Origin of the sequence: Morganella sp. HSTU-ASny43, assembly GCF_022819185.1 — a bacterium.
Taxonomy (GTDB): Bacteria; Pseudomonadota; Gammaproteobacteria; order Enterobacterales; family Enterobacteriaceae; genus Morganella; species Morganella morganii.
In genome coordinates this window covers 1-57,671 of the sequence record NZ_WSPG01000003.1, presented here as the reverse complement: position 1 = coordinate 57,671, position 57,671 = coordinate 1, and the positions used below count along the sequence as shown (strand labels likewise).

The following is a 57,671-nucleotide window of genomic DNA, read 5'->3' as shown; positions in this document are numbered from 1 at the left end:
ACGGTGCTGAGCGGTCACCCGCTGACGGCTGTCTGTGATAATCCGCACCGGCTGACGGATATCCGTCTCCGGATAGCTCTGCTGCAACGATGCCGGGAAATCCGCATGGCGGACAGTCAGGCCCGGATCATCTGCCAGAACCGTGGCACTGGTGGATAAAATCGCCCCGGCCTGTGCCCGGAACTGCTGCACATCCTGCCGCGCGGCTTTTGAGGTGATCCACTGACTTTCACCATTGGCTAATGCGGTTTTTCCGTCGATCGAGGCCGCCATTTTCAACTGAATATACGGGAAACCGGTGCGCATCCGTTTAAAGAAGCCTTTATTCAGCGCTTCGGCTTCCTGCATCAGTACGCCGTGGCTGACCTCAATACCGGCTTCGCGCAGTTTAAACAGTCCGCGTCCGGCCACCTGCGGATTCGGATCCTGCATGGCGGCCACCACCCGGCTGACGCCGGCATTTATCAGCGCTTCGGCACACGGCGGTGTACGGCCGTGGTGACTGCACGGCTCCAGTGTGACATACGCGGTGGCGCCACGGGCTTTATCACCGGCCATGCGCAGCGCATGCACTTCCGCATGCGGTTCACCGGCACGCTGATGGTAACCTTCACCAACGATTTCGCCGTCACGGACAATCACACAGCCGACATTCGGGTTCGGCGCTGTGGTAAAACGACCCAGCGCCGCCAGTTCAAGGGCGCGGGCCATATAAAATTCATCAGAATGCATCATGTTCAGTCCTGCAGGCGGGCAATTTCCTCGCCGAATTCACGGATATCCTCAAAACTGCGGTAAACCGACGCAAAGCGGATATACGCGACTTTATCCAGCTTTTTCAGCTCGCTCATCACCAGTTCGCCGACAAACTTAGCAGAGACTTCCCGTTCGCCGGTAGCCCGTAACTGCGATTTGATGTGACTGAGGGAGGTTTCGATATCGTCAGAGCTGACGGGGCGTTTTTCCAGCGCCTTCTGCATACCGCGGCGCAGTTTTTCTTCGTCAAACGGTTCTCGGCTGTCATCACTTTTGACCACACGCGGCATCACCAGCTCGGCGACCTCAAACGTGGTAAAACGTTCGTGGCATTCCAGGCACTGACGGCGGCGGCGGACCTGAGAACCATCACCCACCAGGCGTGAGTCGATGACTTTGGTATCAACGGCGGAGCAAAACGGGCAATGCATAAATTATCCTGCGGGTCAATGAACTGTTGCGGTAGTTTACCCTGTTTATACATAAAAAACACCCTGCATGCATGCACATGCAGGGTGTTTTATGTTTTTTCGCGGCAGAAATTACGGCAGGATAGATTCCTGGTCCGCGCCTTCTTTTTCCACTTTCTGCACAATCAGGTGCTCACGCTTCATACCCAGTTTCAGGGCCAGCGCAGACGCCACGTAGATTGAGGAAATCGTACCGATAGACACACCAATCAGCATGACCAGCGAGAAGCCTTTCAGCATTGCACCACCGAAGATATAGAGCATCAGAACCACTAACAGGGTGGTTGCCGATGTCATAATGGTACGGCTTAACGTCTGAGTCAGGGAAACGTTCATGATCTCATACGAGGTACCACGGCGGATTTTGCGGAAGTTCTCACGGATACGGTCAGATACCACGATGCTGTCGTTCAGTGAGTAACCGATAACCGACATCAGGGATGCCACAATGGTCAGGTCAATCTCAATATGGAACAGCGACAGTACGCCGAGGGTGATGATAACGTCGTGCGCCAGCGCGATAACCGCACCTAACGCCAGACGCCATTCAAACCGCATCGCCACATAGATCAGGATACAGATTAATGCCGCGATCAGCGCCATTGCGCCGGTCTGAGCCAGTTCCGCACCCACACTCGGGCCGACGAACTCGATACGTTTGACCACCGCACTCTCATCAATGTTTTTATTGATCACATTGATAACGGTTTTACCCAGTTCCTGACCCGCAGTACCTTCTGCCGGCGGCAGACGTACCATGATGTCACGGCTGCTGCCGAAGTTCTGGATCAGCGGATCTTTAAACCCGGCCTGCGCAACGGTATCACGGATTTTATCCAGATCTGCCGGCTGGCTGAAGTTAACTTCAATGACGGTACCGCCGGTGAAGTCCAGACCCCAGTTAAACCCTTTCACGCCGATGATTGCCACAGAGGCAATCAGCAGCAGTGCCGAGATGGTAAATGCCACGTTGTCCCAGCGCATAAAGTCATAGACTCTGCGGCCGTGGTTTAATTGTTCAACAGTATAATCCTGTGCCACAACGTGCTCCTTAAATAGACAGCTTATTAATACGTTTACCGCCATACAGCAGGTTCACGATGGCACGTGTACCGATAATCGCTGTAAACATGGAGGTTGCCACACCAATGGCTGTCGTAATCGCAAACCCTTTAATCGAACCGGTACCGACCGCGTAAAGAATGACAGCAGTAATCAGTGTGGTTAAGTTTGCGTCGATAATACTTGAGAAGGCGCCTTTGTACCCTTCATGGATTGCCTGCTGGACAGAACGCCCGTTGCGCAGTTCCTCTTTGATACGTTCGTTTATCAGAACGTTCGCATCAACCGCAACCGCAAGGGTCAGCACGATCCCCGCAATCCCCGGCATGGTCAGCGTAGCGCCCGGTAACAGCGACATCACCCCGACAATCAGGATAAGGTTCGCCAGTAACGCGCTGCTCGCGATCAGACCGAATTTACGGTAGTAGATCACCATGAACAGAATTGAGGCCATCAGCCCCCACAGACATGCTTCCAGGCCCTGCTCGATATTCTGCAGACCCAGAGTCGGCCCGATGGTCCGCTCTTCCACAATCTGGATTGGTGCAATCAGGGCACCGGCACGCAGCAGCAGTGATAACTGACGTGCTTCATTGGCATTATCAATCCCGGTGATACGGAAGTTTGATCCTAAACGGGACTGAATATTGGCAATGTTGATAACTTCTTCGTTTTTCTCAAGGATTGAGCGGCCTGCGGCATCTTTACGCCCGCTGTCTTTATATTCGACAAACAGGGTCGCCATCGGCTTATACAGGTTATCCTTGGTAAAATCGGACATGGTGTTACCACCGGCGCTGTCGAGCGAGATGCTGACCTGCGGCTGACCGTACTCATCACTCTGTGAAGTGGAGTCAGTAATGTGGTCACCGGTCAGAATCACACGCTTGTACAGGGCGACTTTGCGTCCGTCACGGGTGTATTTCACTTCAGTGTCACCCGGGATACGGCCTGCTTCGATAGCGGCAGGGTCAACAGCACCGTTGACCAGACGGAATTCCAGGGTGGCAGTTGCCCCGAGGATTTCTTTCGCCCGTGCGGTGTCCTGAATACCCGGTAATTCCACCACGATGCGGTCCGCACCCTGACGCTGTACCAGCGGCTCGGCAACACCGAGCTGGTTAACACGGTTACGCAGGATAGTGATGTTCTGCATGACAGCATAGCTGCGCGCTTCACTTAAGCGCTGGTCGCTCATTACGGCGGTCAGCGTGTTATCTGTACCGTCTTTGAAGACTAAATCGCGCAGGCGTTTAGATAACAGCGAGCTGGCTTCGGAACGTGATGCATCATCACGGAAGCGGACTTCCACGCCGTAATCCGCTGATTTGCGGACAGACGCAAACGGAATGCTGTTTTCACGCAGCAGCGAGCGGATACCGTCGAGGTTCTGCTCCTGCAGTTTACCCAGCGCGGTTTCCATATCCACTTCCATCAGGAAGTGAACACCACCACGCAGGTCGAGACCCAGTTTCATCGGCTCGCCACCCACGGCGGTCAGCCATTTCGGTGTCGCCGGGGCAAGGTTCAGGGCAACAACATATTGCTCACCTAAGCCTTTCACCAGCTCTTCACGGGCACGTAACTGGATATCAGGATTTGAGAAACGGGCAAGTATCACACCGTTTTCCAGTGCGACCGACTTACTCGCGATCTGATCTTTTTCTAAAATGGTCCGGACCTGATCCAGGGTCTGTTCATTGGCGGCGGTTCCCCGCGCGCCAGTGATTTGAACAGCCGGATCCTCTCCATACAGGTTTGGAAGCGCATAAAGCAAACCGATGAGGATCGCAGCGATCAGCATCAGATACTTCCACAAAGGATAACGGTTTAACACGGCAGTCCCTTCGGGAAAATCATACTACAGGAAGATTACAGCGCCTTCAGTGTACCTTTCGGTAAAACTGCTGCGACGAAATCACGTTTGATGGTTACTTCAGTTGTTTCGTTCAGTTCCAGAACGATGTAGCCGGTGTCAGACACTTTAGCCACACGACCGATCAGACCACCGGTAGTTAACACTTCATCACCTTTGGTGATGGAGTCCATTAATTGCTTGTGTGATTTAGCACGTTTCTGTTGCGGGCGCAGGATCATGAAGTAGAAAATCAGCACGAAAACGACCAGCATAACAATCAGAGACATCGGGCTGCCCTGAGAAGCGGCTGCACCGGTTGATGCTACTGCGTCAGAAATGAAAAAACTCATCAAACTATCCTCTTGTTATTCACATAATTATCAGGCAGATAAACCTGCCGGTGGTGTATCGCCTATGTTATACACCACCGGGTGATCCCGTTTCGGGGAAATCACTCACTTAACGGCGGAACGGGTTTCCCGATCCGCTGATAAAATTCAGCGGCAAATGCTTCCAGACGGCCTTCTTCAATTGCCTGCCGGATACCCGCCATCAGACGCTGATAGTAGCGCAGATTATGAATGGTATTTAAGCGCGCGCCAAGGATTTCATTACAGCGATCCAAATGATGCAGGTAAGCACGCGTATAATTGCGGCAGGTATAGCAGTCACATTCCGCATCCAGCGGCGATGTATCTGATTTATACTTCGCATTACGGATTTTTACCACGCCGTCCGTCACAAACAGATGACCGTTACGGGCATTACGGGTCGGCATCACGCAGTCGAACATATCAATACCGCGGCGCACACCTTCCACCAGATCTTCCGGTTTACCCACGCCCATTAAATAGCGCGGTTTATCTTCCGGGATCTGCGGACAGACATGCTCGAGAATCCGGTGCATATCTTCTTTCGGCTCGCCGACAGCCAGACCGCCCACAGCGTACCCATCAAATCCGATTTCCACCAGTCCTTTCACAGACACATCGCGTAAATCTTCGTAAACACTGCCCTGGATGATACCGAACAGCGCATTCGGGTTACCCAGCTCATCGAAACGGTCACGGCTGCGTTTAGCCCAGCGCAGAGACATTTCCATGGATTTCTTCGCGTAGTCCCAGTCCGCCGGATACGGTGTGCACTCGTCAAAAATCATCACGATATCAGACCCGAGATCGTACTGAATTTCCATCGATTTTTCAGGACTTAAGAAGATTTTTTCACCGTTGATCGGGTTACGGAAATGGACACCTTCTTCTTTGATTTTGCGCATTGCGCCCAGGCTGAACACCTGGAAACCGCCGGAGTCAGTCAGAATCGGGCCTTTCCACTGCATAAAGTCATGCAGATCGCCGTGCAGTTTCATAATTTCCTGACCGGGACGCAGCCACAGATGGAACGTGTTGCCTAATAAGATTTGCGCACCGGTCTCTTTCACTTCTTCCGGTGTCATCCCTTTCACTGTGCCATAAGTCCCCACCGGCATAAATGCAGGGGTTTCAACAACGCCACGATCAAAAATTAAGCGACCACGGCGCGCACGGCCGTCTGTCGTCTGCAGTTCATATTTCACAAAACCTCCGGCATCAGAAAAACAGTCTGATGATGTTTAATTAGCGGCAGTCAGTCAGCAGTCGCTGAAATCTGCCGGATCAATAATTCTGTAGTATATCAGTCGTCGTGACCAACTTTTTCAAATTTCGCCTGCGGGTTGCGGGTAATAAACATCGCATCCCCGTAGCTGAAGAAACGGTAACGTTCACGCACCGCCGCTTCATACGCCTGCATGGTGTGCTGATAACCGGCAAAGGCGGAAACCAGCATAATCAGCGTGGATTCCGGCAGATGGAAATTGGTGATCAGCGCATCCACCACCTGATACTCATATCCCGGATAAATAAAGATTTGGGTATCATCAAAGAATGGCGCTATCAGTGCATCCTGTGCCGCTTTCGCCGCACTTTCCAGGGAGCGCACGGATGTTGTGCCGACCGCAATCACTTTATTACCCCGCGCTTTACACGCCAGCACGGCATCAACCACATTCTGCGGCACTTCCGCATATTCGGAGTGCATGATGTGATCTTCGATGTTATCCACACGCACCGGCTGGAAAGTCCCCGCCCCGACATGCAGGGTGACAAAGGCCATTTCCACGCCTTTTTCGCGCAGTGCCGCCAGCAGCGGCTCATCAAAGTGCAGCCCGGCAGTCGGTGCGGCCACCGCGCCGGGGCGGTCATTATACACGGTCTGGTATAACTCGCGATCCGACTCTTCATCAGGGCGGTCAATATAAGGCGGCAGCGGCATATGACCAATCTGATTCAGAATGGTCAGCACATCGCGCTCATCATCAAAACGGATTTCAAACAGCGCATCGTGACGCGCCACCATGGTGGCTTTCACGCTCTCATCTTCGCCCAGCAGCAGCTCCGCACCCTCTTTCGGTGCTTTCGATGCGCGGACATGCGCCAGTACACGGTGCTCATCCAGCATCCGCTCCACCAGCACTTCAATCTTTCCGCCGGAGGCTTTGCGGCCGAACATTCTGGCGGGGATCACGCGGGTATCATTAAATACCAGCAGATCACCGGGATTGAGTTTATTCAGCACTTCGGTGAAGATACCGTGGTTCAGTTCACCACTGATACCATCAAGCGATAACAGACGACACTTGCTCCGCTCCGCCTGCGGGTAGCGGGCAATCAGTTCGTCCGGCAGTTCAAAAGTAAAATCGGCAACACGCATGAGATTCTCGGCTTCATCTCAAAAAGAAAAACAGGCGCAATAGTCTAGTGCCCCGGTAAGCAGGGCGCAAGAAATAACCCGCCGACGGCGGAATAAAAGGCTGCGGTATTATGAATTTTCTCGCACATCTCCACCTTGCCTCACTGGCAAACAGCAGTTTTCTCGGCAATCTGATGGCCGATTTTGTCCGCGGCACACCGGAAGAACAGTACAGCGCACCGGTCGCGGCGGGGATCCGGCTGCACCGGCGTATTGATACCCTGACCGATTCACACCCGCTGGTGCGGGAAGCCCGTCAGCTGTTCCGCCCGGAATACCGCCGCTACGCGCCGATCACGCTGGATGTGGTCTGGGATCATTTTCTTTCCCTGCACTGGTCTCAGTTTGAACCGAAAACGTCGCTGACCGATTTCACACAACACGTCCGCACAGTGATTGAACCGCAACTGGCGTTCACGCCGGTGAAATTTCAGGAGCTGAATGAGTTTATGTGGCCGCAGCGCTGGTTAATCCGTTATCAGGAGATCCCCTATATCGGACAGGTGTTGGCGGGGATGGCAAAACGACGTCCGAAACTTGCCGCGCTCAGGGAGACAAATCAGGATTTTACCGATAATTATCAGTCTCTTGAAAAGATATTCTTCCGCTTCTATCCGCAGATGATGGACAGTGTGACAAAGCCGTTTACAGGTCAGTAACGGTTTTTACGTTCATTCACACAATTAGCACTTGAACTTTACTCAAATAACTCTATCTTATTCGGGTAGCAGATAGAATAATGAACTATTGATAGGTAAAACCTATTATATTAATCGGTATTATGATCTTTAATACCATCCCCGGATTCTTTATTCTGTCTGTTGTTTATTGCCATACTCTATATAATCTTACAGGAGTAAATTATGGTTCTGGTAACCCGTCAAGCCCCCGATTTTACAGCTGCAGCCGTTATGGGTAACGGTGAAATTGTTGATAACTTCAATCTGAAAAAACACCTGAACGGCCGTCCGGCTGTTATCTTCTTCTGGCCGATGGACTTCACTTTCGTCTGCCCTTCTGAGCTGATCGCATTCGATCACCGCTATGAAGAATTCAAAAAACGCGGTGTGGAAGTGATTGGTGTGTCTATGGACTCTGAGTTTGTTCATAACGCATGGCGTAACACTGCTATCGACGATGGCGGTATCGGTCCGGTTCAGTATCCGATGATTGCGGATATCAAACATGACATCATGCGGGCTTACGGTGTTGAGTTTCCGGAAGCCGGTGTTGCTCTGCGCGGTTCTTTCCTGGTGGACAAAAACGGTGTTGTCCGTCATCAGGTCGTCAACGACCTGCCGCTGGGCCGTAACGTAGACGAAATGCTGCGTATGGTTGACGCACTGCAATTCCACGAAGAGCACGGCGATGTATGCCCTGCACAGTGGGAAAAAGGTCAGGAAGGTATGAATGCATCTCCGAAAGGCGTTGCTGACTTCCTGAAAAAGAACTCCGGCAAACTGTAAGTTCCGGCAGTTAAGAGATACAAAAACCAGCCTGCGGGCTGGTTTTTTTGTGCCTGAATAACGGGCAAAAAAATACCCCGCACATGACAGGGTATTTTTATAATCCGGACTATCAGGCGTGTTTGTGATTCACTTCCGGCTCAGCGCCCATCAGGCGATCAACCACAATGGAAACCACCAGCACCGCCAGTGACGGCGCAAGCCACGCCAGGTCATATTTAAAGAACGGCAGCGACTCAATCCATGACGGCATATAAGGGCCGAACATTTTAGTGGCTTTCAGAGCACCCATCGTCCCGAGGATCAGGCTGACCAGCATTGCCGGCGCAACCACCCGTCCCGGTTTTTTCCAGAAACGCAGTGTGAAACTCAGCAGGATCAGCACAATACACGGCGGATAAATGGATACCAGCACCGGAATGGAGAATGCAATCAACTTGCTCAGCCCCAGGTTGGAGATCACCATGGAGAACGCACCGAGGATCCACACCAGAGTACGGTAAGAAATCGGCAGATAACGGCTGAAGAATTCCGCACAGGCGCAGGTCAGGCCGATCGCCGTTACCATACAGGCCACAAAAATCAGTACCGCCAGGAAGAAGCTGCCGTAGTTACCGAAAGTATACTGGACATACTCATGCAGAATTTCCGCACCATCGGCAGGGTTCGGGATAATCGACCCGCTGTTTTCCCCTAATTTGAACAGTGCCAGATAGACCAGAGTCAGCAGCACACCGGCAATCAGCCCGGCCCACATGGTATAGCGGGTCAGCAGTGAGGAGTTTTCCACTCCGCGCGAACGGGCGGCATTAACAATGACAATCCCGAAGACCATTGCGCCGAGGGTATCCATGGTCAGATAACCATTAATAAACCCGTTGGAGAACGCCATTTCTTTATACTCCGGCGTTGCCATAATGGCATCACCGGCCGGCCACATGACCGCAGCCACCCCGAGGATAGCCAGAGCCAGCATTTTAACCGGTGCCAGCACATGGCCGACGCTGTCCAGCAATTTACCCGGATACAGAGAAATACCGATCACACAGGCAAAATAGATTACGCTGTAAATCAGCAGGGAAATATCAGATTCTCCGCCTACCAGCGGCGCAATCCCGATTTTATAAGAAACGGTGGCTGTACGCGGCGTGGCAAACAACGGCCCGACGGACAGATAGGCCACAACAGCCAGCAGCAGCCCGGCGTATTTACCGACTGGTGTACTGAGTGCCTCAATACCGCCACCGACTTTTGCAAGTGCGATCACTGTCAGAACCGGTAAACCAACGCCGGTGATCAGGAACCCGGCTGCCGCCGTCCAGACCATTTCGCCGGCCTGAAGGCCGACCATTGGCGGAAATATAATATTTCCCGCCCCGACAAACAGCGCGAAGGTCATAAAACCTAAGGCTAAAATATCTCGTGAAGTTAAACGATGCGCCATATTATTTTTGTCTGTTACTGTTAATTTAATGTGAAATATTCAATAAAAATATCGGAAATAAAAATCCAACTCCCTGATCTGTCACCGGCGCTATCTCCTGCTGTTTTAACATTCTATTAGCACTACGTTATTCATATTAAGTTAATAACTATAGTGATTATATTTAAAAAACAGTGATATTTGCCAATAACTCACTACAAGTAAAACTTTTATAGCGCAGAAAGGCAATAGTCAAAGCAAAAACCAGAACTATATACCGAAGTCTATTTCCAAAGCAGCGATTGCTGTTATGTAAGCTTCAATAAACACTATATGATTTGTTTATATTTTAATCAGACATTTTAAATCTGCTGAAATTAGCAGCGATTAAATAAAGAAAGCGGCAAAAGCCGCTTTAATGAGAGGACTTAGCGATAAGCCGCGCAGGAATGGTAAAACTGAACTCCGTTCCCTGCCCGGGTTTGCTGGTAATATCCAGATGGGTGTGGTGATGCTGTAAAGCGTGTTTCACTATCGCCAGCCCCAGACCGGAGCCGCCGGTCTGCCGCGAACGGGATTTATCCACGCGGTAAAAACGTTCAGTCAGGCGGGACAGATGTTCCGCCGGAATGCCCGGACCGTTATCTTTCACACTGAACACCGCGTTACCGTTACGCAGCGCCCAGCTGACCTCAATCCGTGTATTTTCCGGAGTATGATTTACCGCGTTATACACCAGGTTCGACATGGCGCTGCGCAGCTCTTCCTCATCCCCGAAAATCTTCAGTTTGTCATCCACCGCAAAGCGGATGTCATGGTTACCCCGGCTGAGCGTCACGGCTTCCTGCTGAAGCATTATCAGCATCCCCGGCACATCCACAACCTGATCCAGCCCGCTTTTGACAGCCACTTCAATTTTTGAGAGCTGCAAAAGCTGTTTAACCATGCCGTCCATACGGCGGGTCTGCTCCTGCATGGTCAGAATCGCTTTTTTATTCATCGGATTATCAAAATCCTGATCCGCGAGCATCTCCAGATAGCCCTGCAAAACCGTCAGCGGCGTGCGCAGTTCGTGACTGACATTGGCAAAGAAATCACGCCGCGAGTTTTCAAGACGGCGTTTTTCCGTCACATCGCGGGCAACCATCAGCAACTGCCCTTCTGAATACGGCATGATGCGCAATTCCATCATGCTGCCGTTATTCAGTTCCAGCGTCAGCGGCAGGGTATAGTCACCTGCAGTCAGATAACGGCTGAAATCCGGGTAACGCAGAAGGTTAAAGATGTGCTGCCCGTTATCATCCGGCCAGCGGAAACCGAGAAGGTGCTGGGCATGTTTGTTACACCAGAAAATATTGCCGTCTTCTGTCATCATCACCACCGCATCCGGCAGGGATTCTGCCCCGCTGCGAAAGCGTTTGATCAGGGTGGCGAGTTCACGGCGGCGCTTGCGGTTACGCTGCTGAAGCTGGTAGATACCGTAAAAAATCGGCTCCCAGCTGCTGCGGCCGGGCGGTGGCAGCATACTGCGATCCAGCCACAGCCAGTCAGACAATTTCAGTAAGTTATAGCTGTGCCAGACGGCAGCGGCAAACAGGGCACCGGCAAGAAACCAGCCGGTATAGCCGAAAAAAAGTGACAAAAAGAGTGCCGGCAGGCAGAAAACCAGTAATTCCAGTACAATTTTTTTCCACGAAAGACGCTCAAGCACGCGCGATCCTCTTGCGGTTTAACATTATTATCAGTAACGGACAGAGAAGCGGTAACCCGTTCCCCGGACTGTCTGTATCATTTTATCGTGTCCGTCCGCTTCCAGCGCCTTGCGCAGGCGGCGGATATGCACATCCACCGTGCGGTCCTCAACATAGACATTTTCCCCCCAGACATAGTTCAGTAGCTGTTCACGGCTGTAAACCCGCTCCGGATGAGTCATAAAGAAGTGCAGCAGTTTGAATTCGGTCGGCCCCATTTCCAGCGGGTTCTCATTACTGGTTACGCGGTGGGATGCCGGGTCGAGTGTCAGGCCGTTCATGGCGATAAGGTCATCCGCCGCCATCGGGGAGATGCGCCGCAGAATCGCTTTAACACGGGCCACTAACTCTTTCGGTGAGAAGGGTTTGGTCAGATAGTCATCCGCGCCGGTTTCCAGACCTTTGACACGGTCTTCCTCTTCACCGCGCGCCGTCAGCATCATCACCGGGATTTCCCGCAACTGACTGTCCCGTTTCATATGTTTGATAACCTGAATACCGGAACCGCCCGGGATCATCCAGTCCAGCAGGACAAGATCAGGGAAAGGCTCCACCAGCCGGGCAATGGCCGCATCATAATCATCCGCCTCGATAGGCTGATAGCCATTCTGCTCCAGTACAAAACAGACCATTTCACGGATAGGTGCTTCATCTTCAACGACTAAAATTCGTCTTGCCATGGCGTTCCCTGTTTACCGTTAATTTCATTTCATCAGACAGTGCCGCGATTATGCGTCACTTTTGTGACAGATTTATGAATATCAGCCGATACCTCAGCCTGCACCGCAAAGATAATGTCATTAAACTGACATACTACACACAAAATGCGTGTCAGATCGTAAAACACTGGATATTCATCCAATATTTATTTTTACCGCCTGATTTCCGTTATACTCTGTTTTCAGTAAACCGCCTAACGCAATGCGCATTCAGTTCGCCCGGCAGGAATAACCATATATGAAAATCATTCACACATCAGACTGGCATCTCGGACAATATTTTTACACTAAAAACCGGTTACAGGAACATCTGCAGTTTTCAGACTGGCTGATAAACCTGATAAAAGAACAGCGGGCGGATGCCCTGATTGTCGCCGGAGATGTGTTTGATACCGCCTCCCCGCCGAGTTACGCCCGTGAGCTGTATAACCGTTTTGTTGCACAACTGCAACAGACCGGCTGTCATCTGATTGTGCTTGCCGGTAACCATGATGCCGTTGCCACGCTGAATGAATCCCGTGAACTGATGGCCTGCCTGAATGCGGATGTGATTGCCCGGCCGGATCCGGCGCGGGATCTGATCGTACTTTATAATAAGCAGAACCAACCCGGTGCGATTGTCTGTGCTGTGCCGTTTCTGCGGCCGCGCGATATTCTGGAAAGTCAGGCCGGACAATCCGAAGCAGAGAAACAACTGGCACTGCTGACCGCGATACAGTCACATTATCAGTCCCTTTATGACAGAGCGGTGGCAAAACGGACTGAGTTGGATACAGATGTCCCAATCATTATGACCGGCCACCTGACAACAGTGGGTGCCAAAACATCGGAATCTGTCCGTGATATTTATATCGGCACACTGGATGCCTTTCCCGCCGGTGCTTTCCCGCCGGCGGATTACATTGCCCTCGGGCATATTCACCGCGCACAGTCCATCGGTGACAGCGGCACCATCCGTTACAGCGGTTCCCCCGTCCCGCTCAGTTTTGATGAATCCGGACAGGAAAAAAGTGTCTTCCTGCTCACCCTGGATAGCAACAGCATTACGGCGATTGATGCGGTACCGGTTCCCTGTTTTCAGCCGATGGTCTGCCTGAAAGGCGATCTGGATACCATCAGTCAGGCGTTTGAACAGTTTCCGCCCCGTGATGAACACACACAGCCGGTCTGGCTGGACATCGAAGTTGCCGGGCGGGATTACCTGCCGGACATTCAGAAACGCATTCAGGCACTGACAGAGCCGCTGGCCGCAGAAGTGATCCTGCTACGGCGCGAGCGCAGACAGATAACCGCAGACAACAGCGAAGCTCTGCGCGAAACCCTGAATGAGCTGACTCCGGATGATGTTTTTGCCCGGCGTCTGGCACTCAGTGATACCGAAGAAGAGGATATTCCGCGTCTCACCACCCTTTTCCGCCACGTTTGTGAGCAGGTTCGTGACCAGGCAGAGAGTGACAGCAGTGAAATCAGTACCGGTATCAGCGGAAAAAACAATACCCGCACAGACAGCCGGAAAGGAAAAAGTGAATGAAGATCCTGACATTACGGTTTAAAAATATCAATTCACTGCAGGGCGAATGGAAGATTGATTTTACGGCAGAACCCTTTGCCGGAAACGGGTTGTTTGCCATCACCGGCCCGACCGGCGCCGGGAAAACGACTTTACTCGATGCTATCTGTCTCGCGCTCTACCATGAAACCCCGCGCGTAAAAACATCCGCATCCCAGAATGATGTGATGACCCGCCATACTGCGGAATGTCTGGCCGAAGTGGAATTTTCCGTCAAAGGAAAAGCATACCGCGCGTTCTGGAGCCAGCGGCGCGCCAGAGATAAAGCCGACGGTAATCTTCAGCCGCCGAAGGCCGAACTGGCTGAGTGCGCCACCGGAAAAATCCTCTCTGACAAACTGACGCAGGTCAGGGAGAGCATTATTGAGATCACCGGGCTGGATTTTGCCCGTTTTACCCGTTCCGTTCTGTTATCACAGGGAAATTTCGCCGCTTTTCTGAATGCTGATGATAATGAACGGGCAGATTTGCTGGAAGAACTGACCGGTACGGAAATTTACCGTCTGATTTCCCGTCAGGTTTATGAAGACTACAAAGCCGCGCAACAGGCGTTGTCTCTGCTGGAAGCGCAGACTGGTGCTATCCGGCTGATGACAGATGATGAACGGCTTACGTGTCAGGCTGAACTGACCACACTGCAGACGGATGAGCAGGCTCAGCTTATCCGCCAGACACAGTTACAGGCCGCACTGCAATGGTGGCAGCACCGCGACACACTGAATACAGAAACAGAACAGCGGCAACAGCAGCATGCCGCTGTTATGCAGCAGATACAGGATGCCCGGCCGCAGCTTGACCGGCTTGCCCGCGCCAAACCGGCGGAAAAACTGCGTCCGGCCAGGGAGGCGGTGCAGAACAGTGCCGTCTTAAGTGCACAGCTGACCACCCGTATGCAGGAACTGGCACAAACAACAGAGAGCACCACCCGCTCGCTGCAGCCACTGAGCAGTCAGTGTGAGGAACAACAACAGTTACTCACCGGGCTGAAACAGCAACATCAGCAACTGGAAACACTGGCAGAGAACGAAATCAGGCCGCTGGATAACCGGCTGCAGTTGCTGAACAGTCAGTCTGATGCACTGAAACAACACTATCAGACACAGTTACAGGAACAGCAGGCACTGCAAAACCAATCGGTACAGCTTCAGCAACAGCTGGCGCAAACCCGTGACAGTTATGCACGCAGCACACAGTTCAGACAGGAAAATGTGCAGAAAGCAGAGCTTCCGTCGGCAATTGTTCAGTGGCGGCATGAGCTGCACACCCGGCAGGAATATCGTGTTCAGATTTCTGCACTGACAGAACAGCAGCAGGTGGGGGAAGTTCAGCAACAGTCACTGACCGCAGCACACACAGAAATGACAAATAAACTGGCTGTCCGCAATCAGTCTGTTCTGCCGCTGAAAACAGAGCTGACGGCCTTACAAACCACATTGCAGCAGGCCCGGCAGACTGAACCGGACCAGCAGTTAACCACGCAACTGCAACAGACCGGTGAAAAACGCGGATTACTGCAAAAACTGGCATCACTGGCACCGGAAATCGCCCTGCTGACCCGTAACCGGGAAAACCTTCTGCAACAACAGCATGCCTCTCAGGAAGAGATTAAAACGCTGACAGAATGGATTGCACAACAAGAACCGGTTCTGGCCGACCAGCAGACACATCTGCATGACCTGACAGCCCGTTACCGGCTGGAGCAAACCATTGTCCGGCTGGAGGCAGAACGTCAGCGTTTACAGGCCGGAGAACCCTGTCCGTTGTGCGGCAGTACCGATCACCCGGCTGTCGCTGACTATCAGCAGGTAGTACCGGATGAAACCGCACAGCGCCTGGAAGCACTGACACACACTGCCAGAGAGGCCGAGAAAACACTGGCAGCGAAGCAATCTCAGCTAGCGTTTACCCGCACACAACACGAAAAACTGAGCAGTACACTGCAGGAAACCGGAGAGATCCTCGCGGCCCATACCGCACAGTGGCAGAAAATCTGTCTTGAGGGCGAATTTGACTCCCTGACAGATTCCCCGGCATCGCTGAATGACATCACTCAGCATTATGACGGGCTGTATCAGCAGCAACAGCAGGCTCAGGAAGCCCGCCATGCCCTGGAAACTCAGGTATTAACACTGCAAAACCGGTTACAGGCGGAAGAGGCTGAATGTGAACGGCTGTCACAGGCATTACAGCGCAATACTCAGGAACAGCAGTTTCTGTCACAGCAGCAGACGGAACGGGCCGCCCGTCTGACGCAGCTTTATCAGCAGCAACAGACGCTGGAAACCTCACTGACACAAACAGTGACCGCCTTTGGTTACACCATTCCCTCACCGGCAGAAACCGCTGAGTGGCTGGCGCAGCGTCAGCAGGAAAGTGATCAGTTCGCCGCAAATGAACAGCAGATACAGCAAAGTGCACAGCAACTCGCGGAACTGACCGCACAGCAGCAAAATCTGGAGGCTCAGCAGGCAAAACTGACCACACAACTGGCAGAACAGTCCACCGCACTGGCTGCACTGCAACAACAGCACAACGCCGTCACGGAACAACGGCAGGCACTGTTCGGTGATAAAAATATCAGCACGGAATTACAGAAACTGCTTTATCAGCAGCAGGAAACGGAAAACCGCCTGAAAACCCTGATACAGCAGCGCGACAGCCTGCAACAAAACCTCGCAGGGCTCCGGGGGGAAGAAAAGCGGCTGCAACAGCAGATTCTGGATGCACAGGAGCAGCACCACCACAATCAGCAGGTTTTTCAGCAGCAACTGGCAGAAAGCCCGTTTGCCGGTGAGGCTGATTTCCTCGCCGCCCTGCTCAGTGAAGAGGAACACCAACAGTTACAGGCGCTGGAAACAGCGCTTAACCAGGCACAACTGAAAGCCGCCACCAGTCTCGGGGATGCCAGAACCGCGCTGGAGCAGCACCTGTCCGCCCAACCGGAGCCGTTCCGCGAACAGTCCCGGCAACAGCTGACAGAATCACATACCGCCGCCACACAGCAACTGCGGGAACTGAGCAGCCGTCAGGGGGAATTGCGCGGGCGGCTGACGGCGGATGACAATCTGCGGGTACAGCAGCGCGATTTACTGGATAAAATCACCCGGCATCAGCAGGACGTCACCGACCGCAGCCGCCTCAACATGCTGATAGGCTCTGCCGATGGTGCCAAATTCAGCCGCTTTGCTCAGGGACTGACGCTGGATTATCTGATCCACCTGGCGAACCGGCGGCTGGAGAAACTGCATGGCCGCTATGTGTTGCAGCGCAAAACGGCAGACAGCCTGGAGCTGCAAATCACCGATACCTGGCAGGCAGACACTCAGCGTGATACCAAAACCCTCTCCGGCGGGGAAACGTTCCTGGTCAGTCTGGCGCTCGCACTGGCCTTATCTGATCTTGTCAGTCATAAGACACAGATTGAATCCCTGTTCCTCGATGAAGGCTTCGGCACGCTGGATCAGGAAACTCTCGATATCGCGCTGGATGCGCTCGATAACCTGAATGCCACCGGGAAAACCATCGGCGTTATCAGCCATATTGAAGCTATGAAAGAACGTATTGCAGTGCAGATCTCTGTCAGAAAAATGAACGGACTCGGGATCAGTAAATTATCGCCGGAATATCGTGTTACAACGGCGTGATATTTTCACGCTGTCAGCACACAATGATTAATTCAATGATATTTATTGGAAATTTTTCTGTCGGCCGAATTTTTTGAAACATAAGGTTAAATATTTTCGGTATGTTTTTTGATTCATTGCTTATATGCTGTTCATCATGAACTGAAGAGAGCGCGGAAACCGGTTTTTCCGACAAAAAATTTAACGGAGAGTAACATGTCTAATTCATTTATCGAGTTAATTAAAAAACGCAGAACAATTTACAGCCTTGGTAATAATCTGCCTGTTTCTCAGGATCGTATCGCCGCGCTCATCAAAGAAGCTGTGAAACACAGCCCGACTGCGTTTAACTCACAATCATCCCGCGTCGTGGTGCTGTTTGGTGAGAACCACAAAAAACTGTGGAATATCGTGAAAGATGCACTGCGCGCCATTGTCCCGGCAGACGCGTTTGCTGCGACCGAAGGTAAAATTGATAATGCCTTCCTGTCCGGTGCCGGTACTGTGCTATTCTTTGAAGACCAGTCCGTTGTCAAAGGCTTACAGGAACAATTCGCACTGTATGCGGATAACTTCCCGATCTGGTCTGAACAGGCCAGCGGTATCGCACAGTTTGCTGTCTGGACTGCACTGTCCGAAGAGAATATCGGTGCCTCCCTGCAGCACTACAACCCGGTGATTGATGAGCAGGTCAGCAAAGCCTGGAATATCCCGGCTGACTGGAAACTGCGCGCACAGTTAGTGTTCGGTTCCATTGAACAGGAAGCCGGCGAAAAAGCCTTTATGGATGATGAAAGCCGCTTCAGAATCTTCAACTAATCTTCCGGACTCAGCCGCGTATTAAACGCAGCTGTTCCCGGACGCATCAGGCGCTTTACCTGTCACAAAGCGCCGTTATTACCTTCTGTTATCGTGTTAAAATATGCCTTGCCCGCCTTGTGCGGGCTTTTTTTTATCAGGCTTTCGGCCACAGCCACGCCGCACCACGGACACCACTGGAGTCACCGTGCACCGCTTTGCGGATCGGCGTATCGCACTCACCACCGAAAACACGGGAGCGCATCAGCGCCGGTACCGTCTGATACAAGCGATCGACGTTACTCATCCCGCCGCCCAGCACAATCACATCCGGGTCCAGCATATTCACGACCTGGCCGAGCGCTTTTGCCAGCCGCTGCTCATAATTCACCATCACCTGTTCAGCCGGTAAGTCGCCCTGTGACAAACGACGGATGATCTCCGCACCTTTGCAGACCTCACCGGTCAGCGCGGTATAATCAGCCATAAAACCGGTGCCGGAGATAAACAGTTCGGTACAACCCTGTTTGCCGCAATAGCAATCCGCCATTCCTTTAAACAGCCGGTCGGCTTCATCCTGCCACGGCAGCGGGTTATGTCCCCACTCCCCGGCCACACCGTTACCACCGCTGTGAACCTGTCCGTTCAGGGCAATCCCCGCACCGCAGCCGGTACCGATAATCACCGCGAAAACGACCGGAAACCCTGCGCCTGCACCATCAACCGCTTCGGAGACCGCCAGGCAGTTTGCATCATTTGCCACCCGCACTTCCCGTTGCAGTAATGCACTGAGATCCGCATCAAACGGCTGACCGTTCAGCCAGACCGAATTAGCATTTTTTACCCGTCCGGTGACCGGCGACAGTGTTCCCGGGATCCCTACTCCGACAGTGCCGGTCTCTCCGGTGGCGGTTTCTGCATCGTGAACCAGCCCGGCAATCGCCTGTAATGTTTGCTGATAGTCAAAACGCGGCGTATCCGTTCGTTTACGGAATAATTCCTGCCCCTCATTACTGAGTGCGATCACTTCAATTTTGGTGCCGCCCAAATCAATACCGATCCGCATACTGTCCCCTTCTGCTGTGGATTTACGCTCTGTCTTTCATACCTCTGATAATGCAGGGCAGCGGCCTGACAATCAAGTTTCCGCGCGAAGGCATTAGAGCAACGCGGCAAGATCCGTTATCATAGCGGGATGCAATTCTCACCGCGCAATGACCGCGCATCATAAAACAGGACTGTCCGATGTGGTTTAAAAATATACTCGTTTACCGCCTTAGCTCGCCGTTTCCGCTGTCTGCCGATGAGCTGGAAAAACAGCTGGAACACATGGCATTCACGCCGTGCGGCAGTCAGGATATGATGAAAACCGGCTGGGTTTCGCCGATGGGCTCCCGGGGTGATGCACTGACTCACGCTGCCGGTAAACAGATCCTTATCTGTGCTAAAAAAGAAGAAAAAATGCTGCCATCGCCGGTAATTAAACAGGAATTGCAGGCGAAAATTGAAAAGCTGGAACATGAGCAGCATCGCAAACTGAAGAAAACGGAAAAAGATTCCCTGAAAGATGAAGTGGTTCATGCTCTGCTGCCGCGTGCCTTCAGCCGTTTCAGCCAGACCGCCATCTGGATTGATGCGGAACGCGGCCTGATTATCGTCGATGCGGCCAGTGCCAAACGGGCGGAAGATAACCTTGCCCTGCTGCGTAAAACACTCGGCTCTCTGCCGGTGATCCCGCTGACCACCAAAGACCCGATTGAACTGACGCTGACCGAATGGGTGCGCTCCGGTGATTTACCAACCGGTTTTGCCCTGATGGATGAAGCTGAACTGAAAGCCATTCTGGAAGACGGCGGCGTGATCCGCTGTAAGAAACAGGATCTGGTATCAGACGAAATCGCCACCTGCATTGAAGCCGGAAAATGTGTCACCAAACTGGCACTGGACTGGGAAGAGCGGATTCAGTTCCTGATGTCTGATGACGGTTCCTTTAAACGCCTGAAATACAGTGATGATTTAAAAGACAAAAATGAAGATATCGACCGCGAGGATTTTGCTCAGCGGTTTGATGCTGATTTTGTCCTGATGACCGGCGAACTGAGTGCGCTGATCAGCAATACCATTGCCGCCCTCGGCGGTGAAGCGGAACACTGAAAATAAGATCTGCGGGAAGCCCGGTAACAGGCTCCCGCTGATATCCGCTGTTATGCCCACGGCAGCGGGGCTTTTTCATCATTACCGTGCTCGCCGTAATAGAGCGACGGCAGAAAACGGGACAAGTAAGTAAACTCGTTATAGCAGTGCTTCATCAGCCCGAAACCAATCTCATCCGGCAGTTCCGTCAGCGGATCCGCCAGTGACGCCCCGAGTAAAAACCGGCTGCGCAGCACACATCCGAACTCTGTATCATAGGTTATATGCAGCATTTTTCCGTCGATCGGGTAACCGAGCGTATCGGTTTTCACATCATCCCCGAACCCGATATGGGCGCAAACAGCACCGGAAATCTGATGCGTCTGCCGCGCGGCGGCCAGTTTATCCGCATCAAAGAAATCCTGTGCATCGTTGAATTTCAGTGTCGCGCCGACCGGCGGGATCGGCCCGAGAGACTCAACCGCACGGATTGTCGCCCCGATATAACTCTCCCCTTTTTTCCAGACCGAATCCCAGCCGTGATGTGCCACATGATCATGTGGGTGCCACCAGCGGATATGCTGCGTGGTTTCAAAAAACGTGAACCACCACTCCAGCATCCGCCCTTTACAACCGTGCAGGTCGGTTCTGACAGATACTGTCAGCAGCCCTTCTTCGCTGCGCTCCAGACCCATTTCCATCCGCAGTGGTTCAGGAGATAATAACTGGTTAATATCATCCGGTGCCCGGGGTAAGTTTTGTTTTTTCGCTGACATGACGTATACTCCATAATTAAGAAACGATTTTCGTTCCCTAATTAATATTGTCCTGTAACGGGTATTTGTCAATTGAGGATCGCACGTATGGCTAATAATGAAGCTGCCACAGAACCCCGCGGACGTGGCCGTCCGGTTGTTCCGGAAGAAGAACTGATTGCAAAAATCCGCGAGGCATCACTTAGTCTGTTGTTATCACAGGGATATTCCGCAATGACGATGGATGCGGTGGCAAAACAGGCGGGTGTCTCCAAAAAGACGCTGTACCGGTTCGCTGGCAACCGTGAAGATCTGGCGGAGCAGATAGTGCGCGGCTGGACGGATTCCTTTGTGCCGCTGTTTATGCAGGATGCAAAGACTAAAGATGAATTTTATCAGCTGCTTGAAAACAATCTGACCATCATGAGCCACAAGGTGCTCAGTGCTGAGGCGGCGGGATTATTTTGTCTGCTGAGCAGTGAGTTTCCCGGCCGGGAGTTATTGCTGACCCGCTATCAGGCCTGCGGTATTGAGCGCGGACGTGCGCTGCTGACAGAATGGTTGTCCCGTCATCAGGCGTTTCTGCCGCTGCCGGATGCAGCTCAAACCAGTGATTTGCTGTTATCGATGGTGATGGCAGAGCCGCTGCGCCAGATTGCCCTGAAACTGGCACCACCAGCACCGGATTACCCGGTACAGGCGCGGATCCGTGCTGCGGTGGCATTACTGAAACGCTGACGGGCACCGGCGGATAACCGGCACCCGAAACCGCATTATTTCTGTATCAGATAGCGGATTGTCGGCCCGTCCTGCTGGATGGATAACACGGTGTAGCCGTGGTTTTTGGCATCCAGCGGGATATTGTTGATGGATTGCGGGCAGTCACTCACCACTTCCAGGATCTCTCCGGGTTTCAGTGACGGCATGGCTTCAAGAGTCGCCACTGCCGGATACGGGCACGGCTCACCGACCATATCCAGCCGGTAATCCGGCACAATTGCAGTATTTTCGGTATTCATGGTGTGCTCCTTAATGTGCGGCAGCGGCGACAGTGTCAGCCTGGTTTTTCCGGCGGAAGAAGCGTTTCTCCCACATCAGTAACAGGATAAAGGCAAAGGCGAGTAATCCGTAAGTAACCAGCAGACCACCAGCCGGGCCGAAGGTATCCAGCAGGTTGACTTTGTCATAGTCAGTCGCCAGCCACGGTGCCACGGAATCCCAGTAATAAGCCAGAATAGTCGCGCCGATAATATTACCCAGGCCGACCCACCAGAAATGCACCTGACCTTCCACAGCACGGTACATCCAGCCGGTTTCACAACCCCCTGCCAGCACAATACCGAAGCCGAACAACAACCCGCCAATCACAGCGTTAGGACCGGCCCAGAAGATTTTCGGCTCTGCGCCCAGTTGCACATAGCTGTAGATGCCGATGGCACTGACCGCCATACCGAGGATAATCGCTTTCGCCATCTGGGTACGCCCGGTGATCCAGACATCACGGAATGCGGAGGTAAAACAGATTTGCGCCCGTTCAATCAGCAGACCAAATCCGATACCGAACAGCATCGCCATGCCAAGTTTCGGGGATTTAAACAGCGTGAACAGAGACCAGGTGACACACAGCAGGAAGATCAGCATACCGAGACGAAAACGGCGTTTCGCCCGCTGCAAATCCTGTGTCAGCGGTGAGGCTTTGCTGACTTTCTGCAGTTTGACCGGAATGCGGAACATCGGCAGCAGCGTAAATTTTGCGCCGAAGTAAGAGCCTGCGGCGGTTGCCAGTGCAAAGAACCAGGCATGGAGGGAGAATTGCGGGATACCGGTAAAGAAGGCTGCCAGGTTACACCCCATTGCAAGACGTGCCCCGAAACCGGCGATAATGCCGCCGATAACGGCCTGCCAGATACGGATTTTGTGTTGCGGAAGGCGGATTTTGACGTTGTTAGCCCATAAGGCTGCGGCGATACAACCGGCAAACATACCGATAATCATCATGCCGTCGATACGATCCAGGGGCGAGCCCTGCAAACCGATCACCTTAAAATACCCCCAGTTTTCCGGATGAGCGCCGAACAGTTGCAGAATGTGTCCGCCCCAGCGCGTAAACTCTCCGGTGACCGCCCAGAATGTGCCTGTTAATCCGAAGTAGTATGCGGATAAGATGCCGGCGGCGATCACTGCGGGCAACGGCTGCCAGAACCTGACAAGATACGTTGATTTAAATGTAGACCAGTTCATTTTTTTACCAAAAAAATCCCGACAGCGTCGGGAATCGATGTCGGAGTACGTGTGTACCAGTAGGATCTTTATATGTGATCCACCGGAGAATCATACTCCTGTATAAGATAATTCGCTTATTAATATTTTTAAAAATACTGGCATGTCCTCGGCGCTTTATGCTTTCTTTTTTTTACCGGTCAGGTCTTCTGAATACTCACTGTGTGCCGAAAAGAATAAAACATCAAACCATCTTCTTTCAGATTCGGGCAGCGGGATAACCGGCAAAGCGGAAAGACGCTGACACATCCTTGTTCGCTCGGATCGCGCCATCCATGGCGCTTGACGCTTTCCTTTTTTTACCGGTTAACCCCTCATATACTTCAACTTTGTTAAAAACAGAAAACAGAAAAATCAATCTGCTAAATCATCCGGTTTGTGGCAAACCGAACGAAGCCAACACAGCCACAGGCCGGAGGATGAAACAGATAAATCTGCTAAATCATTCGTTTCACAGGAAGGCGGCAAAGAAAAATCCCCGGGGAGCATACATCAGTATGTGACCCGGGGATTTTGCTGCAGCCAACGCGTCTGTGGAGCGAAGGATGACGCAGATTAGCAGATGCGGGGCAGCGGCTCGTTATACGGAAGATCCAACAGCCTGGTCGCGCCGAAAATCCCCTGCACTTTCACCTGTTTTGCTTCTGTTACCTGCCCGATGGTACAGGCGTCCTGACCCAGAGGGCTGTTACGGAGGGCTGCCAGCACGGTGGCTTCGGCTTCCGGGGCTGTGACAATCACCACTTTACCTTCATTGGCAAAATTGAGTGCCTCCAGCCCCAACAGCTCGCACACACCACGTACTGCAGTTTTCAGCGGCAGTTTCTGTTCTTCGATATTCATACCGCACTGTGAAGCATCGGCAAACTCATGCAGGATAGCGGTGACGCCGCCACGGGTGGCATCACGGACAGCTCTGATGCCGTCAATCGCCCGCAAAGGTGCAAGCATCGGCTCCAGAACCGCACAGTCGCTGCGCAGATCAGCATCCAGCCCGAGGTTCTCGCGCAGATTGAGGATCGCCGCACCATGATCACCCAGTGTGCCGCTGACAATAATTTTATCCCCCGGACGGCATTGTGCTGCTGCCCAGTTCAGCTGATGCGGGATCACACCGATACCGGCGGTATTGATAAACACTTTGTCTGCCGCACCGCGCGGCACCACTTTGGTGTCACCGGTCACAATCTGAATACCGTTGGCTTTTGCGGCTTCCGCCATACTGCTGACCAGCTGAGAGAGAATGTCAAACGACAACCCCTCCTCAAGGATAAATCCACAGGAGAGGTAGCGCGGGATTGCGCCACCGACAGACAGATCATTCGCTGTGCCGCACACGGCCAGTTTGCCGATATTGCCGCCGGGAAAAATAATCGGATCAATGACATAGCTGTCGGTGCTGAACGCCAGACGATCACCGGCGGCCTGTAATTCCGCCAGCGGTATTCGTGCCTGATCTTCTTTTTCATTCAGATACGGATTGAAAAATGCCTGCAAAAACAGGGAGTCAATCAGTTGCTGCATCCCCTGTCCGCCGTTGCCCTGGGCCAGGGTGATTTCAGTAATAGGTTTCATGTTATTCTCCGCGCCGATACTGATAATAAGCTGCGCAAGCCCCTTCAGAGGAGACCATCAGTGCGCCGAGTGCCGTTTCCGGTGTGCATGCGTTGCCGAACAGCGGACAGTCCGCCGGTTTGCAGCGGCCTGTTAATACCTCCCCGCAACGGGCCTGCGGATTATCGGCAACAGACTGCGGCTGCGGCCGGAAGCGGCGTTCAGCATCAAATTCATGGTAAGCCGGTGTCAGCTGAATACCGGAGTCCGCAATATTGCCGAGCCCGCGCCATTCACTGCTGGCTTTCAGTTCAAAGACTTCCGCCAGCGCTTTCTGTGCCAGCAGGTTACCCTGCTCCGGCACAATACGGCTGTACTGATTTTCCACCACCATCGGCGCGTGTTTGTCCTGTGCCTGCTTTTTCAGCTGGCGGACAACCATCAGAATAGCCGTCAGCAGATCCAGCGGCTCAAAGCCGGTCACCACAAACGGTTTGGCAAATTCATCACACAACAGCTGATACGGCGTGCAGCCAATCACCATACTGACGTGCCCCGGCGCGATAAAGCCGTCGATAAACACATCTTTTTGTTCCAGCAGTGTGCGCAGGGTCGGGATAATGGTGATGTGCTGACAAAAAACGGTGAAGTTTTTCAGTCCGGTTTTTTTCGCCAGTTGTAAGGTGGCCGCCGTGCCCGGCATGGTGGTTTCAAAACCGAGCCCGAAGAAAACAACCTCTTTGTCCGGATTATCACGGGCAATAGTCAGCGCATCCAGCGGGGAATAGACAATGCGGATGTCGCTGCCGTGACGGCGGGCATCCAGCAGCGAACCGCCGCGTCCGGGAACGCGCATGGCATCCCCGAAAGTGCAGAAAATCACCCCCGGACGGGCCGCGATTTCCAGGCAGGCATCAATACGCCCCATCGGCAGCACACAAACCGGGCAACCCGGTCCGTGAACAAATTCCACTGAATCAGGCAGCAGTTTATCCAGCCCGAATTTAAAGATGGCGTGAGTATGGCCGCCGCACACCTCCATAATCTGCAAAGGCTGTTTCAGCGGATGCGGCCACGAAGCCATCTCTTCCCGGATCTGCGCCAGCAGTTTTTCTGCCAGTGCCGGATCACGGAACTCATCAACAAAACGCATAGAAATCCCTTATTCCGCCGCACCGCGCTGCTGATTCACCTTGCTCAGGCGCTCCTGTAACCAGGCAACCCATTCATCCATTCCTTCACCGGTAGTGGCTGACAGAACAATGACATCGATATCCGGATTCACACGGCGTGCCGCATTCATACAGGTTTCAATATTGACATTCACATACGGCAGCAGGTCGATTTTGTTAATCAGCATCAGGTCTGCGGCAGCAAACATATGCGGGTATTTCAGTGGTTTATCTTCACCTTCTGTCACTGACAGAATGGCAACTTTGTGCTGCTCACCCAGATCAAAGCCGGCCGGGCAGACCAGGTTGCCGACGTTTTCGATAAATAACAGGCTGTTATCTTTCAGTCCGAGGTGATGCATAGCGTCATGCACCATCTGCGCATCCAGGTGACACCCTTTGCCGGTATTGACCTGAATCGCCGGTACGCCGGTTGCGCGGATCCGCTCAGCATCATTGGTGGTTTGCTGGTCGCCTTCAATCACGGCACAAGGGACTTTGTCTTTCAGGTAATTAAGTGTGCGGGTCAGTAATGTGGTTTTGCCGGAGCCGGGGCTGGACACCAGGTTCAGCGCCAGAATGCCCTGCTCCTGTAAATGTTCGCGGTTATGGACGGCGATTTGGTTGTTTTTATCCAGCACCCCCATCTCAATCTGCACCATCCGTTTCTGGGTCAGGCCCGGCGCGTGTGTGCCCGCTTCGCCCATCCCGTAATGCATATTGTCTTTATCAATTACCGGCGCAAAAGCCGCTGCATGGTCATGACCGTGGTCGTGTTCATGTGAATGATGATGGTCGTGAGCATGTTCGTGCTCATGAGAATGGCTGTGGCCGTGCCCGTGATCATGAGTGTGTTCATGTCCGTGGCTGTGCTCATGACTGTATCCGTGAGCATGCTCTTCACCGGCTTCACGGCCGTCATAATAATAGTGATTCACATCGCCGTTATGATGATAGTGGTGGTGATGAATGATGACGGGGCGGGAATGGTTGTCATGTTCATGATGATGGTGATCATGGCCGTGGTGGTCGTGGCTGTGACCTTCAATCTGCACGTTTCCTTCGCTGCAACCGCATGTGCTGCACATAATCCTGACTCCTGCTCGATTTATTGGCTCCGGCGCGGCATTGTGGTCAGACTCGTGACAGGTGCGGAGCATCTGATCACGCTGTGTCGGGCAGTCAACATAAATAAAATATTACACATAAAAGCCGGTAAACCATTACCGGTTTTTATGTATCCGTTATTAATTATATTAGTAGCAAATCTGCGGAGTGCCCGCTTTGACTTTGCGCAGGTCAGATGGATTTTCCCTGCGCAAAGAGTGATGTGTTTACGCGAAACTCAGTGGACAAACACCACGTAAACGGCAGCAGCCACAATAAAGCGGTAGATAGCAAACGGGATAAAGGAGATACGTTTAATCAGTGACAGGAAGGTTTTCATGGCAATCAGCGCCACAATAAACGCCGCCAGGAAACCGACCGCAAACATCGGAATATCCGAGTTGCTCAGGAAATGCCAGCTCTTGTATAAATCCAGTGCTGTCGCGCCCATCATCATCGGTACGGCCAGAATAAAGGAAAACTCTGATGCAGTGTAACGGTTGATCCCCATCAGCATACCGCCGGAGATGGTGGCACCCGAACGGGAGAATCCCGGCCACAGAGCCAGGCACTGGAAACAGCCGATGGCAAACGCCTGACGGTAGCTGATATCATCAAGACCAGTGGCCTGCACCTTCTTCGGCTTAAAGACTTCAGCCACAATCAGCAGGATACCGCCCGCAACCAGCGCGTACATCACATTCACTGGGTTAAACAGAGACTTAATCTGATCCCGCAGCAGTAAACCGAGAACCACCGCCGGTAACATAGCAATAATAATGTGGAGTAAATTCAGTTTTCCCTGAGTCTGTCCTTCATGGGGAACCCGGCCGAAGTGAATACCGATAAGGGCAAACATCCGCCGCCAGAACAGGAAAACCACTGCCAGAATGGAACCGAGCTGGATAACCACTTCAAACGTTTTTGCTTTATCGCCGGTAAAGCCGATAAGCTCAGCAACAATAATCATATGACCGGTTGATGACACCGGCAGAAATTCGGTTAATCCTTCAACAACCCCGAGAATCAATGCATGCAGTAAACTTGTGATATCGCCCATATAACGCCCTGTATGGCAGATAAAATAAGGCACTCCCGGACGCGGGAATGCCGGATACGGAGAACAGCATATGACGCAAGTGTGACAATTTCATGACACCCTCAGCGCTTTTATGACAGTTCCGCTGACGGCATTATGACAACATCAGGCCGCACTTCGTTCAATAATGACACCCACTTCTTCCGCCTGTGCCACAGCACCCGGCTTAGCCACGCAAATACGGACCCAAGGGGTGCCGAACTCAGTCAGTAATAATGACGCCACTTCTTCCGCCACACGTTCCACCAGTGCGAACTGTCTTGTCTGCACATAATCCAGAATTGCAGTGCTGACCCCGGCATAATCGAGACAATGTTCCACATCGTCACTCTCAGATGCGCGTTTGTTATCCCAGTGCATTTCGATATCGAGCACTAATTTCTGCGTAATATCCTTTTCCCAGTCGTAAGCACCAATCGTTGTAAAAACAACAAGTTTCTTAATAAAAACAACATCCATCCGCATTTACCTCGTTTTTTTATGCTCATCGGATATCACTTCCCATGAAATATGCGTATTATCCATGGAGGCCAATAACTGTAATTTACCGTCTGTCAGGAGAGAAGCATGAGTGGAATCGCGCTTGGTATGATCATCTTCGCTTATCTGCTGGGATCAATTTCCAGTGCGATCCTGATCTGCCGTCTTGCGGGACTGCCGGATCCGCGGCATCACGGCTCCGGAAACCCGGGGGCGACCAACGTGCTGCGCATCGGCGGCAAACTGGCGGCTGCCGGTGTCCTTATCTGCGACGTACTCAAGGGTATGCTGCCGGTCTGGCTCGCTTACCTCCTGCAAATACCGTATTTTTACCTCGGCATTATCGCCATTGCCGCCTGTTTAGGCCATATTTATCCGGTATTTTTCCACTTTAAAGGCGGAAAAGGCGTGGCAACGGCATTTGGTTCGATTGCCGCCATCGGCTGGGATCTGACCGGACTGGTTGCCGGAACCTGGCTGCTGACCGTGCTGCTGAGTGGTTACTCATCATTAGGCGCGATTGTCAGTGCGCTGGTGGCACCGTTTTATGTCTGGTGGTTCAAACCGGAGTTTACCTTCCCGGTCGCCATGCTCTCCTGTCTGGTGCTTATCCGCCATCATGACAATATTCAGCGGTTGTGGCGCGGACAGGAAAGTCGCATCTGGCAGAAGCTGAAGAAAAAGCGGGCCAAAACGGATAAAGAGATAATCCAGGAAGCGAAAGAGCAGGAAAAAGAGGATTAAAAAAAGGCGCTGAAGCGCCTTTTTTGTGTCCGGAAATTATTTGTCCAGCGGCGGTAACTCAGCCAGCGGCCACCGCGGACGGACAGTCACGCCTAATTCACTGCGCATACCGCCTTTGAAGCGGATCATCCCGGCCAGCGCGATCATCGCACCGTTATCCGTACACAGTTCAGGACGGGCATAGAACGCTTCTCCGCCCAGTTTTTGCAGTGTCTGCGCCATGCGTTCGCGCAGCGTGCGGTTTGCACTCACGCCGCCTGCCATCACCAGCCGTTTAAATCCGGTCTGCTCCAGCGCGCGTTTGCATTTGATCACCAGCGTATCGACCACCGCATCTTCAAAAGCACGGGCGATATCCGCCTTTGTCTGGTCTGAATCATCATTCTGATGAATGGTATTAGCGGCAAAGGTTTTCAGCCCGGAGAAGCTGAAATCCAGCCCCGGCCGGTCGGTCATCGGACGCGGGAAGGTAAAACGTCCCGGCGTGCCCTGTGCTGCCATGCGTGACAGTGCAGGCCCGCCCGGATAATCCAGTCCCAGTAATTTGGCTGTTTTATCAAAGGCTTCACCGGCTGCATCATCGATAGATTCACCCAGCAGCGTGTATTCACCGATACCGGTCACACTGATTAACTGCGTATGACCGCCGGATACCAGCAGCGCGACAAACGGAAACTCCGGCTGATGTTCTTCCAGCATCGGTGCCAGCAGATGGCCTTCCATATGGTGAACCGGCACCGCCGGGACATCCCAGGAAAACGCCAGCGCACGGCCGACTGTTGCCCCGACCATCAGCGCCCCGACCAGCCCCGGTCCTGCGGTATAGGCCACCGCATCAATATCCTGTGCCGTCAGACCGGCTTCTTTCAGCGCAGCCTGAATCAGCGGCACCGTTTTCCGGATATGGTCACGGGATGCCAGTTCCGGCACCACGCCGCCGTAATCTGCGTGGACTTTGATCTGGCTGTATAACTGATTAGCCAGCAAACCGGCTTCATCATCATAAATTGCGATTCCGGTTTCATCGCAGGACGTTTCAATGCCTAACACTCGCATGGGACTTAACTCGCTGGAACAAAAACTGACGGGACTGGCGGCGGACAGCAGGAAGCAAATCCGTCTCCGCAAAGAGAACAGTGTATCACCATAATGGCGTGCTGACAGGTATTAAGGTGAAATACGGGGCTTTTCTGTCGTATTTTTATTCAGCAAAAACCGCTTATTCACAGGATGAACACAGTTATCCACATACTTTTCCCCTGCATAACGGATTTCTGTTGCTGACAAATCGCCGCGTATCCGCTATAATCTGCACCCTCTGTAAAACCCCTGTCGGGTGTGCGGATCCGGTCTTGGCGGTAACACCTGACCATATCCGGGGTATTTCTCTGTCTGATTATCCACAGCACTTTACAACGTGGGTCACATTGAAGTAAAATTCCGCACCATTTTAAAGACAACTGGCATAACGCCAGTACAGACCTATTTATTGAGGTGAGAGGCACATGCCGGTAATTAAAGTACGTGAAAACGAGCCATTTGACGTTGCACTGCGTCGTTTCAAACGTTCCTGCGAAAAAGCAGGCGTATTAGCTGAAGTACGTCGTCGTGAGTTTTATGAAAAACCAACGACTGTACGTAAACGCGCTAAAGCATCTGCTGTTAAGCGTCACGCTAAGAAACTGGCTCGCGAAAACGCACGTCGCACTCGTCTGTACTAATCGCTGCGGCCGCGCCGCAACTTAGTCAGACCGCAGTAGTTGCAGTTAATGGCCGTGTTTCCGGAAGGAAGCGCGGCTTATTATCGTTATCAGACAGGCGAAAAAGGGGTTATGGCCGGGCGCATTCCACGCACATTTATCAACGACTTATTAGCGAGAACCGATATCATCGATCTTATCGATGTCAGGGTGCCGCTGAAAAAACACGGTAAAAATCACCAGGCGTGTTGTCCTTTCCACAACGAAAAAACTCCCTCTTTTACAGTCAGCAGCGATAAACAGTTTTACCACTGCTTCGGCTGTGGTGCCCACGGCAATGCTATTGATTTTTTAATTAATTATGACCGGCTCGAGTTTGTCGAGGCGATCGAAGAATTAGCAGCAATGCACGGGCTGGATGTTCCTTATGAAACCGGAAGCGGCAGCAGCCAGATAGAAAAACATCAGCGCCAGAACCTGTATCAGCTGATGGAAAAACTGGACAGCTTTTACCGCCATGCATTACAGGCCGATAACGCCGGTCATGCCCGTGAGTATCTGAACCGCCGGGGTCTGAGTCAGGAAATTATCAGCCGGTTTGCAATCGGCTATGCCCCCGCCGGATGGGACAACGTTCTCAAACGCTTTGCCCGCAGTGAGGATGATCGTCAGCAGTTGCTGGATGCCGGCATGTTAGTGGTCAATGATAACGGCCGCTGCTATGACCGTTTCCGGGAACGTGTGATGTTTCCTATCCGCGACCGGCGCGGCCGGGTAATTGCCTTCGGCGGACGTGTTCTTGATGACGCACTGCCGAAATACCTGAATTCACCGGAAACCGATATTTTTCATAAGGGCCGCCAGTTATTCGGGCTGTATGAAGCGCAGCAGAATAACCGCGAACTGTCCCGCATCCTTGTGGTGGAAGGCTATATGGATGTGGTTGCCCTGGCACAGTTCGGTATTGATTATGCGGTGGCCTCACTCGGGACATCGACAACGGCAGAGCACATACAGTTGCTCTATCGGACATCTGATACCATAATTTGTTGTTATGACGGAGACCGCGCCGGACGTGAAGCCGCCTGGCGGGCACTCGAAACTGCTCTTCCCCATCTTAATGACGGGCGGCAGCTTCGTTTTATGTTTTTACCGGACGGCGACGATCCGGATTCACTGGTGCGCCGCGAAGGCCGTGAAGCCTTCGAGCAGCGGCAGAATGAGGCACACAGTCTGTCTCAGTTTCTGTTCGATACCCTGCTGCGCCAGGTGGATATGAGCACCCCGGAGGGGCGCAGCAAGCTGAATGCCCTCGCCATGCCGCTGATAAGCCGCGTGCCGGGTGAAGCCCAACAGGCGTTTTTATTGCAGGATCTGGGCAATTTACTCGGATTACCGGATATCACGCAGCTCAAACAGGCGGTCCGCCAGAGTGAAAACAGTCCCGGTTATCAGGCTCCGAAACTGAAACCGACTACCATGCGGATCCTGATTGCCCTGCTGGTGCAGAATCCGCAGTTTGCACAATTAGTGCCGCCGCTGGAATCCATTGATACCAGCCGTATTGCCGGTTTTTCATTATTCAGGGAGCTGATTGATACCTGTTTATCACAGCCCGGGCTGACCACCGGTCAGTTACTGGAACACTACCGTGATAATAAATTAGCGCCACAGCTTGAAAAACTGGCCGGATGGAACGATATAGAGATAGATGAGATAGCAGAAAAAACCTTCAAAGATGCCTTAAATCATCTGGTGGTATCTGCTCTCAATGACAGATTTAACTTCCTGATCGCCAAAGAGCGGACAGAAGGTCTGACCCCTGAAGAGCGCAATGAAGTGAGTCTTCTCGTGCGGGTCCGGCAATAAGTATTATTATTAAACTATGATGAATATAACGGCTTAAGTGCCGCAGACAGCAGGAACAGCCCTGCATGCCATGTCACCAAGGTTCATGGCCGAAGAAAAGAAATCCTTGATTGTTATTGTTGCTGGCTAAGTTGTTTTGCCGACCAACACAAACCTAAATACTCAGAAGTGTGGATACCGTCTTATGGAGCAAAACCCGCAGTCACAGCTGAAACTTCTTGTCACCCGTGGTAAGGAGCAAGGCTATCTGACCTATGCTGAAGTCAATGACCATCTGCCTGAAGATATCGTCGATTCTGATCAGATCGAAGATATTATCCAGATGATCAATGACATGGGCATTCAGGTAATGGAAGAAGCACCTGATGCTGATGATCTGATGCTGGCAGAGAATTCAACAGACACCGATGATGATGCAGCCGAAGCTGCAGCACAAGTCCTCTCAAGTGTAGAATCGGAAATTGGCCGGACCACTGACCCTGTACGTATGTATATGCGTGAAATGGGGACGGTAGAACTGTTGACCCGCGAAGGCGAAATTGACATTGCCAAGCGCATCGAAGATGGCATCAATCAGGTTCAGTGTTCCGTTGCTGAATATCCTGAGGCAATCACGTATTTACTCGATCAGTACGACCGCGTTGAAGCAGGCGAAGTCCGTCTTTCTGACCTGATTACCGGCTTTGTTGACCCGAACGCGGAAGAAGATCTGGCACCAACCGCAACCAACATCGGTTCTGAGCTGCCGGCCGAAGAATTAAACAAAGATGACGACGACGAAGACGAAGAAGAAGAGGATGACAGTGACAGCGATGACGATAACAGCATCGATCCTGAACTGGCTCGTCAGAAATTCGAAGCGCTGCGTGTGCAGCATGAAAAAGCGCGTCAGCAGATTAAAATTCACGGCCGCGACCACCCGAACACCAATGCGGAAATCCAGCAGCTCTCTGAAGTTTTCAAAGAGTTCCGTTTAGTTCCGAAGCAGTTTGACCATCTGGTCAACAACATGCGTGAAATGATGGATCGTGTCCGTCAGCAGGAACGCTACATCATGAAACTCTGCGTTGAGCAGAGCAAAATGCCGAAGAAAAACTTCATCACCCTGTTCACCGGCAATGAAACCAGTGATTCCTGGTTTACTGCTGCTGTCGCGATGAACAAACCGTGGTCTGAAAAACTGCAGGATGTCGCGGAAGAAGTTGAACGCAGCCTGCAACGTCTGCGTCAGATTGAAGAAGAAACCGGCCTGACCATTGAACAGGTCAAAGATATTAACCGCCGCATGTCTATCGGTGAAGCGAAAGCCCGCCGTGCGAAAAAAGAGATGGTTGAGGCGAACTTACGTCTGGTTATCTCTATCGCGAAAAAATACACCAACCGTGGCCTGCAGTTCCTGGATCTGATTCAGGAAGGTAACATCGGTCTGATGAAAGCGGTTGATAAATTTGAATACCGTCGTGGTTATAAGTTCTCAACCTATGCCACCTGGTGGATCCGTCAGGCGATTACCCGCTCTATCGCGGACCAGGCGCGTACTATCCGTATCCCGGTGCATATGATTGAGACTATCAACAAACTCAACCGTATCTCCCGTCAGATGCTTCAGGAGATGGGCCGTGAGCCGTCACCGGAAGAACTGGCAGAGCGGATGCTGATGCCGGAAGATAAAATCCGCAAAGTGCTGAAAATCGCCAAAGAGCCAATCTCAATGGAAACACCGATTGGTGATGATGAAGATTCGCACTTAGGGGATTTCATCGAGGATACCACCCTCGAACTGCCGCTGGATTCAGCCACCTCAGAGAGCCTGCGTTCCGCAACTCACGAAGTGCTGGCCGGCCTGACCCCGCGTGAAGCGAAAGTTCTGCGTATGCGTTTCGGTATTGATATGAATACTGACCACACGCTGGAAGAAGTGGGTAAACAGTTTGACGTTACCCGCGAACGTATCCGTCAGATTGAAGCGAAGGCACTGCGCAAACTGCGCCACCCGAGCCGTTCTGAAGTGTTACGCAGCTTCCTGGACGAATAATCCGCTTCAGGATCAGAGCATTATCAGGCGCCGTTTAACGGCGCCTTTTTTTATGCTTATTCATTGCCGGACAAGAAGTAATTCACTTACACAATTGATATTCAGAAATCATTTTTGACAGGCAATATTCCGCTCATAAAACAGTCAGATAGACAAGAAACGCTAGACCCCGCAGACAACTGGCAGTATAATCTCACCCACTTCGGCCCCTTAGCTCAGTTGGTTAGAGCACGCGACTCATAATCGCTTGGTCACTGGTTCAAGTCCAGTAGGGGCCACCAAATTTTTACTGATTTATCAGTGTATTAAGCCACTCTTCACCGGGTGGCTTTTTTACATCAGGTGCTGAGTGTCGCAAAAGTGATCCACCAATTTTTTGATTTGTGTGCCAATATCAGGCAGGTAATGCAAATATCCCTGCAAACCTTACTAATGATATTCATAAATCTCAGGGATATTGTTATTCTGAATATCTCTCGGAAACGAATGCAATATATTAAATCTTCTTTGTCAGGTTAATTTTCCGCCCAAACTTCGCTTCTTTGTATCATCTCCCGTTTGTTATTCAGATAACGATTTTTCCGCATCAAAAAACCGATTACACCGGATATTCTCCGATAATAACAGGCTGTTTTCATTTATTTTTCTGTTGGCCGGATAACATTGAATTACTTCTTTATTCCGTTACACTAAGTCAAATTTTTATTTTCTGTCTTCCTGTTTATTTAAGATTAATCCGTATAAGGACTGATATGACAAAGCAACGTAAACTGGGGCTTGCTCTGCTTATTGCTATTGCACTGTCCGGCGGGGCCTGGCTGACGTATTCAGTGACGTCCGGCAGCACCCCGGCAGATAAAGGCTATGAGCTGTATTTATCCGGGGATACTGACGGGGCATTCCGTTATTTTTCCGCAGAGGCGGAAAAGGATCCGCAGGCAGCTTATGCATTGTCTGTTATGTATCTCAATGGCTATGATGCACCGGCCAATGCGTTGCTGGGTTATCAGTGGCTGGAACGGGCCGCGAATGCCGGTAATAAAAGTGCCTTATACAACCTCGGTTATTACCGCTATCACGGTATAACACAAGATACCGCACAGGATCAGTACGGTATTACCTCCCTGAAAGCTGCTGCACAGGTCGGTGTCCGTGAGGCTCAGGAATTACTGGGCACTATTTATCTTCTCGATAAATACGGCAATATTCCGTCAGATGCAGAACAGGCGCGGAAATATATGACTGCAGCCGCAGATCAGGGGTCGTTTTTTGCAAAATTCGCGCTGGGCTATATCGCGTATGAATATGATAAAGATTATAAAAAAGCGGTCGATATTCTGACACCGTTGCTCAGCGAGCAATTTACCCTGCCTGCCATGCTGCTTTCCGGAATATATGAAAAAGGCGGTCACGGAATAGAAGCCGATCCGGGACAGGCAAAAAAATACCGCTATATGGCATTTTCACAAATCAGCTCACTCAATGAAGATGATTTGATGCCGAAAGCATTATCCCTTTTCGGCTCAGAAACGGCAGATGAAATAACCGCCCGGCTGGCAAAACTGGAGAAAATGGCGGAGAACGGCAATAAGCATGCCCGTTATGCCCTCTATGATACTTATATGCAGGGAACGGGTGTTATCGCAGATAAAGAAAAAGCCCTCCGCTATTTACTGCCGCTGATTAATCAAAAAGATCCGAAAGCCCTTTATACCTGGTATCTTGATACCAAAACAAATCCTGAATATCTGACAGCCTCAGCTGATGCCGGATATCCCGATGCCCTTTATCTGCTTTATCAAATCCACCGTAATATCCGTTTTGATGATGCCTTCGGTTATGACCGGGAGCGTGCGGCGAAATACCTTAAACAGGCTGCGAATACCGGACATCACGATGCATTAATCGATATTATTGAGGATATTGTCAGCAGCTATCAGTTTCCGGATAACGACACCAACGCACAGGTATCTGCCTATTTAGCCAAATTACTGGAAAAATATCCGGATGACCCGGAGGCGCTGATGCTGGCTTCCGCACGTTACGGTGATCAGGAAGGGAATATTTATGATCCGGTCCGGGCCTTCGAACTGAATAAAAAATCGGCTGAATTATCTCCCCTGCCGGATTCACAGGATCAACTGGCCTATAAATACGCCAGAGGTATCGGTGTTGAGCAGGATATGAAAAAAGCGGTCGGGATCTATAAATCCCTGCTGAGAGATCCCTATTTTCAGGATAAGGCTTACCGGCGTTTAACGGATCTGTATTTTTCCTTTGATACCGGCGGTGAAATTGATGACAAAGAGATTATCGCGTTCCTGAAAAAAGATATCGAAGAAAATGATAACTACCGCCAGGCGTATTTTTATGCCGATTATCTGTTGCAGGAAGATCCGGTAAAAAACCGTAAACAAGCTATGGAACTGTATCTGAAAGCCAGCGAATATACCCCCAGTGCTAATGTTCACCTGGCAAAATCGCTTATTTCGCTCAATACCGGCAATAATGAACAGGCTTTAAAGCTGGCACTGGAAATAATGAAAAGCGGATATGCCCGTTCCCTGCTGACGGAAAAAGAATGGCATGATGTCACGCAGATTGTATTCTCCGAAGGTAAAAACAACCTCCTTGCCAGGCAATTCTGGGTCCTGCTTGCCCTGCGGGATAATAACGCGGAAGCGCAGAAACTGATTGAACCGCTGCTGGGTCAGGATCCTGTTGTCACGTATTACTATGCGAAGCTGAAACTGGAAGATGCGGAAGATAAACCGGATATGACCGATGAGATCCTGCGTCCGGATATTGAACTGATGATGAAAGCGGCAGCGCTGGGCAACACAGACGCCGGTGAATACATGGTGAATCGTCTGAAGAGCGCGACCCGCTCCGGCACGCAGAGCAACCTGAATCAGGCGTTTCTGCGGATAACCGGACTGACAGAACGCGATATTGTGCCCCGGCTGACACAGTGTGCAGATGCCGGAGGATGGGCCTGTATGTATGAATTGGGCGAGATCTATTATGAAGGTAAATACGGTGTAAAAGCTGACCTGAATACCTCCGTCGCCTGGTACGAAAAAATTCCTGATCGCGATTACCGTTTCACAGAATCACGCCTGAGCAAAGTCAAAAAGAGCCGTGACACCCTGGCAGACCTGAATGCCCGCGTACAGAAAGGGGATGCTGAAGCCGCCTATGAATTATCTTATGCCTGGAGGAACGGCAACCACGGCCTGATTCAGGATCCGGAAAAATCACGGTATTACCTGAAAATGGCAGCCGAAGGCGGTAACGAAAATGCTGTCACCACACTGATTGATGACTACAAAAACGCAGACACGCTCAGTCCGGAAGATAAAAAATTGCTTCTGTCGCTGTATGACAAACTCCCGGGAACCGGCAATAACAGCTATCTGCGTGATCTGGGTACACAGTACCTGCAGGGCAGCAATCTTGTCAGCGCAGATCGTCAGAAAGCCCGTTATTATTTCAGCAAAGCCGGTGATTACGGTGCTCACGAGCTGAAAGCAATGGATCAGTTTGAAATAAATGTAAAACTGGCGGATGAAAGCCCAAATGCTGCTTATGAAACCGGTTATGCTTATTTTCTCGGGCGCGGCACACAAAAAGATCTGCTGCAAGCCCTGCCATACCTGCAAAAGGCAGCAGATGCCGGTCATAACTATGCCACAATCCTGCTGGCAGATACCTATGAAAAGGGAGAGTACGATAAAGAGACACAGCGACGGATTATCACACCGGACTGGGATAAAGCCATTGTCCTGATACGTGCCTACAAAGGGCCGCGTGATGTATCAGAAAATATCGCATTCTATGAGAGCACGATAAAACCGGCACTGGCCGGAGACAGCAGCGCCATGAACGCCGCCGGGGAACACTATAAGAGCAGCGGCTATTATGATACCACCCGTTACTGGTTTGAAAAAAGCGCGGAAAGCGGTTATCTGCCTGCATTCTGCGCTCTGGCCGGAGCGACTGAAACCAATAACGGTAAAATGGCGGTATTACGCCGTGGCGCGGAGAAAGGTGACAATTGCTCCGATACCATGCTGGCCATCATGCAGCTCAGAGAGAACCGCATTACACAGGATTCACCGGAGTGGACCGGTATTATCACCCGGGTGGAAAACGGTCTGAAAAACAGTGATGAAGAGGTGTCAAAAGCCGCGTTTGAAGCACTGACTCAGCTGTATCGCGGCACTCTCAGAGATGACAACGGCAGCTATCTGTATAAGGCAGACAACAAAAAATATCTCACACTGCTGGAATCGGAGGCAGATAAACGGGCAGATGCACAAATCGACCTGTTCTATTATTACCGGCAGAATAATGACATGGATAAAGCACTGTCTTATCTGCAAAAAGGCCATGATAGCGGCGATATCGCTGCCACAGAAACACTCTACGAATACTATATGTCGCCGGAATATTGCCGCCGTGACAATGCCGATCCCGCTAAAGCGGAGCAGTATCTGACGGAGTGGCTGAAAAAATCGGACTATCCGGAAAATACCGATAACCATATGCTGATGCCGCCGGAAGAGCGGACCAAAGCCATGGGTGATGCGTGGCTTGAAGGCTTCTGTCGCCGGGCACCGGATCCTGACAAAGCTATCGCGTGGTATACCCGCTCACTGACGTATAACAACACACATGCCCTGAAAGGTATGTATGACGCGCAGATAGCGAAGAAGAATGCATCAGAAGCCTATTACTACGGCTCACTTGCCGGTGTCAGCTCCCGGGAGGGGGACGACCTTATCGCCACACTGACGGATGCAGAACGCGAAACCGTGCTGCAGCGTATTAAGAAAAAGCAGGTGTATGAGCAATACGGTCGTTATGAACAGGAAATTGAAGCGAAGCGGCAAAAAGCAGAAAGCGGTGACGGCCCGGCGGCATTCTCGCTGGGGGTAAACTATGCCCGTGGCGAACGCGTTCCGGAAGATACGGAAAAAATGATCTATTACTATGAGCTGGCCGGTAAAAACGGGTACGCCCGTGCTTACAACGTGCTGGGTAATCTCTACCGCAAACCGAATGAGCGCGGGATCCCGGTCGACGGTAAAAAAGCCCTCGCGTATTTTGATGCGGGAGCAAAACTGGGTGACAGCAATACCGCACACCTCGCCGGGGATATGCTCTATTTCGGTCAGGCCGGGCTGGAAAAAGATTATCCGCAGGCTGCCCGCTATTATGAAATGACCTCTCTTGAACAGGGCAATCATCATGAAATGGCGAAATATAAAGTCGCGTGGATGTACTATCACAAAATGGCCGGTACCGGCAGCGATGATGATCTGCGAAAAGCACGGGATAACCTGATATTGTCGGCAAAATACGGCAATAAAGATGCCGCAGAAGCTTTAAAAGAGTGGGATTTTTCCCGTATCAGCGATAAAAAATAAATAAGCGGTTTTATTATCAGCACCCTCCCGGAATGTGATTTGTTCCGGAGGGTGTTTACAATTTACCTGTCCCTCACCCCCAGAATATCCACCTGAATAATCCGTGAATCTGCGCGGCCGTGGTCATCCACGGCGCGGATACGGTAGCGTCCGGCGGCTTCCGGTTTCCATTCCAGCGGGCGGCGGCTGGTGCTGTTACCGAGGTATGCATCACCGGCAAACCAGTAAATCACACTGCTGTCATTATCGGCGGTGGCGGTAAAAAACAGGGAGGATGGCTGTTTTGCTGTCCGTCGCAGTGTGTAAGTGGTGTTGCGCAGCGGAGAGGTAATTTGTGGCGGAGTACCGCCGATCAGGCTGTTGCCGCCTTTGCAGTGTGCGACAGACGGCGGGGTTTTCTTCGGCAGACCGGCCAGGGCAAATACCCGTGCCAGGTCAGACGGCCAGTATTCATAGATATCAATATTCACCTGTGCAGGATCATAAGGCGGGCAGACCACATCGCCGGTGATTTTATCCGTCGCCACCGGGCGGTAGATGGAATCAACCGCAATGGGAGATTTGCCCGGGATAAACCAGGTTTTGCCCCGCCGCTGACACCACTGCGTCGGCAGGTTGCCGCTGGCCAGACAAACCTCCACCTGACGGAGGTTCTCCGGCAGCGGAAAGTCCGGTTCCCGCAGTGCCGGATACTCCGCCATAATGTTGTCGATAATATTGAAAAACAGCGGTGCGGCAGCTTCCGCGCCAATCAGCGCACTGTTTCCGGTGCCGTCAAAGTTCCCGAGCCAGACCACCAGCACATACGGTCCGGTGATACCGCTGCTCCAGGCATCACGGAATCCCCAGGACGTGCCGGTTTTCCAGTACACCGGCAGTGTCATCGGTTTTTGCGCGAGGGTGTTACCGGGACGACGGTGCTGCCCCAGCATATCCAGGGTGATAAATGCCGCTTCCTCACTCAGCAGACGGACCGGCGCAGCGGGCTGTTCGGATTCGGTCATCCGCAGCGGGCGCAGAACGCCCCGGTTTGCGAGGATCGCATAGAGTTTTGCCAGCTCCTGCGCGGTCACTTCACCGCCGCCCAGGACCAGCGACAGCCCATAGTGTTTTTCTCCCGCCATCCCGGAGAGCCCGGCCAGACGGAGAAACTGATAGAGATTCGGTTTGCTGAGTTTTGCCGCGATATCCACCGCCGGAATATTACGGCTGTAGTTCAGTGCCTGTGTTGCCGGCAGCGGCCCCATAAAGCGCAGATCAAAGTTCTCCGGCGCGTAGCTGCCGAAAGTGGACGGCACATCTTTAAGAATGGTCAGCGGATGCAGTACGCCCTGCTCCAGCCCGAGAGCGTAAATAAAGGGTTTCAGTGCCGAGCCGGGAGAGCGTTTGGCGTTGGTGCCGTTCACCTGGCCGTGGATCTCCGTGTTGTAATAATCCGCCGATCCCACCAGCGCCCGCACGCCCATATCACGGGTATCGACGAGGAGCACCGCCGCATTATGCAGCCCCGCCTGCTGACGGCGGGCGATAAAAGCAGCCACCTGTTTTTCGGCAATGCGCTGAAGATTAACATCCAGCGTGGTAACCACCGTCTGCGGTTTTTCAGCACTGAACCGGTTCTGCCGGGCTATCTGCTCAATCAGATGCGGGGCGATGTAAGGCATCTGTTCCGGCTGACGCAGCATCAGCGGCAGTTCAAACAGTGCCGCCATGTTTTCATTGTCCGGATGCTCTTGCCGCCAGTGCTGCCAGAGCCGGTTGCGTGCCTGCATCAGCGGCTGGCTGATATCCGCACCTCCGGGTGTGACACGATATCCCGGCGACTGCGGCAGTACCGCCAGCGTCAGGGCTTCCGGCAGCGTTAAATCCGCCGGTTTTTTATTGAAATAGACCAGTGAGGCTGCCCCGGCGCTCTCAATATTCCGGCCATAGGGGGCATAGTTAAGATAGGCTTCCAGAATGTCGTGTTTGGAATAGCTCAGTTCCAGCTGCACAGCCCGCAGGATCTGTTCGGTTTTCCCCCGCAGGGTGCGGGTGTTGAGATGCCAGCGCATCCGTGCCAGCTGCATGGTGATGGTTGAGCCGCCCTGAAGCCGCTCCCCGCTGATATAACTGACAAAAAAACCGCGCGTGAGACTGTATGGGTTAAAGCCGGGGTGGAGATAAAACCAGCGATCCTCATAACGCAGCGTTCCCTCTGTCAGCAGCGGGGACATTTCTTCCAGCGGTGTCCACAGCCGGTAGCGGTCATCGTTTGCCAGCGTCAGGCGCAGCAGTGTGCCGTTGCGGTCATAATAGGCAACCGACAGAGGCACACCTTCTGACAGCGGCGGATGCGGCCAGAGGCGGAATCCGGTCAGAAACAGCGCCAGCAGGATAATTACTGCCGCCAGATTCTGTATTACACGCCGGATGCCGCTCATTCTGACCGATACCGCCCGTGCATTCAGGGTTTATCTGCGGCAGGCGGCAGAACCGTAAATACCCCGGCTGCCGCAGACTGCACCTGAATCTCCCGGTCATACATGGCTTCGCCGAACGCCGGCGGAATGATAAATCGCCCTGTATTCACCGGTTTTATCTGATAGATAAACTCCTGACTATCCGCCGCGGCACTGCCGTAGATAAGCACTCTGTCCTCGCGGGCATCACTGAAGTCCGGTACCCAGCGGCGGCCGGTGCTGAACGGGAGCTGTGACAGTTGCAGGCTGTCCGCCGCTTCCGGATCCTGACGCACCACCTCAAACCCGCCCGGCAGCAGATCCGCCACCACAATATTATTCAGCCCCTGTCTGGCATTGGCGCGGATATGCAGACGGACATAGACTTTTTCGCCCTGTGCCGCACTGGTTATCACCTCACCTTTTTCATTCAGGTAATCACGGCTGATTTCCAGCCCTTTCGCCACCGCAGCCTGCGGCGGTGTGCGATCAAAACCGGATTCTGTCACCACATACCAGGCCGGGTTATCCGACGGATTATCAAAGCGGATTTCACTGACACCGTCGCTGAATTTTCCGGTCGCAGAGGCATTTTTCATCACCGAAATCACTTCAGGCGCTTCTGTGCCTTTCAGAACGCTGATAGTGAGTTCACCGGCTTGTGCCCCGCTCTGCTGCATATGACGGCTGTAGTATTCCATTGCCAGAATACTCATGGCCGCTGAATAGGTGGTGTAACGCTCATCTTTAAAGCGCAGCACCATGTTTTCCAGCAGTTGCGGCGGGATAGCAGACACTTTTTCCGGGAAGTGACGGACAATCAGGTAGAGCCGTGTGCTGTCCTGCACCAGCGGATCGAGGTAGCTCCGTGTCCACCATGCTTTGCTGTAAGCCGAGTTCAGGGCTTTCCAGGTCGGCGCCAGCATCATATCCGCCTGTTTATCCATCTTCAGCATTTTGTAGGATGCCGCGAGATACAGCGCGCCCGGGTCATCCTGCCAGGAGTCCGGATAACTGCTCTGCATCTGTGTCTGTACTTCAGCCAGCAGTCCGGTGGTCACCTCGCCCTGACGGGTCAGCAGGTAGACAGCAAAGGCGCGCATCCGCAGATCATCCTGCGTATTGAGCATCGGGTTCGCCGCCACTTTCTTCAGGTAAATATTGGCGGAGCCGAGCAGCGATTCCTGCACCGGATAGCCCGCATCCTGTGCTTCCAGCAGGAACTGCACCACATACAGTGTGACAAACGGATCGGTTTCCGGCATCGCCTGCCATTCGCCGATACCACCCTGACCGTTCTGCCGCGTCAGCAGTGTGGTCATGGTCTGTTGCAGCTGTTTGCGGATTTCCGTCTGTGACTGCAGTGTGCTGATTTCCGGATTACGCTGACTGAACAGCAGCGGAATGGCGCGGCTGGTGATCTGCTCCGAACAGTTATACGGATAATTATCCAGATACTGCGACAGCGCCTCACTCATCACCATCGGCGAGTATGAGACCCGCGCATCCCGCTTGGCATAGTTATCAAACATCTGCCGCAGCGCCGTCACCCGCTGCTGTTTACCGTCCATCCGTCCGAGAGACGAACGGGTGCGGTAAGCCGAGGCCGGGCGGACCGACAGATTCTGTGTGCGGACCGCCGATTTATCCCCGGAAGTGACGCGGAAGGTAATATCCGCCGTGCCCGGCAGCGCATTGGCTTTCAGGCGGAACGACAATACCGTTTCTTTCTTCTCACCGGGCGTGATCTGCTCATGGCTGCTGCCGGTGATTTCCAGTGCCGGATCGGCGCTGACGGTGACATCCAGCGGCACCGCTTCACCGTTCAGGCCGGTCAGGTTATTGGCGATACCGAGGGAGACATCAAATTCATCCCCCGGGGAGACCATGGCCGGAATATTCGGCGTCAGCACAAAATCATCCCGTACCGTGGTGCTGCTCTGTGTGTGGCCGATGCGGTCAGGTGAAACCGATACTGCCATCACGCGGATCTTACCGTTGAAATAATCCGGCACCTGATAATTAAAGACCGCGTCGCCATCAACGGCGGTGATCCCCGACCAGTACGCTACCGGTTCATCCCGCTTACGTTTGAACGGGTTAAGATGCAGATCGATTCCCTCTCCGGCATCCCCGCCCGGTGCTGCGGTCAGCGCCATCATTTTGCTGAATTCCGGCAGGATCAGGTCGAGGATCTGAGTGCTTTTCACTTCCAGCGCCCGTTTGCGGAAGAAATAGTCGAGCGGATCTTTCAGGCGGTAACGCGCCACCTGCAATATGCCCTCATCAATGGCAAAGACCACCACATTCTGCGGCGAGGTGGTTTTCACATGAACCGCCAGGTTTTCACCCGGTTTCATGACGTCCGGCGATGCCAGCGTGATCCCCGCATTAAACGCCTCATGGCTGACGCGGAACGGCTGCACGCCGAAGCTCAGCGGGCTCATAAAGATTTCATCGGAGTTAATATCACGGACAAACTGCACGTTAACATAGCCGTTGCCGGTCAGTTCTGCCGGTACGCGGATTTTCTGCACTGAGTTAGTGGTGTCTGCACGGAACCATACCCACTGATACACTTTGTCGCGCTCAATGGTGATAATACCGCTGCCGGTGTACGGCGCGCTGACGGCAATTTCAATCTCTTCACCCGGTTTATATTCCTCTTTATTCAGCGTCAGCTGCAGTTCCGCATTGCGATCCAGCGAGCGGGTGATGTTCGCGTTACCGGCGACGGTGTAGTCGGTTCTGTTCAGCACATTACCGTCCGCATCTTCCGCCTGTAAGATAAAGTGACCGGGTTTCGAGGTATTCAGTGTGATATCAGTGCCGGCGCTGCTGATAGTCAGCGGTTGCTCATCAATCCGGGTTTCTTTCAGTCTGGACTGATATTTGAAGACCCCGGACGGCTGGCGCATCAGTACAGAAATGTATTTCTGTTCCAGAAGCACCAGTTTCAGATTGGTTTTTTCGATGCGGGTCAGTGACGGATCCACCGCAATCAGATTCAGCATCCGCACTGCATCCTTACTGATGTAATCCGTGTCGCCGTCCGCTTTGATACCCACCAGCGAGTCATGCGGGGAGACCAGTACCCGCGCTGCTGCCGTGACTGAACGGCCGCTGCCCGGCTCAAACGCTTCGGTGAACAGCTGTAACTGATAGGTCGCTTCCGCGTAATTTTCCAGCCCTAACGCCAGCAGTGCGGCACCGTTTTCATCGGTGGTGCGCTCTTCCAGCTGGGTTTCAAAGTTATCCGTACTGCGGCTGTTTTCATAGAAACGGTAATCCGGATACTGCGTGAATGACGGATAAACCGGTCGCATGGTCATTTTTGTCGCGATACGACGATTCTGCGCCGGGGTGCCGAACAGGTTCTGCACATCAACCGCCGCCTGTAATTCATCCGGTTTCACCCAGCCCTGCTGACGATCCGGCGTCAGTTTCAGTGCCACTTTCATGCTGTCCGGCTCAAACTCTTTCACCACCACGGTGGTGGTACCGAGCAGACGCAGGTCATTCTCATCTTTACCTTCCAGATAGAGATAGATATTCCAGTCGCCGGTCGGAGAGTTTTCCGATGTGGTGTAGCTCAGTTCGCTGAAACCGGTGGCATCCAGAATAATCTGCTGTGAATGCATCAGAGTGTCACGCGGGTCGCGGATCTCCGCCCGCAGCGGGATGCCGGTCAGCGGGGTTTTCCAGTCATAGGTACGGGTGATAAGCCCGGCATGAAAGATTTCCCCCGGCCGGTAAATACCGCGATCTGAGAAAAGATAGCTGCTGAGGGTGCGCGGATCTTCCGGGGTTTCGTCGCCGTAAATATCAAAGCGCGAGAAATCCGGCTGGCGGTCATACCAGGCATTGACCGGCAGGAAGGAGACATCCCCCTCTTTTTCCGCCAGGAACATCACCGCCATCTGCTCATTACGGAAATCATGCAGCGGCGGGAATGCGGCGTGGCCGTCACTGCCGGTTGTACGGCTCAGCAGTGTGGTGCCGTTTTTGGCCACCACAGAAACGTTTGCGCCACTGACCGGCTCACCGGTATACACGGACTGCACGAACACATCCCGCGAGCCGTCGGGGGAGGATTTCGCGATGATCCCCATATCAGTGACCACCACAAAGCGCGAGTCGAGAACCGCATCCTCTTCGTAATCCTCATCCCCTTCGTCATAGCTTTCCGCTTCCGGGGCTTCCGCCGGTTTAGCCGGATCCCACGCCCGCAGGCTCAGCAGGAATATGCCGCGTTTTGCGGATGGGTCAGCTGAGAGGTATTTGCTCAGGTCGATACCTTTGTACTGAATATCGCCGGGGTTGGCGGCAGACAGCGCCGTCTGGTAAGTAAAGTGCTCCGTAAAGTATTCATCACTCAGGCGGTTAAAATCCGTTGAGGTAAAGTTTTTATCCTTAAAGGAGACGATGTGCTGTAACTGGCCCGGGATCACCCGTTTCACATCCAGCTGCAGGCCCGGGAAGTTACGTGCCGCGACGGTGATCTGTTTTTCACCTTTCATCGACAGCAGTGCCCCGTCAGACATAAAACGCAGTGTTTTCGGGTAATCCGGGATGCGTACCGGCAGATAGCGTGATGTTTTCAGATAATAACCGCCCGCCGAACTCATACCGCCGGTGATCTCCACCAGCAGCCAGCGGTTGGCCGGGGCGTTATAACTGAAGCTGAATGCTGCCTGATTCTCCTGCTCGCTGTCATCCGGGGTCAGCGTGACCGGCTCTGATAATGTGATGACTTTTTCGCTGATATCGTCTGATTTCCAGTCGTCGTAAATCCCCTCAGAATTATAATCAGGGTGTTTTTCCGGCAGCAGACGGGCACGAACCGCTTTTGTGATCTGTTTTTCATTCACCGGGTCAGAGAATGACACAATCAGGGCGCGGCGATCTTTTCCGTCATCTGATTCCACCAGCTGACTATCGATGCCCGTCACATCCAGACTGTAGCGGTTCGGCACGATCACGCGGAAGGTTTCATCTTTGTCCGTGGTATTGGCCGGAACGGCCGCCCCGACACCGGCTCTGACTGTCAGCAACACTTCGCTGTCTGTATCATTGAGTGCCAGCTGCCCGGAGTGGATCCAGGCTTTGAGTTTTTTATCATCATAAGTGACGGTATACGGCACCGGCTTGCCGTCACGGGTCATGGACAGACGCGATTCCAGATTTTTGACATCTGCCGGGGCATTGAAGGTCAGGCCGATAATGGCGTGTTTTTTCATCGGATCCTGTGGATCCTGATAGAACTCCGCCCGGCCGCCGCGATAATAAAACTCAGGGGTGGTAAAGGTTTTTTGTTTCTCTGTTAACGCCACCTGCGGAGCCAGCAGTGTTTTGGCATCCATATCGACGGTGTAGGTTTTCCCCATCGGGAAGGTTTTTTTCGCCGTGAATACCAGCTTACGGTCATTACGCCACTGCCACTCACCTTCCATTGCGGGGGTCAGGGTAATACCGGCCGTGACCGGTTTGCCGATCAGTGTCACCGGTGCGGCAGAGCGGGAGAATGTCACCACCACAATCTGCGCTGAATTATCGTCACGGTTATAATTAACCGCCGAAGGGCGCTGCACAGACGCGGAAATATCCTGCACCACCAGCGGCACAACATCCACCGGCTTCGGTTTGTTCTGATACCAGTGCCAGGTGTAATAACTGCCCGCTGCCACCGCAGCAGTCAGCAATAATAAGGCAGATATGGTTTTCGGATAGCGGTTTACACCCCGCTCCAGCCGGGCAAGCTGATTACCGGCAAAGGTCACCCAGCCCGGCACCGCCCAGCGGATCCGTCCGGTGAACGGGCGCAGCAGAAAACCCAGCAGAGTAAAGAGATAAACAAGACTGCGAGCCGCCAGACGCAGCAAAATAAAAGGTAAGCGGAGGATAAAACGCAGAACGTCCATGACAACATTTTCCTCTGTGTGTTGAGACTGACATCAGTTTGCCGCAGCACACAGTGAAATCCGGTTCAGCCGGAAGCTGTCAGTGCCCGATACTCTCATCCTCCATAAAACAGCCCATAAAGCAAATTATTGTATAAGGAATAATCTTAAATTACGGCCCCGGCGTATCCGCAGGGGCCTGTTCAGGGAAAAAATTATTCCAGTGCACTCAAAATAGCCTGTGCGGCTTTGACTCTTTCGGTATTCGGGTAGTTTTTATTCGCCAGAATCACAATCGCCACCTGTTTTTCCGGAATAAAGGCCACATAGGCGCCGAAACCAGTTGTTGCCCCCGTTTTATGCACCCAGGAAGCACGGTTATATGGCTGAACCTGGTTGTCTGTTACCGGGTGCGGCTGCAATGCGACCTCGTTGGTCACGCCGTTAATGATCATATCTTTCTGCTGCGGCCAGTCATACATTTCCCAGCCCAGCCCCTGGTTAATCGCGGCGGTTTTATAGTAGCGGGTCTGTGCAAGATACATTGCCATTTCCAGATCCGCATTACCGGCCCGTGACGGCTCCATATTCATTTCCGCCCAGCGCAGCATATCTTTTGAGGCGGATTTCACGCCGTAAGATTCCGCATCAAGCTGTCCCGGCGACACGCGGACCGGTTTTTTGTTTTTATAACCGTACGCATACTGGCTTTGCGCACTTTCCGGCACAGTAATAAAGGTGTGAGATAACCCCAGCGGTGCCAGGATCCGTGCAGTCAGCAACTGCTCATACGGCATCCCCGCCGCGTTTGCGGTCAGAGCACCAAACAGGCCGATACTGCTGTTTGCATACAGACGCATATCGCCCGGTTTCCGGGACGGCTGCCACTGCTGATAGAAATTCAGCAGATCCGCACGGCTTTTTACCGCATCCGGCACCTGTAACGGCAGTCCGCCTGCGGTATAGGTAGCCAGATCCAGCAATGTGATCCCCTTCCACTGCGGCAGAGCCAGCTCCGGCTGGTATTTTGCCGCCGGATCATTCAGCGCCATCTCTTTTTTCGCCACAGAAACCGCACCCAGCACACCTGTGAAAGTTTTACTTACAGATCCGAGCTCAAATAGTGTATTTTCAGTGACCGGCTGTTTTGCCTGAATATCGGCAAAACCATAATTGAAATAATAGGGCTTACCCTTTACGGAGACGGCAACCGCCATCCCGGGAATATCCTGCTGTGCCATCAGCGGTTTAATGGTGCTGTCCACCACCGCCGCGACATTATCAGCGGCAGAAAACCCCGGGGCGGAAAACGCCAGCAGAGCGGAAATCAGTGTTGCAGATAACGATTTTTTCATCAGAATTAACCTTCCGTGTGTGAGTGACGGCGGCAAGTATCGTCAGATTCACCGGACAGAACAAACGGTTAATTATAACAAGAGCCTAAAGAAAAACTTACAGGTGGATTATGGTCAGACGTTATCTCCCCCTTAACCCGCTGCGCGCCTTTGAGGCCGCCGCCCGTCATCTCAGTTTTACCCGTGCGGCGATTGAGCTGAATGTCACCCATGCCGCCGTCAGCCAGCAGGTCAGGGCTCTGGAAGAACAACTCGGCTGTGTGCTGTTTACCCGCGTCTCACGCGGACTGGTGCTGACCCATGAAGGTGAGGGATTACTGCCGGTGCTCAATGAGGCGTTTGACCGGATTGCGGATACTCTGGAGTGTTTTTCTCACGGGCAGTTCCGTGAGCGGGTGAAAGTCGGTGCGGTGGGAACATTTGCCGCAGGCTGGCTGCTGCCGCGTCTGACCGGATTTTATGACAGCCATCCGCATATTGATCTGCATATTTCCACCCATAATAACCATGTGGATCCGGCGGCGGAAGGGCATGATTATACGATCCGTTTCGGTAACGGCGCGTGGCATGAGTCAGATGCGGAACTGATTTTCAGTGCACCACACGCTCCGCTGTGCTCACCGGCCATTGCAGAACAGTTACAGCAGCCGGATGATGTTCACCGCTTTACCCTGCTGCGCTCATTCCGCCGGGATGAATGGAGCCGCTGGCTGGATTGTGCGGGCGGCACACCGCCTTCCCCGTCACAGCCGGTAATGGTGTTCGATACCTCACTGGCCATGGCCGAGGCGGCACAACTGGGTGCCGGGGTAGCGATCGCACCGGTATGTATGTTCAGCCGCCTGTTACAGTCAGGCGCACTGGTACAGCCGTTTGCCGCAGAAATCACCCTCGGCGGCTACTGGCTGACGCGGTTACAGTCCCGTACGGAAACCCCGGCCATGCAGCAATTCGCCCGCTGGCTGCTGAATACGGCGGCGGCGTAAAACTCACTCACCTTCCAGGCTTTTTACCCGCAAATCATCACCTTCACTGATGCGCAGCCGTTCACTGCCGCAGTGCGGACAGCATCCGGCGTGCTGCATGATTTCGGCCTCACGGCTGCAATCCCAGCACCATGCCTGTGCCGGGATAACATCAATATGCAGTGTGCAGCCCTGCGCCACGGTATCACGGCAGGCGATATCAAAACAGAAATGCAGTGCACTCTCCTCAACATCCGCCAGTGCGCCGACTTCCAGCCAGACATCCGTTACCCGCGCAATGCCGTGCTGTTCAGCCTGTTCGCGGATAATGTCCGCTGCACTCATACACAGGGATAACTCATGCATGCCGGGGTACCGGTTTTCCGGTAAACAGCGCCCTGCGCCCGGCCATCGCCGGAGCATCCGGGTCCGTGACCGGCAGTGAAAGCAGCATACGCGCACTGTCATCCGCCAGCCGCAGGCCGATTTTTTCACTGACTTTACGCTGCGGCCAGAGCTGCTCCGGCCCCGGAAAAATCACGGCACTGAACATCCACGGCGTGATCACACAACCCGTCCACTGCCCTTCAAACAGCGTCAGTTCCGTGACATAAACCGGCATTGACGGGTGCAGGAAGGTGAGATCGTGCATAGTATCCGCCGCTACTTTTTCAAACGCGTTGCGGATCTGCTCTGTCGGGCTGTGCATAAAGCCCTGAATATCCTCAGGCATCTGCCGTCTCCTTCTTCACCACCTCAACACCGGATTCACGCAGTACAGCCAGCACCTGCTGCAGTGCCGGTTCAACGGCAGCCTGCAGTTGCGGGGTCAGACCGATATCCGGCTCCAGCGAGGCCGGAACCACGCCCACCAGCGTCAGTTTGGCGGGGAATTCCCCGGTAAACCGCAGCGCGGACAAGACATCGGATAACCCCAGCTGATGCGGGGAGATTTTATTAGTGAACAGCGCCGGAACCTCCTCATCCCGCAGAATGCGGATGGTGCCCGGGGCGCTTTTCGCCGTCACAATAGCGTCAGTGATAATCAGATGATCCCGCCCGGCCATGCTGTCGAGCAGTTCCATCCCCGCCGTGCCGCCGTCCATCACTTCCACATAATCCGGCAGGATATAGCGCTCCGCCAGTGCTTCCGCGATATGCACACCGATAGCTTCGTCAGTCAGCAGAATATTGCCGACACCTAATACCAGAATCCGCATTACAGCACCTTCACTGATACCGTTTCACGGCCATCAACATCAACAATATGAACCGCACATGCCATACACGGGTCGAATGAGTGGATAGTGCGCACCACTTCCAGCGGTTTTTCCGGATCAGCAATTTTCAGCCCGACCAGCGACTGCTCATACGGCCCCGCCACATTATCGTGATTGCGCGGCCCGCAGTTCCAGGTGGACGGTACCACCGCCTGATAGTTCTCAATCACGCCGTCTTTGATCACCACCCAGTGCGATAACATGCCGCGTGGTGCTTCCAGGAAACCCACGCCTTTTATCACGCCGGTGGCCGGGAATTCCGGTTTCACATAAGTGATATGATCCCCGGTACCGATATTGGCGATCAGCGCGGCATACTGGTTCTGCAACACCGCCTGTAATTCACAGCAGTGCACCGTACGGCCGATAATCCGCCCGAGTGTGGAATGCAGCTGTTTTACCTCCGGGGTGTTGCCGGTCAGGGTCTGGTAAACCGCGATAATTTCATTCAGTTTTTCGGCTGTGCCGGGGTGTTTTGCCGCCAGTTTACAGAACATATTGGCCAGCGGGCCGACTTCCACGGTTTTGCCGTACAGCGTCGGTGATTTCACCCACGAGTATTTACCGTCCGGATCCCAGCCGGTGTATTTCGGCTCAGTTGTGCCTTCCCACGGTTTCTGCGGCGCTTCATCCTGATACCAGGAGTGCGGAGAACTTTCCTGAATCCCTTCCAGCAGGAAAGCATCCGTCTGGGAATCGATCGGGCGGAAAGTCGCTAAGTCAGCGTTTTCAATGTAGCCGCCCGGGAACAGGAAACTGCCGTTTTTGCCGTCGGTCGGGAATTCCGGGGTGCTCAGGTAGTTCACTGCGCCCTGCCCAGTTTCAAACCACTGCGGGTAAAATGCAGCAATGACCGCAGTATCAATTTTATAAACCTGCTCAACGAAATCATTCAGCTTGTCGATAAATGATTTGATATACATCAGGCGTTCCAGGTTCAGCACACCGATACCGTCGAGGTTAATCGGGTTTGCCACGCCGCCGACCGCCAGGTTCTGAATGTGCGGCGTTTTGCCACCCAGCAGCGCCACAATACGGTTAGCATCGCGCTGGCATTCCAGCGCCTGTAAATAGTGTGCGACGGCAATCAGGTTCACTTCCGGCGGCAACTGCATCGCCGGGTGTCCCCAGTAGCCGTTGGCAAAAATCCCCAGTTGCCCGCTTTCCACCAGTGCTTTGATTTTATCCTGCACTCTGACGAATTCCTGCGTGCTGTTGAGCGGCCAGTCAGAAACGCCGTTCAGCATGGCAGAGGCTTTTGCCGGATCCGCTTTCAGCGCGGAGGTGATATCCACCCAGTCCAGCGCGGAGAGCTGATAAAAGTGGACAATATGATCATGGGTGGTGTGCGCCGCCAGAATGATATTGCGGATATACTGCGCATTTACCGGCACATCCAGGTTCAGGGCATTTTCCACGGCACGCACCGATGCCAGTGCGTGTGTGGTGGTACAGACACCGCAGATGCGCTGGAGGATCATCCACGCATCACGCGGATCTTTCCCTTTGACGATTTTTTCCATTCCGCGCCACATGGTACCTGACGCCCAGGCTTTGGTGACCACACCATCGCCGATTTCACAGTCAATGCGTAAATGTCCTTCGATACGGGTAACCGGATCAATCGTAATTCTCTGGCTCATGACTTACTTGCCTCATGATAAGGGTGAGCTGCGGTTTTATTGACTGCAGGGAGTATCGGTAACAGGCGGATCAGGAAAAGGTAAGCGCAGATCTCAACAGCCACGAAACCAATGGAAATTAACAGTTCTTCCGCCGTCGGGAAGTAGTGATAGCCATTGCCGGGATCAAACGCCAGCAATGAATAGGCAAGACGCCATGCCGCACAGCCGAGCATCATGCTCAGTGCGCCAATGTAGAGCAGCCGGGAGTCACGGCGGAACGCCGGGATACTGAAGACCGCCAGTGCAATCGCCATCAGCACAATCTCGCACCAGAACAGCACAGCGTAATAATCCCCGGCGAAAGCCAGTCCGAGCTTGCCGCGGTAGATCAGTTCCCCGAAGCGCAGCACCAGAAACAGTGCCATCAGCACACTGACGGTCAGTGCCAGCTTGCCGAACAGGCGTTTTTCATCGGGACCGTTGCCTTTCAGGCCGCTCTGTACCAGGGAGCCTTCAAATACCACAATGGAGAATCCCATAATAAAGGCGGTGAGCAGAGAGAACAGCGGCAGCATTTCATAACTCTGCCACAACGGATGCACTTTATAGCCCGCCGCAATCATCAGGGAGCCCATCGAAGATTGGTGCATAGCCGGTAACAGTGCGCCGAGCGCTATCACAAAGAACATGATTTTGTTCAACCGCTTAAGGGAGACTTTCCAGCCCATACGCTCACAGAATGCCGGTGCCAGTTCCAGTGCCATCACGCCGATATAAATCGTCATACAGACCGCGGTTTCCAGCAGGACGGAGTTGACGTTGAAAATACCCGGAATAAAGAAGTTCGGCATATTCCAGTAACGGCCGAGGTCAATGGTGATAGACAATCCGCCCAGTGAATATCCCAGCAGGCTCGCCAGCAGCGCCGGACGCACCAGCGGGTGATATTCCCCTTTGTTGAACACATACACCGCCCACGCCAGCGCCCAGCCGCCGCAGGCAAAACCGGTGCCGATCAGCAGGTCAAACGCAATCCAGATCCCCCACGGATAGCCGCCGTTCAGATCAGAGACTGACCCCAGCCCGAAGACCAGACGTTTGACGATAAGCAGAACACAGAGGATAACAAGCGGCCCGAAAATGATGATCGGCTTACTGAATAATTTGCCGCCGAGGGGTTTGGGATCATGACTCATGATCATCACCTCCGTCGTGAGTGTCATTTTTGCTGTTGCGGCGCACCAGCACAGTGAGCCCGGCCAGTACCGCCAGCGGCAGGATCATCCCTTTGTACAGGGTGTGCTGGATGTTTTCAGAACGGGCTCCGGTAGAGAGCTCTGCCAGTTCCGGCAGTTGCAGATTTTTATACGGCACGCCGGTCAGTACCATCACCTGAGTTCCGCCACCCTCTTTTTCGCCGTACAGATGCGGATAATAGGAAGACACGGGATGTTTGTAGTTATCGCCGGTTTTCAGTGTCTGGCGCGGATAGGCATATTCCTCTCCGGCTGTCAGCCCGAGACGGTTTTTCGCCTCGCTCATCAGATCTTCGCGGGTGCCGAAGATAATCGCCCCGGTCGGACACACTTCCACACAGCCGGGTAAACCGCCTTTATCGAGCAGTTCAACACCCTTCTGGTTACAGAGTTCGCACTTGTGGATCATACCGAACGGGTTGTCGTAATCGTATTTCGGTATATCATACGGGCAGCCGACCATGCAGTAGCGGCAGCCGGTACAGATGTCTTTGTCATAATGCACAATGCCGGTAACCGGATGCTTTTTCAGCGCACCGACCGGGCAGACTGAGACACAGTTCGGATCCACACAGTGCATACATTGCTTCTTGATGTAGGCATAACCGTCCTTTTCCTGGTCTTTGTGTTCGCCGGTACCGCTCATCCACACCTGGATAATGTTGTTGGTGTACGGCGACAACTTGTCATTGTTGGACCACGTCTGCGCCCCTTCCGGGTTACGGCCGGGGAAATTGATATCCTGACATTTGGTCACACACGCCTGACAGCCGACACACAGAGTGGAGTCATACAGCATGCCGAGCGCACCGGGGATCGGCGGGCGGTTCTCCGCCGCCGCGTGGCTCACGGATGTATTACCTAACAGTAATGCCCCGCCGGAAGCCACTTTAATAAAGTCACGCCTGTTCACAGTTACTCTCCCCGCGGATCGCCGGACCGGTTTTTCTTCTGCTGGCGGCCCAGCTCACGGACAGCCATCACACTGACACCGGCCACCAGCCCGACCACGCCGCCGAGCAGCCCGATAGCGCCACCCGATACCGAACCGCCCTCTTTCAGCTCCACATCCGGTTTTTCAGAACGCGGTGTCTGGTTCTGTACCCCGGCGAGCTGGTGGATCCCTTTGTGGAAGCCCACGCCGGCCTCGTTACAGCCATAGCAGGGATGCCCGATAGCCACCGGCCACACACCGCCGACATCACAGAACTGCAATGTGGAGCAGTTGCCGTACGTTTCCGGCCCTTTGCAGCCGAGGTGATAGAGGCACCAGCCTTCACGGTGACCGTGGTCGCCGAATGCTTTGGCAAAACGTCCGGCGTCAAAGTGAGCGCGGCGCTCGCAGTGTTCGTGGATCAGATGACCGTAAGCAAACAGCGGCCGGTTTTTATCATCCAGCCCCGGGGCTTTGCCGTAAGTGATGATATGAGCAACCGTTGCCAGGAAGTTATGCGGGTTAGGCGGGCAGCCCGGAATATTAATCACGGTTTTACCGGGCAGAACCGCTTCCAGTGATGCCGCGCCGGTCGGGTTATCACCGGCGGCAGCCACGCCGCCCCAGGCGGCACAGGAGCCGATGGCAATAATCGCGGCAGCGCCCTCCGCCGCCCGGCGGATATGGTCGGCAATCGGCTCGCCGGCAATCATGCAGTAAATGCCGTCATCCTTCAGCGGTACAGAGCCGTCCACCACCAGCACATATTTGCCTTTGTATTTCTCAATCGCATTGTGCTTGTTGGCTTCCGCCTGATGACCGAATGCCGCCGAGAGTACCTCGTGGTACTCCAGCGAAATCATATCAAGGATGAGATTTTCGATGGTCGGGTGCGTCGCCCGGAGCAGGGACTCAGTGCAACCGGTACACTCCTGTGCAGATATCCAGATGACGGGGGGGCAATCCTTACGGCTGACGGACGCCGCGATTTCGGCAGATGCATTTGCACTGAGACCCATGGTGGCCGCTAAGGCCGCACAGAGTTTCAGAAAGCTTCGCCGGTCAATACCCTCAGAAGTGATATCAGAAGTAATAAAGGTATTATCTTCGATCATTCTCTATATTCCGTTGTGTTAATTTAATATTAATATAATCCGGTTATTATTAAATTACTGAGACACGGAACATAATCAATAAACAAAAAAATAAAATCTGAAATATTATTTTACAGATAATGAGAATTTTTTCTATTTTTAACATTTAATCTAT

Annotated in this window: 43 protein-coding genes and 1 tRNA gene (1 of these 44 running past the window's edge); 14 read left to right on the top strand and 30 right to left on the bottom strand. The window is 52.9% G+C overall.

Annotated elements, in window-relative coordinates; genetic code table 11:
* From ribD to queA, 7 genes are all read right to left on the bottom strand, one after another.
* On the bottom strand, positions 1-732 hold the 5' portion of the coding sequence (gene ribD, locus GN208_RS02515) for a bifunctional diaminohydroxyphosphoribosylaminopyrimidine deaminase/5-amino-6-(5-phosphoribosylamino)uracil reductase RibD (protein WP_048884253.1). Its footprint begins 378 nt before the window's first position; only the first 732 of its 1,110 coding nucleotides appear in the window; it begins with the start codon at positions 730-732; its stop codon lies off the left edge, out of view.
* 5 nt (positions 733-737) lie between these two features.
* Complete coding sequence (nrdR, locus tag GN208_RS02510; RefSeq protein ID WP_004236428.1) at positions 738-1,187, bottom strand: transcriptional regulator NrdR; 450 nt, start codon at positions 1,185-1,187, stop codon at positions 738-740.
* Positions 1,188-1,298: 111 nt separating this feature from the next.
* Positions 1,299-2,267, bottom strand: a complete 969-nt coding sequence (gene secF, locus GN208_RS02505; protein ID WP_004240415.1) for a protein translocase subunit SecF — start codon at positions 2,265-2,267, stop codon at positions 1,299-1,301.
* A 10-nt stretch (positions 2,268-2,277) separates the two neighbouring features.
* Positions 2,278-4,125 carry a protein translocase subunit SecD gene (gene secD / locus GN208_RS02500; RefSeq protein WP_004240417.1) on the bottom strand — a complete coding sequence of 616 codons (1,848 nt, stop codon included), beginning with the start codon at positions 4,123-4,125 and terminating at the stop codon, positions 2,278-2,280.
* A gap of 35 nt (positions 4,126-4,160) precedes the next feature.
* A complete protein-coding gene (gene yajC / locus GN208_RS02495) occupies positions 4,161-4,496 on the bottom strand; it encodes a preprotein translocase subunit YajC (protein WP_004236424.1) in 336 nt (111 codons plus the stop codon).
* A gap of 101 nt (positions 4,497-4,597) precedes the next feature.
* Positions 4,598-5,722: a tRNA guanosine(34) transglycosylase Tgt gene (gene tgt / locus GN208_RS02490; RefSeq protein WP_004240418.1), complete on the bottom strand. Its 1,125-nt coding sequence runs from the start codon at positions 5,720-5,722 to the stop codon at positions 4,598-4,600.
* 98 nt (positions 5,723-5,820) lie between these two features.
* The gene (queA, locus tag GN208_RS02485) at positions 5,821-6,897 is read right to left on the bottom strand and encodes a tRNA preQ1(34) S-adenosylmethionine ribosyltransferase-isomerase QueA (protein ID WP_004236420.1); all 1,077 of its coding nucleotides are present in this window, start codon (positions 6,895-6,897) and stop codon (positions 5,821-5,823) included.
* Between the two features lie 110 nt (positions 6,898-7,007).
* Between queA and GN208_RS02480 the strand changes: the two genes are divergently transcribed.
* On the top strand, positions 7,008-7,595 hold the full coding sequence (locus tag GN208_RS02480; RefSeq protein WP_004236418.1) for an ACP phosphodiesterase: 588 nt from the start codon (positions 7,008-7,010) through the stop codon (positions 7,593-7,595).
* 204 nt (positions 7,596-7,799) lie between these two features.
* Positions 7,800-8,402: a peroxiredoxin C gene (locus GN208_RS02475; protein WP_004240420.1), complete on the top strand. Its 603-nt coding sequence runs from the start codon at positions 7,800-7,802 to the stop codon at positions 8,400-8,402.
* A gap of 112 nt (positions 8,403-8,514) precedes the next feature.
* On the opposite strand, the gene brnQ is transcribed toward GN208_RS02475, so the two are convergent.
* From brnQ to phoB, 3 genes are all read right to left on the bottom strand, one after another.
* The gene (brnQ, locus tag GN208_RS02470; protein ID WP_015422964.1) at positions 8,515-9,846 is read right to left on the bottom strand and encodes a branched-chain amino acid transport system II carrier protein; all 1,332 of its coding nucleotides are present in this window, start codon (positions 9,844-9,846) and stop codon (positions 8,515-8,517) included.
* Between the two features lie 394 nt (positions 9,847-10,240).
* Positions 10,241-11,536, bottom strand: coding sequence for a phosphate regulon sensor histidine kinase PhoR (gene phoR, locus GN208_RS02465; protein WP_004240423.1), 1,296 nt, complete (start codon positions 11,534-11,536; stop codon positions 10,241-10,243).
* Positions 11,537-11,566: 30 nt separating this feature from the next.
* The gene (gene phoB, locus GN208_RS02460; RefSeq protein WP_004236414.1) at positions 11,567-12,256 is read right to left on the bottom strand and encodes a phosphate regulon transcriptional regulator PhoB; all 690 of its coding nucleotides are present in this window, start codon (positions 12,254-12,256) and stop codon (positions 11,567-11,569) included.
* A 277-nt stretch (positions 12,257-12,533) separates the two neighbouring features.
* On the opposite strand from phoB, the gene sbcD reads away from it, so the two are divergent.
* From sbcD to GN208_RS02445, 3 genes are all read left to right on the top strand, one after another.
* Complete coding sequence (sbcD, locus tag GN208_RS02455; RefSeq protein WP_004236412.1) at positions 12,534-13,826, top strand: exonuclease subunit SbcD; 1,293 nt, start codon at positions 12,534-12,536, stop codon at positions 13,824-13,826.
* Complete coding sequence (locus GN208_RS02450; protein WP_004236411.1) at positions 13,823-17,509, top strand: SbcC/MukB-like Walker B domain-containing protein; 3,687 nt, start codon at positions 13,823-13,825, stop codon at positions 17,507-17,509. Before sbcD ends, GN208_RS02450 begins: the two co-directional genes overlap by 4 nt.
* A gap of 195 nt (positions 17,510-17,704) precedes the next feature.
* A complete protein-coding gene (locus GN208_RS02445) occupies positions 17,705-18,307 on the top strand; it encodes a nitroreductase family protein (protein ID WP_004236410.1) in 603 nt (200 codons plus the stop codon).
* A gap of 136 nt (positions 18,308-18,443) precedes the next feature.
* Here the strand turns inward: GN208_RS02445 and mak are convergent, their stop codons facing one another.
* Positions 18,444-19,352, bottom strand: a complete 909-nt coding sequence (gene mak, locus GN208_RS02440) for a fructokinase (RefSeq protein WP_004236409.1) — start codon at positions 19,350-19,352, stop codon at positions 18,444-18,446.
* A gap of 179 nt (positions 19,353-19,531) precedes the next feature.
* On the opposite strand from mak, the gene rdgC reads away from it, so the two are divergent.
* Complete coding sequence (rdgC, locus tag GN208_RS02435; RefSeq protein ID WP_004240426.1) at positions 19,532-20,440, top strand: recombination-associated protein RdgC; 909 nt, start codon at positions 19,532-19,534, stop codon at positions 20,438-20,440.
* A 50-nt stretch (positions 20,441-20,490) separates the two neighbouring features.
* Here rdgC and GN208_RS02430 read toward each other — a convergent pair whose 3' ends face one another.
* Complete coding sequence (locus GN208_RS02430) at positions 20,491-21,195, bottom strand: hypothetical protein (RefSeq protein WP_004236407.1); 705 nt, start codon at positions 21,193-21,195, stop codon at positions 20,491-20,493.
* An 87-nt stretch (positions 21,196-21,282) separates the two neighbouring features.
* Here GN208_RS02430 and GN208_RS02425 point away from each other — a divergent pair, with 87 nt between their 5' ends.
* Positions 21,283-21,912 carry a TetR/AcrR family transcriptional regulator gene (locus GN208_RS02425; RefSeq protein WP_036416646.1) on the top strand — a complete coding sequence of 210 codons (630 nt, stop codon included), beginning with the start codon at positions 21,283-21,285 and terminating at the stop codon, positions 21,910-21,912.
* Between the two features lie 35 nt (positions 21,913-21,947).
* On the opposite strand, the gene yedF is transcribed toward GN208_RS02425, so the two are convergent.
* The 7 genes from yedF to folB form a co-directional block, all read right to left on the bottom strand.
* Complete coding sequence (yedF, locus tag GN208_RS02420; protein ID WP_004236405.1) at positions 21,948-22,193, bottom strand: sulfurtransferase-like selenium metabolism protein YedF; 246 nt, start codon at positions 22,191-22,193, stop codon at positions 21,948-21,950.
* A 10-nt stretch (positions 22,194-22,203) separates the two neighbouring features.
* The gene (gene yedE, locus GN208_RS02415) at positions 22,204-23,415 is read right to left on the bottom strand and encodes a selenium metabolism membrane protein YedE/FdhT (protein ID WP_004236404.1); all 1,212 of its coding nucleotides are present in this window, start codon (positions 23,413-23,415) and stop codon (positions 22,204-22,206) included.
* Between the two features lie 594 nt (positions 23,416-24,009).
* Positions 24,010-25,029, bottom strand: a complete 1,020-nt coding sequence (hypE, locus tag GN208_RS02410) for a hydrogenase expression/formation protein HypE (protein WP_004236403.1) — start codon at positions 25,027-25,029, stop codon at positions 24,010-24,012.
* A 1-nt stretch (position 25,030) separates the two neighbouring features.
* Complete coding sequence (gene hypD / locus GN208_RS02405; protein WP_004236402.1) at positions 25,031-26,161, bottom strand: hydrogenase formation protein HypD; 1,131 nt, start codon at positions 26,159-26,161, stop codon at positions 25,031-25,033.
* A 9-nt stretch (positions 26,162-26,170) separates the two neighbouring features.
* A complete protein-coding gene (gene hypB / locus GN208_RS02400) occupies positions 26,171-27,268 on the bottom strand; it encodes a hydrogenase nickel incorporation protein HypB (RefSeq protein ID WP_015422965.1) in 1,098 nt (365 codons plus the stop codon).
* 257 nt (positions 27,269-27,525) lie between these two features.
* Positions 27,526-28,347 (bottom strand): undecaprenyl-diphosphate phosphatase, encoded by an 822-nt coding sequence (bacA, locus tag GN208_RS02395; protein ID WP_004236400.1) that lies wholly within the window; start codon positions 28,345-28,347, stop codon positions 27,526-27,528.
* 144 nt (positions 28,348-28,491) lie between these two features.
* On the bottom strand, positions 28,492-28,845 hold the full coding sequence (gene folB, locus GN208_RS02390; protein WP_004236399.1) for a bifunctional dihydroneopterin aldolase/7,8-dihydroneopterin epimerase: 354 nt from the start codon (positions 28,843-28,845) through the stop codon (positions 28,492-28,494).
* A gap of 108 nt (positions 28,846-28,953) precedes the next feature.
* On the opposite strand from folB, the gene plsY reads away from it, so the two are divergent.
* Positions 28,954-29,610 (top strand): glycerol-3-phosphate 1-O-acyltransferase PlsY, encoded by a 657-nt coding sequence (gene plsY / locus GN208_RS02385; RefSeq protein WP_004240442.1) that lies wholly within the window; start codon positions 28,954-28,956, stop codon positions 29,608-29,610.
* 36 nt (positions 29,611-29,646) lie between these two features.
* Here plsY and tsaD read toward each other — a convergent pair whose 3' ends face one another.
* Positions 29,647-30,666 carry a tRNA (adenosine(37)-N6)-threonylcarbamoyltransferase complex transferase subunit TsaD gene (gene tsaD / locus GN208_RS02380; protein ID WP_004236396.1) on the bottom strand — a complete coding sequence of 340 codons (1,020 nt, stop codon included), beginning with the start codon at positions 30,664-30,666 and terminating at the stop codon, positions 29,647-29,649.
* A 449-nt stretch (positions 30,667-31,115) separates the two neighbouring features.
* On the opposite strand from tsaD, the gene rpsU reads away from it, so the two are divergent.
* The 5 genes from rpsU (at position 31,116) to GN208_RS02355 (ending at position 40,646) form a co-directional block, all read left to right on the top strand.
* Entirely contained in the window at positions 31,116-31,331 is a 216-nt protein-coding gene (gene rpsU / locus GN208_RS02375) for a 30S ribosomal protein S21 (RefSeq protein WP_004240446.1), read from the top strand.
* A gap of 111 nt (positions 31,332-31,442) precedes the next feature.
* The gene (gene dnaG / locus GN208_RS02370; RefSeq protein WP_024474555.1) at positions 31,443-33,179 is read left to right on the top strand and encodes a DNA primase; all 1,737 of its coding nucleotides are present in this window, start codon (positions 31,443-31,445) and stop codon (positions 33,177-33,179) included.
* A 136-nt stretch (positions 33,180-33,315) separates the two neighbouring features.
* Positions 33,316-35,214, top strand: a complete 1,899-nt coding sequence (gene rpoD / locus GN208_RS02365; protein ID WP_223302412.1) for an RNA polymerase sigma factor RpoD — start codon at positions 33,316-33,318, stop codon at positions 35,212-35,214.
* Positions 35,215-35,418: 204 nt separating this feature from the next.
* Positions 35,419-35,495, top strand: a tRNA-Ile gene (locus GN208_RS02360).
* A gap of 471 nt (positions 35,496-35,966) precedes the next feature.
* Positions 35,967-40,646 (top strand): SEL1-like repeat protein, encoded by a 4,680-nt coding sequence (locus tag GN208_RS02355; protein WP_015422966.1) that lies wholly within the window; start codon positions 35,967-35,969, stop codon positions 40,644-40,646.
* Between the two features lie 62 nt (positions 40,647-40,708).
* Here the strand turns inward: GN208_RS02355 and pbpC are convergent, their stop codons facing one another.
* The 3 genes from pbpC to GN208_RS02340 form a co-directional block, all read right to left on the bottom strand.
* Complete coding sequence (gene pbpC, locus GN208_RS02350) at positions 40,709-43,069, bottom strand: penicillin-binding protein 1C (protein ID WP_004236388.1); 2,361 nt, start codon at positions 43,067-43,069, stop codon at positions 40,709-40,711.
* A gap of 23 nt (positions 43,070-43,092) precedes the next feature.
* Complete coding sequence (locus GN208_RS02345; RefSeq protein WP_243828288.1) at positions 43,093-49,008, bottom strand: alpha-2-macroglobulin; 5,916 nt, start codon at positions 49,006-49,008, stop codon at positions 43,093-43,095.
* Between the two features lie 194 nt (positions 49,009-49,202).
* On the bottom strand, positions 49,203-50,342 hold the full coding sequence (locus GN208_RS02340; RefSeq protein WP_004236386.1) for an extended-spectrum class C beta-lactamase DHA-1: 1,140 nt from the start codon (positions 50,340-50,342) through the stop codon (positions 49,203-49,205).
* 110 nt (positions 50,343-50,452) lie between these two features.
* Here GN208_RS02340 and ampR point away from each other — a divergent pair, with 110 nt between their 5' ends.
* Positions 50,453-51,328: a LysR family transcriptional regulator AmpR gene (gene ampR / locus GN208_RS02335; protein WP_004236384.1), complete on the top strand. Its 876-nt coding sequence runs from the start codon at positions 50,453-50,455 to the stop codon at positions 51,326-51,328.
* A 3-nt stretch (positions 51,329-51,331) separates the two neighbouring features.
* Here ampR and hypA read toward each other — a convergent pair whose 3' ends face one another.
* From hypA to hybO, 7 genes are read right to left on the bottom strand one after another with little or no spacing between them, the layout of a single operon-like run.
* Positions 51,332-51,673, bottom strand: coding sequence for a hydrogenase maturation nickel metallochaperone HypA (hypA, locus tag GN208_RS02330; protein ID WP_004193196.1), 342 nt, complete (start codon positions 51,671-51,673; stop codon positions 51,332-51,334).
* Positions 51,666-52,040 (bottom strand): [NiFe]-hydrogenase assembly chaperone HybE, encoded by a 375-nt coding sequence (hybE, locus tag GN208_RS02325; protein ID WP_243828287.1) that lies wholly within the window; start codon positions 52,038-52,040, stop codon positions 51,666-51,668. The genes hypA and hybE overlap by 8 nt, the downstream gene beginning before the upstream one ends.
* Positions 52,033-52,527: a HyaD/HybD family hydrogenase maturation endopeptidase gene (locus GN208_RS02320; RefSeq protein ID WP_004236381.1), complete on the bottom strand. Its 495-nt coding sequence runs from the start codon at positions 52,525-52,527 to the stop codon at positions 52,033-52,035. Before GN208_RS02320 ends, hybE begins: the two co-directional genes overlap by 8 nt.
* Positions 52,527-54,230: a hydrogenase 2 large subunit gene (gene hybC, locus GN208_RS02315; protein WP_004236380.1), complete on the bottom strand. Its 1,704-nt coding sequence runs from the start codon at positions 54,228-54,230 to the stop codon at positions 52,527-52,529. Before hybC ends, GN208_RS02320 begins: the two co-directional genes overlap by 1 nt.
* Positions 54,227-55,408 (bottom strand): Ni/Fe-hydrogenase cytochrome b subunit, encoded by a 1,182-nt coding sequence (gene hybB, locus GN208_RS02310; protein WP_015422968.1) that lies wholly within the window; start codon positions 55,406-55,408, stop codon positions 54,227-54,229. The genes hybC and hybB overlap by 4 nt, the downstream gene beginning before the upstream one ends.
* Positions 55,398-56,381: a hydrogenase 2 operon protein HybA gene (hybA, locus tag GN208_RS02305; RefSeq protein WP_015422969.1), complete on the bottom strand. Its 984-nt coding sequence runs from the start codon at positions 56,379-56,381 to the stop codon at positions 55,398-55,400. The genes hybB and hybA overlap by 11 nt, the downstream gene beginning before the upstream one ends.
* 2 nt (positions 56,382-56,383) lie before the next feature.
* The gene (gene hybO / locus GN208_RS02300) at positions 56,384-57,517 is read right to left on the bottom strand and encodes a hydrogenase 2 small subunit (RefSeq protein ID WP_243828286.1); all 1,134 of its coding nucleotides are present in this window, start codon (positions 57,515-57,517) and stop codon (positions 56,384-56,386) included.
* Between the last annotated feature and the right edge of the window lie 154 nt (positions 57,518-57,671).

Excerpts from the sequence above, each read along its gene's own strand:
- GN208_RS02475 (WP_004240420.1), top strand. The coding sequence starts at position 7,800 with ATGGTTCTGGTAACCCGTCAAGCCCCCGATTTTACAGCTGCAGCCGTT.
- dnaG (WP_024474555.1), top strand. The coding sequence starts at position 31,443 with ATGGCCGGGCGCATTCCACGCACATTTATCAACGACTTATTAGCGAGA.
- sbcD (WP_004236412.1), top strand. The coding sequence starts at position 12,534 with ATGAAAATCATTCACACATCAGACTGGCATCTCGGACAATATTTTTAC.
- yedF (WP_004236405.1), bottom strand. The coding sequence starts at position 22,193 with ATGAATACCGAAAATACTGCAATTGTGCCGGATTACCGGCTGGATATG.
- hypD (WP_004236402.1), bottom strand. The coding sequence starts at position 26,161 with ATGCGTTTTGTTGATGAGTTCCGTGATCCGGCACTGGCAGAAAAACTG.
- hybC (WP_004236380.1), bottom strand. The coding sequence starts at position 54,230 with ATGAGCCAGAGAATTACGATTGATCCGGTTACCCGTATCGAAGGACAT.
- GN208_RS02445 (WP_004236410.1), top strand. The coding sequence starts at position 17,705 with ATGTCTAATTCATTTATCGAGTTAATTAAAAAACGCAGAACAATTTAC.
- GN208_RS02340 (WP_004236386.1), bottom strand. The coding sequence starts at position 50,342 with ATGAAAAAATCGTTATCTGCAACACTGATTTCCGCTCTGCTGGCGTTT.
- GN208_RS02320 (WP_004236381.1), bottom strand. The coding sequence starts at position 52,527 with ATGCGGATTCTGGTATTAGGTGTCGGCAATATTCTGCTGACTGACGAA.
- hypB (WP_015422965.1), bottom strand. The coding sequence starts at position 27,268 with ATGTGCAGCACATGCGGTTGCAGCGAAGGAAACGTGCAGATTGAAGGT.
- bacA (WP_004236400.1), bottom strand. The coding sequence starts at position 28,347 with ATGGGCGATATCACAAGTTTACTGCATGCATTGATTCTCGGGGTTGTT.
- hypE (WP_004236403.1), bottom strand. The coding sequence starts at position 25,029 with ATGAAACCTATTACTGAAATCACCCTGGCCCAGGGCAACGGCGGACAG.
- rdgC (WP_004240426.1), top strand. The coding sequence starts at position 19,532 with ATGTGGTTTAAAAATATACTCGTTTACCGCCTTAGCTCGCCGTTTCCG.
- nrdR (WP_004236428.1), bottom strand. The coding sequence starts at position 1,187 with ATGCATTGCCCGTTTTGCTCCGCCGTTGATACCAAAGTCATCGACTCA.
- queA (WP_004236420.1), bottom strand. The coding sequence starts at position 6,897 with ATGCGTGTTGCCGATTTTACTTTTGAACTGCCGGACGAACTGATTGCC.
- brnQ (WP_015422964.1), bottom strand. The coding sequence starts at position 9,846 with ATGGCGCATCGTTTAACTTCACGAGATATTTTAGCCTTAGGTTTTATG.
- rpsU (WP_004240446.1), top strand. The coding sequence starts at position 31,116 with ATGCCGGTAATTAAAGTACGTGAAAACGAGCCATTTGACGTTGCACTG.
- GN208_RS02430 (WP_004236407.1), bottom strand. The coding sequence starts at position 21,195 with ATGTCAGCGAAAAAACAAAACTTACCCCGGGCACCGGATGATATTAAC.
- GN208_RS02345 (WP_243828288.1), bottom strand. The coding sequence starts at position 49,008 with ATGGACGTTCTGCGTTTTATCCTCCGCTTACCTTTTATTTTGCTGCGT.
- yedE (WP_004236404.1), bottom strand. The coding sequence starts at position 23,415 with ATGAACTGGTCTACATTTAAATCAACGTATCTTGTCAGGTTCTGGCAG.
- GN208_RS02355 (WP_015422966.1), top strand. The coding sequence starts at position 35,967 with ATGACAAAGCAACGTAAACTGGGGCTTGCTCTGCTTATTGCTATTGCA.
- mak (WP_004236409.1), bottom strand. The coding sequence starts at position 19,352 with ATGCGGATCGGTATTGATTTGGGCGGCACCAAAATTGAAGTGATCGCA.
- ampR (WP_004236384.1), top strand. The coding sequence starts at position 50,453 with ATGGTCAGACGTTATCTCCCCCTTAACCCGCTGCGCGCCTTTGAGGCC.
- hybE (WP_243828287.1), bottom strand. The coding sequence starts at position 52,040 with ATGCCTGAGGATATTCAGGGCTTTATGCACAGCCCGACAGAGCAGATC.
- tsaD (WP_004236396.1), bottom strand. The coding sequence starts at position 30,666 with ATGCGAGTGTTAGGCATTGAAACGTCCTGCGATGAAACCGGAATCGCA.
- GN208_RS02480 (WP_004236418.1), top strand. The coding sequence starts at position 7,008 with ATGAATTTTCTCGCACATCTCCACCTTGCCTCACTGGCAAACAGCAGT.
- phoB (WP_004236414.1), bottom strand. The coding sequence starts at position 12,256 with ATGGCAAGACGAATTTTAGTCGTTGAAGATGAAGCACCTATCCGTGAA.
- GN208_RS02425 (WP_036416646.1), top strand. The coding sequence starts at position 21,283 with ATGGCTAATAATGAAGCTGCCACAGAACCCCGCGGACGTGGCCGTCCG.
- yajC (WP_004236424.1), bottom strand. The coding sequence starts at position 4,496 with ATGAGTTTTTTCATTTCTGACGCAGTAGCATCAACCGGTGCAGCCGCT.
- plsY (WP_004240442.1), top strand. The coding sequence starts at position 28,954 with ATGAGTGGAATCGCGCTTGGTATGATCATCTTCGCTTATCTGCTGGGA.
- pbpC (WP_004236388.1), bottom strand. The coding sequence starts at position 43,069 with ATGAGCGGCATCCGGCGTGTAATACAGAATCTGGCGGCAGTAATTATC.
- folB (WP_004236399.1), bottom strand. The coding sequence starts at position 28,845 with ATGGATGTTGTTTTTATTAAGAAACTTGTTGTTTTTACAACGATTGGT.
- hybO (WP_243828286.1), bottom strand. The coding sequence starts at position 57,517 with ATGATCGAAGATAATACCTTTATTACTTCTGATATCACTTCTGAGGGT.
- hypA (WP_004193196.1), bottom strand. The coding sequence starts at position 51,673 with ATGCATGAGTTATCCCTGTGTATGAGTGCAGCGGACATTATCCGCGAA.
- GN208_RS02450 (WP_004236411.1), top strand. The coding sequence starts at position 13,823 with ATGAAGATCCTGACATTACGGTTTAAAAATATCAATTCACTGCAGGGC.
- hybB (WP_015422968.1), bottom strand. The coding sequence starts at position 55,408 with ATGAGTCATGATCCCAAACCCCTCGGCGGCAAATTATTCAGTAAGCCG.